This is a genomic window from Microcoleus sp. N9_A2 (assembly GCF_036701775.1).
GTDB lineage: Bacteria > Cyanobacteriota > Cyanobacteriia > Cyanobacteriales > Microcoleaceae > Microcoleus.
On record NZ_JAUBRH010000054.1, the window covers coordinates 1 to 47,228 of the forward strand.

At 44.6% G+C, this 47,228-nt stretch carries 42 protein-coding genes and 4 pseudogenes; 23 read left to right on the forward strand and 23 right to left on the reverse strand.

Going from position 1 to position 47,228, the window contains the following annotated elements:
- Positions 1-344 (reverse strand): annotated as a pseudogene (locus QUA44_RS23815) (ISAzo13 family transposase); the annotation flags it as partial.
- A gap of 108 nt (positions 345-452) precedes the next feature.
- Here QUA44_RS23815 and QUA44_RS23820 point away from each other — a divergent pair.
- The gene (locus QUA44_RS23820) at positions 453-1,301 is read left to right on the forward strand and encodes an IS5 family transposase (RefSeq protein WP_333255025.1); all 849 of its coding nucleotides are present in this window, start codon (positions 453-455) and stop codon (positions 1,299-1,301) included.
- A 449-nt stretch (positions 1,302-1,750) separates the two neighbouring features.
- Positions 1,751-2,863: pseudogene (locus tag QUA44_RS23825) on the forward strand (IS630 family transposase).
- A 135-nt stretch (positions 2,864-2,998) separates the two neighbouring features.
- On the opposite strand, the pseudogene QUA44_RS23830 reads toward QUA44_RS23825, so the two are convergent.
- A pseudogene (locus tag QUA44_RS23830) lies at positions 2,999-4,167 on the reverse strand (transposase).
- Between the two features lie 215 nt (positions 4,168-4,382).
- Between QUA44_RS23830 and QUA44_RS23835 the strand changes: the two are divergent.
- Positions 4,383-5,663, forward strand: a complete 1,281-nt coding sequence (locus QUA44_RS23835; protein ID WP_333255023.1) for a transposase — start codon at positions 4,383-4,385, stop codon at positions 5,661-5,663.
- 15 nt (positions 5,664-5,678) lie between these two features.
- Here QUA44_RS23835 and QUA44_RS23840 read toward each other — a convergent pair.
- Positions 5,679-6,730 (reverse strand): annotated as a pseudogene (locus QUA44_RS23840) (IS630 family transposase); the annotation flags it as partial.
- A 489-nt stretch (positions 6,731-7,219) separates the two neighbouring features.
- On the opposite strand from QUA44_RS23840, the gene eno reads away from it, so the two are divergent.
- Positions 7,220-8,500 (forward strand): phosphopyruvate hydratase, encoded by a 1,281-nt coding sequence (gene eno, locus QUA44_RS23845; RefSeq protein WP_333255021.1) that lies wholly within the window; start codon positions 7,220-7,222, stop codon positions 8,498-8,500.
- Positions 8,501-8,615: 115 nt separating this feature from the next.
- Here eno and argC read toward each other — a convergent pair whose 3' ends face one another.
- The gene (argC, locus tag QUA44_RS23850) at positions 8,616-9,674 is read right to left on the reverse strand and encodes an N-acetyl-gamma-glutamyl-phosphate reductase (RefSeq protein WP_333255019.1); all 1,059 of its coding nucleotides are present in this window, start codon (positions 9,672-9,674) and stop codon (positions 8,616-8,618) included.
- 317 nt (positions 9,675-9,991) lie between these two features.
- On the opposite strand from argC, the gene QUA44_RS23855 reads away from it, so the two are divergent.
- A complete protein-coding gene (locus QUA44_RS23855) occupies positions 9,992-11,008 on the forward strand; it encodes a sulfate/molybdate ABC transporter ATP-binding protein (RefSeq protein ID WP_333255017.1) in 1,017 nt (338 codons plus the stop codon).
- Between the two features lie 244 nt (positions 11,009-11,252).
- Here the strand turns inward: QUA44_RS23855 and QUA44_RS23860 are convergent, their stop codons facing one another.
- Both QUA44_RS23860 and hisF read right to left on the reverse strand, forming a co-directional pair.
- Positions 11,253-11,594: a low temperature-induced protein gene (locus tag QUA44_RS23860; protein WP_333255015.1), complete on the reverse strand. Its 342-nt coding sequence runs from the start codon at positions 11,592-11,594 to the stop codon at positions 11,253-11,255.
- A gap of 390 nt (positions 11,595-11,984) precedes the next feature.
- Positions 11,985-12,755 (reverse strand): imidazole glycerol phosphate synthase subunit HisF, encoded by a 771-nt coding sequence (gene hisF / locus QUA44_RS23865; RefSeq protein WP_333255013.1) that lies wholly within the window; start codon positions 12,753-12,755, stop codon positions 11,985-11,987.
- Between the two features lie 540 nt (positions 12,756-13,295).
- Between hisF and QUA44_RS23870 the strand changes: the two genes are divergently transcribed.
- The 3 genes from QUA44_RS23870 (at position 13,296) to nadB (ending at position 17,018) form a co-directional block, all read left to right on the forward strand.
- Positions 13,296-14,252 carry an adenylate/guanylate cyclase domain-containing protein gene (locus QUA44_RS23870; RefSeq protein ID WP_333255009.1) on the forward strand — a complete coding sequence of 319 codons (957 nt, stop codon included), beginning with the start codon at positions 13,296-13,298 and terminating at the stop codon, positions 14,250-14,252.
- Between the two features lie 254 nt (positions 14,253-14,506).
- Entirely contained in the window at positions 14,507-14,941 is a 435-nt protein-coding gene (gene psbU / locus QUA44_RS23875; RefSeq protein WP_333255007.1) for a photosystem II complex extrinsic protein PsbU, read from the forward strand.
- A gap of 424 nt (positions 14,942-15,365) precedes the next feature.
- Positions 15,366-17,018 (forward strand): L-aspartate oxidase, encoded by a 1,653-nt coding sequence (nadB, locus tag QUA44_RS23880; RefSeq protein ID WP_333255005.1) that lies wholly within the window; start codon positions 15,366-15,368, stop codon positions 17,016-17,018.
- A gap of 10 nt (positions 17,019-17,028) precedes the next feature.
- Here nadB and QUA44_RS23885 read toward each other — a convergent pair whose 3' ends face one another.
- Positions 17,029-17,298, reverse strand: coding sequence for a hypothetical protein (locus QUA44_RS23885; RefSeq protein ID WP_333255004.1), 270 nt, complete (start codon positions 17,296-17,298; stop codon positions 17,029-17,031).
- Between the two features lie 540 nt (positions 17,299-17,838).
- Positions 17,839-19,974, reverse strand: a complete 2,136-nt coding sequence (locus QUA44_RS23890) for a CHASE2 domain-containing protein (RefSeq protein ID WP_333255002.1) — start codon at positions 19,972-19,974, stop codon at positions 17,839-17,841.
- A 473-nt stretch (positions 19,975-20,447) separates the two neighbouring features.
- Here QUA44_RS23890 and QUA44_RS23895 point away from each other — a divergent pair, with 473 nt between their 5' ends.
- Positions 20,448-21,032 (forward strand): peptidase M15, encoded by a 585-nt coding sequence (locus tag QUA44_RS23895; RefSeq protein WP_333255000.1) that lies wholly within the window; start codon positions 20,448-20,450, stop codon positions 21,030-21,032.
- Between the two features lie 140 nt (positions 21,033-21,172).
- On the opposite strand, the gene QUA44_RS23900 is transcribed toward QUA44_RS23895, so the two are convergent.
- Both QUA44_RS23900 and btpA read right to left on the reverse strand, forming a co-directional pair.
- Entirely contained in the window at positions 21,173-22,099 is a 927-nt protein-coding gene (locus tag QUA44_RS23900; RefSeq protein WP_333254998.1) for a vitamin K epoxide reductase family protein, read from the reverse strand.
- Between the two features lie 325 nt (positions 22,100-22,424).
- A complete protein-coding gene (btpA, locus tag QUA44_RS23905; RefSeq protein WP_333255026.1) occupies positions 22,425-23,309 on the reverse strand; it encodes a photosystem I biogenesis protein BtpA in 885 nt (294 codons plus the stop codon).
- 407 nt (positions 23,310-23,716) lie between these two features.
- Between btpA and QUA44_RS23910 the strand changes: the two genes are divergently transcribed.
- Positions 23,717-24,703: a GDSL-type esterase/lipase family protein gene (locus tag QUA44_RS23910; protein ID WP_333254996.1), complete on the forward strand. Its 987-nt coding sequence runs from the start codon at positions 23,717-23,719 to the stop codon at positions 24,701-24,703.
- A 282-nt stretch (positions 24,704-24,985) separates the two neighbouring features.
- Here the strand turns inward: QUA44_RS23910 and QUA44_RS23915 are convergent, their stop codons facing one another.
- Positions 24,986-26,038, reverse strand: a complete 1,053-nt coding sequence (locus QUA44_RS23915; RefSeq protein ID WP_333254994.1) for a Gfo/Idh/MocA family oxidoreductase — start codon at positions 26,036-26,038, stop codon at positions 24,986-24,988.
- A gap of 230 nt (positions 26,039-26,268) precedes the next feature.
- Here QUA44_RS23915 and QUA44_RS23920 point away from each other — a divergent pair, with 230 nt between their 5' ends.
- Positions 26,269-26,424 (forward strand): GIY-YIG nuclease family protein, encoded by a 156-nt coding sequence (locus QUA44_RS23920; protein ID WP_333254992.1) that lies wholly within the window; start codon positions 26,269-26,271, stop codon positions 26,422-26,424.
- 265 nt (positions 26,425-26,689) lie between these two features.
- A complete protein-coding gene (locus QUA44_RS23925; RefSeq protein ID WP_333254990.1) occupies positions 26,690-27,163 on the forward strand; it encodes a hypothetical protein in 474 nt (157 codons plus the stop codon).
- Positions 27,164-27,364: 201 nt separating this feature from the next.
- Here the strand turns inward: QUA44_RS23925 and QUA44_RS23930 are convergent, their stop codons facing one another.
- The 3 genes from QUA44_RS23930 to def all read right to left on the reverse strand — a co-directional run bounded on the left by QUA44_RS23930 (position 27,365) and on the right by def (position 29,661).
- A complete protein-coding gene (locus QUA44_RS23930; RefSeq protein WP_333254988.1) occupies positions 27,365-28,702 on the reverse strand; it encodes a PrsW family glutamic-type intramembrane protease in 1,338 nt (445 codons plus the stop codon).
- A gap of 198 nt (positions 28,703-28,900) precedes the next feature.
- Positions 28,901-29,101, reverse strand: a complete 201-nt coding sequence (locus QUA44_RS23935) for a hypothetical protein (protein ID WP_199297488.1) — start codon at positions 29,099-29,101, stop codon at positions 28,901-28,903.
- Positions 29,101-29,661 (reverse strand): peptide deformylase, encoded by a 561-nt coding sequence (def, locus tag QUA44_RS23940; RefSeq protein ID WP_333254987.1) that lies wholly within the window; start codon positions 29,659-29,661, stop codon positions 29,101-29,103. Before def ends, QUA44_RS23935 begins: the two co-directional genes overlap by 1 nt.
- Positions 29,662-29,762: 101 nt before the next feature.
- Here def and QUA44_RS23945 point away from each other — a divergent pair, with 101 nt between their 5' ends.
- A complete protein-coding gene (locus QUA44_RS23945; protein ID WP_333254985.1) occupies positions 29,763-30,275 on the forward strand; it encodes a DUF1648 domain-containing protein in 513 nt (170 codons plus the stop codon).
- A 235-nt stretch (positions 30,276-30,510) separates the two neighbouring features.
- Here the strand turns inward: QUA44_RS23945 and QUA44_RS23950 are convergent, their stop codons facing one another.
- The gene (locus tag QUA44_RS23950; protein WP_333254983.1) at positions 30,511-30,966 is read right to left on the reverse strand and encodes an aspartyl protease; all 456 of its coding nucleotides are present in this window, start codon (positions 30,964-30,966) and stop codon (positions 30,511-30,513) included.
- 119 nt (positions 30,967-31,085) lie between these two features.
- Between QUA44_RS23950 and QUA44_RS23955 the strand changes: the two genes are divergently transcribed.
- Together QUA44_RS23955 and QUA44_RS23960 are read left to right on the forward strand one after the other, a co-directional pair.
- Entirely contained in the window at positions 31,086-32,378 is a 1,293-nt protein-coding gene (locus tag QUA44_RS23955; RefSeq protein ID WP_333254981.1) for a pentapeptide repeat-containing protein, read from the forward strand.
- A gap of 134 nt (positions 32,379-32,512) precedes the next feature.
- The gene (locus tag QUA44_RS23960; RefSeq protein WP_333254979.1) at positions 32,513-32,800 is read left to right on the forward strand and encodes a hypothetical protein; all 288 of its coding nucleotides are present in this window, start codon (positions 32,513-32,515) and stop codon (positions 32,798-32,800) included.
- Positions 32,801-32,842: 42 nt separating this feature from the next.
- Here the strand turns inward: QUA44_RS23960 and QUA44_RS23965 are convergent, their stop codons facing one another.
- Positions 32,843-33,466, reverse strand: coding sequence for a TenA family protein (locus QUA44_RS23965; protein ID WP_333254977.1), 624 nt, complete (start codon positions 33,464-33,466; stop codon positions 32,843-32,845).
- 284 nt (positions 33,467-33,750) lie between these two features.
- Here QUA44_RS23965 and QUA44_RS23970 point away from each other — a divergent pair, with 284 nt between their 5' ends.
- On the forward strand, positions 33,751-34,710 hold the full coding sequence (locus QUA44_RS23970; RefSeq protein WP_333254975.1) for a glycosyltransferase family 2 protein: 960 nt from the start codon (positions 33,751-33,753) through the stop codon (positions 34,708-34,710).
- A gap of 203 nt (positions 34,711-34,913) precedes the next feature.
- Here the strand turns inward: QUA44_RS23970 and QUA44_RS23975 are convergent, their stop codons facing one another.
- The 3 genes from QUA44_RS23975 to QUA44_RS23985 all read right to left on the reverse strand — a co-directional run bounded on the left by QUA44_RS23975 (position 34,914) and on the right by QUA44_RS23985 (position 37,513).
- Positions 34,914-35,195, reverse strand: coding sequence for a hypothetical protein (locus tag QUA44_RS23975; protein ID WP_333254973.1), 282 nt, complete (start codon positions 35,193-35,195; stop codon positions 34,914-34,916).
- A gap of 270 nt (positions 35,196-35,465) precedes the next feature.
- Positions 35,466-36,374, reverse strand: a complete 909-nt coding sequence (locus QUA44_RS23980; RefSeq protein WP_333254971.1) for a DMT family transporter — start codon at positions 36,372-36,374, stop codon at positions 35,466-35,468.
- A 125-nt stretch (positions 36,375-36,499) separates the two neighbouring features.
- Entirely contained in the window at positions 36,500-37,513 is a 1,014-nt protein-coding gene (locus QUA44_RS23985) for a Gfo/Idh/MocA family oxidoreductase (protein WP_333254969.1), read from the reverse strand.
- 525 nt (positions 37,514-38,038) lie between these two features.
- On the opposite strand from QUA44_RS23985, the gene QUA44_RS23990 reads away from it, so the two are divergent.
- Complete coding sequence (locus tag QUA44_RS23990) at positions 38,039-38,338, forward strand: ferredoxin (protein WP_333254968.1); 300 nt, start codon at positions 38,039-38,041, stop codon at positions 38,336-38,338.
- Positions 38,339-38,544: 206 nt separating this feature from the next.
- Here the strand turns inward: QUA44_RS23990 and QUA44_RS23995 are convergent, their stop codons facing one another.
- Positions 38,545-40,200, reverse strand: coding sequence for a SpoIID/LytB domain-containing protein (locus tag QUA44_RS23995; protein ID WP_333254966.1), 1,656 nt, complete (start codon positions 40,198-40,200; stop codon positions 38,545-38,547).
- Between the two features lie 209 nt (positions 40,201-40,409).
- Complete coding sequence (locus tag QUA44_RS24000; RefSeq protein WP_333254964.1) at positions 40,410-41,597, reverse strand: M20 family metallopeptidase; 1,188 nt, start codon at positions 41,595-41,597, stop codon at positions 40,410-40,412.
- A 616-nt stretch (positions 41,598-42,213) separates the two neighbouring features.
- Here QUA44_RS24000 and QUA44_RS24005 point away from each other — a divergent pair.
- The gene (locus QUA44_RS24005) at positions 42,214-43,338 is read left to right on the forward strand and encodes a glycosyltransferase family 87 protein (protein ID WP_333309967.1); all 1,125 of its coding nucleotides are present in this window, start codon (positions 42,214-42,216) and stop codon (positions 43,336-43,338) included.
- Between the two features lie 40 nt (positions 43,339-43,378).
- Here the strand turns inward: QUA44_RS24005 and QUA44_RS24010 are convergent, their stop codons facing one another.
- Complete coding sequence (locus QUA44_RS24010; RefSeq protein WP_333254960.1) at positions 43,379-43,585, reverse strand: ribbon-helix-helix domain-containing protein; 207 nt, start codon at positions 43,583-43,585, stop codon at positions 43,379-43,381.
- 165 nt (positions 43,586-43,750) lie between these two features.
- On the opposite strand from QUA44_RS24010, the gene QUA44_RS24015 reads away from it, so the two are divergent.
- The gene (locus QUA44_RS24015) at positions 43,751-43,984 is read left to right on the forward strand and encodes a hypothetical protein (RefSeq protein ID WP_293184352.1); all 234 of its coding nucleotides are present in this window, start codon (positions 43,751-43,753) and stop codon (positions 43,982-43,984) included.
- Between the two features lie 465 nt (positions 43,985-44,449).
- Here QUA44_RS24015 and QUA44_RS24020 read toward each other — a convergent pair whose 3' ends face one another.
- Entirely contained in the window at positions 44,450-44,977 is a 528-nt protein-coding gene (locus tag QUA44_RS24020; protein ID WP_333254957.1) for a hypothetical protein, read from the reverse strand.
- Positions 44,978-45,356: 379 nt separating this feature from the next.
- Between QUA44_RS24020 and QUA44_RS24025 the strand changes: the two genes are divergently transcribed.
- The 4 genes from QUA44_RS24025 to QUA44_RS24040 form a co-directional block, all read left to right on the forward strand.
- Positions 45,357-45,755 (forward strand): hypothetical protein, encoded by a 399-nt coding sequence (locus QUA44_RS24025; protein ID WP_333254955.1) that lies wholly within the window; start codon positions 45,357-45,359, stop codon positions 45,753-45,755.
- Between the two features lie 111 nt (positions 45,756-45,866).
- Positions 45,867-46,118, forward strand: a complete 252-nt coding sequence (locus QUA44_RS24030; RefSeq protein ID WP_333309970.1) for a hypothetical protein — start codon at positions 45,867-45,869, stop codon at positions 46,116-46,118.
- A gap of 141 nt (positions 46,119-46,259) precedes the next feature.
- Positions 46,260-46,658: a hypothetical protein gene (locus QUA44_RS24035; RefSeq protein ID WP_333254951.1), complete on the forward strand. Its 399-nt coding sequence runs from the start codon at positions 46,260-46,262 to the stop codon at positions 46,656-46,658.
- Positions 46,659-46,781: 123 nt separating this feature from the next.
- The coding region (locus QUA44_RS24040; RefSeq protein WP_333254949.1) for an NACHT domain-containing protein at positions 46,782-47,228 on the forward strand (447 nt) is incomplete at its 3' end.

Here is a 47,228-nt window from a genome sequence, read left to right on the forward strand (position 1 = left end):
ACCGCGAGGGCCGTGATCCGGGCATACAAAAATGTCGATTGAAACTTGGGGTCTGCCTGGGACTCTGGATCGACTAGGGAGCGAAGATCGGCTTCTAAGTTGGGCAGCAAAATTTCACTTTTGTGTCGTCCCCGAACCCGATAATTATCAACACAAATCAGTCCGGTTCGTCGTTCATGTAAGCCCAGTTGAACACTGTCTCGGTTCCACCCCATAAATGTTTCTACTTTGCGGGCCCAAGTATTAAAGTAGTCTTCAGCCACTTTTGCCATAAAGTCTCGACGGCGATAGCCTGTCAGTTTTTGGGCAGCATCCTTAAACGTCGATTTAACGGTCTCACTCAAGATCATTTCTGGCATCCCAATCACAGAGGTCACAACCGCTCATGTCAGATTTTTTGTTTCCTACCCTTCTAGCATAACTGGGGTTATATTTAATTGCAAGCCCCTAAGATGAATTACGAACAAGTACAAAAGTTAAACCCCGCAGACTTTAAACGCTACTGTGGAGTACATCAAGAGACATTCAAAGAAATGGTAAAAATAGTCAAAGCGGAAAAAATATTTCAAAAAAAATCGGGAAGACCCAGTAAATTGTGCATAGAAGACCAAATCTTAATGACATTATCCTATTTGCGAGAATATCCTACTTTTTTTTATCTGGGAATTAAATGGGGTATTGATGAATCAAATTCTTATCGAATTGTAATTAAAACGGAAAAAATTTTAATAAAATCAGGTGTGTTTAATCTCCCTGGCAAAAAATTTCTGAATCGAAATCAAAATGAGGAGATAGAAACTGTAGTGGTGGATGTGTCAGAACACGAAATAGAACGCCCCAAAAAAAAACAAAAGAAATATTATAGTGGCAAGCAAAAATATTATACAATAAAATCGCAAGTTTTAGCCAACAAAAAAAGCGCTAAAATCATCTGTACCGCTTTTAGTGCGGGGAAAACCCATGATTTTAGTTTGTTTAAAAAAAGTAAGATCAGGATGAATGAAGAACTTAAACTTTTAGGTGATAAAGGTTATCAAGGAATCAAAAAAAATCATAAAAATAGTAGAATCCCCATCAAAAAAACCAAGAATAAAGAACTGAGTCAAGCCGAAAAAGTTTTAAATCGGCAACTCGCAACAGAGAGAATTATTATTGAAAATATACATCGAAGTTTAAATATATTTAGAATACTTTCATCAAGATATCGGAATCGAATAAGGCGTTTCGGATTAAGATTTAATTTAATCGCTGGTATTTATAATTATGAACTTTCTTTAAAGACTAAATTAGAAATCGCCTGAGACTTTCGCAAGAGGTCTATTAACTTTCGAGCAAGTGCAAACGATCTCTAACTTGACTATTGAACGATTAAAAATTCTCGACTTTTTCCCGGATGCCTGTCGTCGTTATTATTTATTGAGTTGATATTTATGGTCATACTAAGAGCATTACTTATTGATTAAATAGTATTTTTCTGGCGACGGCGACTGAGTTCTAATTTATTGCTGTGCCTGTGTATTCGTGTGTGTAATTTTAAGTTTTTATTCACGGATATGGATACTTTTTTTGGTGATGGTGACGGCCACTCAGGTTTTGAGATGTCTCAGCAGATGATTTTATACCAACGGCTCAACTTAAATGTAAACTCGTGTATCGAATGCCACTCTTTTAAGTATTTATACTGAATAAGCTGTTGTGCATTTAAAACGCATATTGGTATAATATAACATAATGATATTCAGAAAAGTAAATGCCTGCTAAAAACTTTCTAAGCTCCGAAACAAAGGAAACTCTTCAACAAGTATTAAAAGAGCATGAGCATCCAGACATTCGGCAAAGAGCCTTAATTTTTTTGTTACTAAATAACGGAAATACACAAGCTCAAACTGCTGAACTAATTGGATGTTCTCTAAGAAAAGTTGCTTATTAAAGTATTCATGGTGATCCTGAGAATTTAGACAGTTTTAAAGATGATAGGATGAAGGGTAACTACCGAAAAGCCACAGAAGAATACATTAATTTACTTCTAGATACAATTGAAGTAGAACCTGAGAAATATGGCTATGAGTTCGGGAGATGGACAACAGCTAGACTTGCAATATATCTAGGAGAAAAGACAGGGATTGAGCTGAGTAGTACCCAAGTAAGGAGAATTTTAAAATCAAAAAAGTATGTTTATCTATGGGGAAAATATAGCTTAGAGTCTAAGCAAGATACCGTAGAAAGGGGTTTATTTAAAGATAAATTAGCTGAGGATTTAAGAATAGCGAAAGAATCTCCGGCTCTTTTACAGGTATGGTTTTGGGACGAAAGTGGATTTAGTTTAAGAGTAATTAGAAGGAAAAATTGGTGTAAAAAAGGGACTCGAAGCAAGAAAAGAGGAGACAGAAGAAAGGGTCGTATTAATGTCATGGGTGGAGTGAGATATTCAGACAAGAAAAGATGGGTAGATTTTATGACATCTGGGAATTCTGCTAATTTTTATGCAGTGCTAAAAAATTTTTATGAAGATTTAAAAGCCGAGTGGATATTGCAAGGAAATTTAGCCGAAGACTTTAAAGATAAAGGCTGTAAGTTTGTGATAATTTTGGACAACGCTAGTTTTCATAAAAAAGCAGAGACTTTGCAGAAAATAGCGTCAGAAATGCCGAATCTAATCCTAGAGTTTTTACCCAAATATAGCCCTGACTATAACCTAGTTGAATTAGTATGGCATTCTGCCAAGGAATATGTTGCAAATAGATTATTTGAATCGATTGAAAAATTAGAATTACTGTTACATAAACTTTTAAATGAAGGAGAACTAATTATGAAATGGAACCGAAAAATAAAAAATAAAGGTAACTTAGTTAATGCAGTTTAGATGTCGAACAGCTTATATCTTGCAGTTATCACTATTGTTGGGGTAGATTCAGTCCACCCACACCCAATGTAACAGTTGGGGTGCGGAATGTGGGTTCTAACATCCTAGGCTTAGTGGTGCAGAAAACTATTTTTGTTAATAAGAAAATGACATAACTTTAGAAAATTCAATCCGCCACTCTAACTTCGCTATTTTTTTGATAGAAGCACAAGCGGGAGGAATTTTCACCCAAGGAATGGGCGTGAGAAGTGGAATTAAACGAGCTTGATGACATAAACTTTTCATAGCTCTGATACCAAGCTGTAAAAGGCTTAAACCTCTTTCACTATGCCAATCTATCTTACTTCTGGAGCTTTTTTCTATCACTATTAATCCCAATCTAATTGCTAATACTTCAGCAATTTCTATCATCATTAATAAATTACTCAAAGCTTTAGCGTCCCTAATTTTCGACCGTAAGATATCAAACCTGCCCGACTTATAATCTTTAAATCGAGGTTCAATTCCGCCAAATCTTTGGCCATATAGTTGGAATGTTTGTAGTGATAAGGGTGTATTTGTTAGTACGGCCCAAGGTTCTTTCACTCCACGACAGTTAGCCGTTCCTAAATTGCACTCTACATCACCAAGCACTTTAACTCCTGAAAATAAATACACTTGGTCTGCGGAGTGGAAATAGTTCCTTTAAAGATTGTGTCTTGCCCGACGCCAAGGTGATTTGGAGATTAGATTTGACTCTAATGCCCCAGTTCCACTGCTGTGCTGTGAGCCACCGCATCAGCTCTCCATGTTCAAACCCTCTGTCAGCCAGTAAAGTTGGCTTTGCGTCTGTTGGTAGTCGAGATTTAGCTGCTTCTAACACGGGTAGATATTGCTCGAAACTAATTGTAGAACTACCATGTTTAATCACAGTTTGAGCCAGAGTGATAGAGCGACCGCCCCACGCCACACATACTTCAATCAGGCAATAAGTGTCCCAAAACATACTGGTATCTATGACTAGAATTAGTTCTTGCCCTGTCCATTCTTTGAGAAATTGTTTAATCAATGGCACATACAACACTTGAGCGCTAATTGCTGGATTATTCATGAAGTAGCTAAGTCGCTCCATATGGCTACGGGCTTGGCAGTCCCGATGGCTGAGGTAAGGAATCCAGTGGGAAGGAAGCGCAAGCACTTTCCGATTCTAATATTGCTGCTACAATCTCTGCACAGTTCTTCAGATGGCGAAAATCTTTGGGGACAATCCATTGACCAAGTTGTCCGAGTAGTTGACGATAGAGTGGGGGTGTAAGCTGTTGCACATTTAAACTGTGATACAAGCATTGCCCTTATTTTTGATTTTGCGACCCCATTTAATTATTAATTGCCCTTCATTTAACAATACTTCGGACAGTTTTGGAATAGGGACGCTCCGCGAGCAGAGCTAAAAAAGTCACTGGGAGCTTAACCAAAAAGACAAAAAAAAGGCACTTTTTACGTTAAGCTCAAAAAACACACGAACTTAAAAAACTGCCTGATGAATATTATTGAATCTATCTTACAACAAATGCCAGAGATTAGTCAAGCGCAAAAGAAGTTTATGGTAATTTTATTTTCCACCATTTTACTTGTTTATGGCAAAGTAAATTTTACCAATCTGTGCCGTTATAGTTCTTTGAATGAAAAGACCTATCGCCGCCACTTTTTCAAAGACTTTGATTTTGCCGGATTTAATAAATTATTGATTAATCAAGCCTTAAATAATGAGCGAACACTTATTGCAGTCATTGATTGTTCTTTTATTCCAAAAAGCGGCAAAAAAACTGAAGGAAAAGCGAGTTTTTATAATGGTGTAGCTGGCAGGCCTGAAGAGGGATTAGAAATCTCTGTAATTTCTGTTGTCGAAGTTGAAACTCATTTGTCTTATAGTTTAAGTGTACAACAAACTCCGTGGCGTCCTCCCACAGAATTACCGAAAAATCCCCTAACTGCTAAGGTAAAAAAAAACTCAAAGAAACGGGGGGAAAAAAGAAATACAGAAATCTCAACGCCTGAGATAACAAGAGTTGACTCCTCGGCCCAACATTTAAAAAAAACTCGTTGTTTATTGCCAGAATCTGTACGTTACTTGGTAGCTGACGGTTATTATTACCGCGCTAAGTTCTGGGATGCTGTACGGGATACAGATCTAAATTTGATTAGTAAATTAAGGGTTGATGCCAACTTGAATTACATCTATACAGGTGAAAGGAATAAACGGGGTGCTCCTCGAAGATATGATGGTAAGGTTGACTGCAATAATTTGAAAAACTTAACCTTTATCAAAGAAATTCAGCCGGGAGTCAAGCTTTATTCATTAGTAGTATGGAGTTGTTGTTTAAAATGTAAAATACGTTTGGCCTGTCTGTCTGAACTTCAACCCAACGGTAAAATCAAAAATATTTTATTATTTAGCACCGATGTTAATCTCCCAACCGAGCAAATACTTGAGTATTATCAGGCTCGTTTTCAGATTGAGTTTATTTTTCGTGATTCCAAACAATTTACGGGTTTATCCGACTGTCAATCTCGTAGTAGCCAACGACTTGATTTTCATTTTAACTCCAGTTTAATTGCTTTAAATTTAGCCAAATATGAAGCTTATAATCGTCATTTATCTCCGACTCCCTTCGTGTTTTCAATGGCTTCTTATAAACGCTTGCAATTCAATAGGCATCTACTTTACACCTTTATTAACAAGTTAGATTTAGACGCTAACTTGATTTTAAATCATCCTAACCTCCCCTCAGTCCTATCCTATGGTACTCTCGCTGCTTAAAAACTGTCCGAAGTATTGATTTAAGAGGCGGTGCAATAAATACTCTAGTTCTTCAATAGATGTAAAAAGTCGATTGGCAATATATTCTTTTGCCGAATGCCATACTAATTCAATTAAGTTATAATCTGGGCTGTATTCGGGGAGGAATTCTAAATGAAGATTAGGCATTTCTGTTTCAATTATTTTCAGGTACTCTTCTTTCTTATGAAAACTAGCATTATCCAGAACAATCACTATTTTCGCTTTTTTTTCAGCAAATTCTGAGGCTTGATTACCTGCTGATACCCATTCATTGATTAGCTCTTCATAAAAGAGTTTTAGGACTTGATGAAAATTATATGAATTGCCTTTTTTGATGAACTCTATCCACCTTTTTTTATCGGAATTTCTCAATCCTCCCATTACATTAATTCTGCCTTTTCTTCGGTCTCCTCTGACCTTTTTTCCCCTGCCTTTTTTACACCAGTTCTTTCTTCTGGTGACTCTTAAACTAAATCCACTCTCGTCCCAAAACCATACCTGTAAACGTTCTGGCGATTCTTTTTCTATTTTTAAATATTCGGCTATCTTTATTTTAAACGCTGTTCTTTTTTCAGGATTTCTCTTGGACTCTAGGCTATACTTAGCCCAGATGTAAACATACTTTTTTTTCTTTAATATCCTCCGAACTTGTCCTCCACTTAATTTTATCCCTGTGGATTCCTCTAAGTATGTTGCTAATCTCTGCGCTGTCCATCGTCCAAAATCATATCCTAGTTCTTGAGGGTCTTTCTCTATAGTTTCTAATAATATCTCTATATATTTATCGGTGGCTTTTTTGTGATTTTCCTTCATCCTTTCATCTATTAGACTTTCTAGATTGTCGGGGTCTCCCTTCATACACCAATAAGATACTTTATTTATTGAATTGAACAACCCAAAAAATCAGCGATTTTAGATTGTGTTTTTCCGTCATTGAGCAATAATAAAATCAGAATTCTTTCTCTGACATTTGCCTTTTCTTCCTCTTTTAAGGCTTTCTGTAGTTTCTCTATTTGTTGGCAATTGAGATGGTTTTTGGCTGGCATTTTTGTAGAGATTGACTAAACTTAATTTTTATTATACCCTATTTAAAAGTACAACAGCTTAGCCATTATTTTACGTGGATTTGTTTTTCGCTAAAACTATCGAACCACGGCGCAAGCCCCTTTTCTCCATTAACTATGATTCTCTACGCTCCTTAAGCATCTCAGGAGTTTTCTGCACCACTAAGCATCCTAGGTTTCTCCTTTTTTGATTGATTTTGTTGACATTCTGATTTTAACAAAGGTTCTAATTAACAAATCTCCGTGAATCTGCTGTTAAAAAAATTAAATTACTGTAAAAATTGTCGAAAATCATTCTGCAATAAGGATTGCTTGTTGACACTAAATCGTCGCCCAAATCCGCAAAAAGTTTGAAATGAGCGCTAATAATTGTGGGGATCGCGTACTCTATTACCCGTTAGCAGTCAGTTACCGAAAGCCTGCTGAATGCTAATTGTCATCAACCATTGAGTTAAGTCAGGAATCGTTCATATGCAAGACACTGCGATCGAATCTATTCAAGCCAGAGAAATTCTCGACTCCCGCGGCCGCCCCACCATTGAAGCTGAAGTTTATCTAGCCAACGGTGTTGTTGGCCTCGCCCAGGTTCCCAGCGGCGCATCTACAGGCTCTTTTGAAGCCCACGAATTGCGAGACGGCGACAAAAACCGTTACGGCGGCAAAGGAGTCTTGAAAGCCGTTGCTAACGTCGAACACAAAATTGCCCCTGCTTTGGCTAATCTCGATGCGATCGACCAAGCACTGGTAGACCAAACCATGATTGACTTGGACGGTTCCCCCAACAAATCTCACCTCGGCGCAAATGCCATTCTCGGAGTCTCCCTAGCCACAGCAAAGGCAGCCGCCGAGACTTTAGGACTCCCCCTATATCGCTACTTGGGCGGCACTTTAGCGAACGTTTTACCCGTACCTTTGATGAACGTGATCAACGGTGGTTCCCACGCGGACAACAACGTAGACATTCAAGAGTTTATGATTGTACCTGTGGGAGCGCCTTCTTTTAAGGAAGCTTTGCGCTGGGGAGCAGAAATATTTGCTAGTCTGGCAAATGTCTTGAAAGACAAAAATTTGCTGACTGGTGTCGGTGATGAAGGCGGTTTTGCTCCTAATTTGGGTTCCAATCAGGAAGCTTTGGATTTGTTGATGATGGCAATTGAAAAAGCTGGTTACAAGCCAGGGGAACAAGTTGCTTTGGCTTTGGATGTTGCTGCTAGCGAATTTTACAAAGATGGGCAGTACACTTACGACGGTGTGGCTCATTCGCCGGCAGAATTAATCGATTATTTGGATGGTTTAGTAGGTCAATATCCGATCGTTTCCATTGAAGATGGTTTGCACGAAGACGATTGGGACAGTTGGGTGGCGCTGACTCAGAAAATGGGCAGCAAAGTTCAGTTGGTGGGTGACGATTTGTTTGTTACCAACCGCACGCGGCTGCAAAAAGGAATTGATTTGAAGGCTAGCAATTCGATTTTGATTAAGCTGAATCAAATTGGTTCTTTGACTGAGACTTTGGATACGATCGACCTTGGCAAACGGAACAGCTATCGATCGGTCATCAGCCACCGTTCTGGCGAAACTGAGGATACCACAATTGCTGATTTAGCGGTAGCGACTCGCGCCGGTCAAATCAAGACTGGTTCCCTGTGTCGCAGCGAACGGGTGGCTAAATACAACCGTTTGTTGCGGATTGAGGAGCAATTGGGCGATCAAGCGATCTATGCTGGTGCGATCGGCTACGGGCCGAAATAGCGCTCGATAATCGGTAATTGGGCATGGGTAATTGGGAATGGGTAATTGGGAATCGGTTAGTTTTTAATTTTCATGCCCAGTGCCCAATGCCCAATGCCCTATGCCCAATGCCCAATTAAGGATAGAAAGCCAATTGAGGCAAACCCAAAGTTTCTTCCCAACCCATCATCAAGTTCATGCACTGGATGCCTTGGCCGGCTTGTCCCTTAATTAAATTGTCGATCGCCGACATCACAATTACCCTGTCAGTACGCGGATCGACTTCGATGCCGATATAACAAAGATTCGTGCCGCAAGCCCATTTTGTTTGCGGGTAAACTCCAGCCGGCAACACTTTTACCCAAGGACAATTGCGGTAAAAAGCGCTGAAAATCGTGATTAAATCTTCCCGCACCAAACCCGGATCACGCAAAGTGGCGTACACAGTCGCCAGAATTCCCCGCACCATCGGAATGAGGTGGGGAGTAAACTGAACTTTAATATCGTGTCCCGCTAAATCGCTGCAAATTTGCTCGATTTCTGGCGTGTGGCGGTGGCGGCCAACGCCGTAAGCGCCCAGAGAACCCTCTGCTTCAGCCAACAAGAGATTAACTTCGGCTTTGCGGCCTCCTCCCGAAGCACCGGATTTGGCGTCGATAATTGCTGTTTCTGGCACAATGAGGCCTTGTTTGAGCAAAGGTGCCAAGGCTAACAAACTAGCAGTGACGTAGCAGCCGGCACAGCCTACTAACTGAGCGTCTTTAATTCGATCGCGATACAATTCTGGCAAACCGTAAACAGCCGTTGCAGCCAGTTCAGAGTCCGATCGATCCCCGCCGTACCAAGCTTTGTAAGTTTCCAGATTTTCAAATCTGTAGTCAGCCGACAAATCCAAGACTTTGCAGCCTTTTTCGATCAGCGTCGGTGCCATTTTGCAAGCTAAACCGTTCGGCAGCGACAGAAACACAACTTCACATTTTGCTGCTATTTTGTCTAGGTCGATCGCCTCGACTGTCAAATCTATGCAGTTAGTCAGATGCGGATAAAGGCTGGAATAAGGTTTTCCTGCACTGCTATCCCCGCCCAAATAAACTACTTCAGCCGCCGGGTGGTCCGCCAGCAGTCGCACAAGTTGCACGCCGCCGTACCCTGAAGCGCCGATAATTCCTACAGGCACACGTCCAACATCTCCCATTTTCCTTTATCCCCTCAGCCGTTGAAGTCAAAAACGCTTGAACTTTTGCTGCATTGTAGTACCAAACGCCAACTTTGGTGGCAAAGAATTGTGTTGTTTTGTGATGGAGGTGAATTTTAGAGAATTTTTGAGCTTTCCAGAGGTAGGTAAGACCATAAAATTAAGCAACTGATGCGCGATCGTGCTATAAAAAAACTTACCTTAACCCATCCACAAACCGGAGATTAACATTTTTCACTTTTGTCTCGAACCTCGAAGCTCAACATCCATGCTTTAAATCCGTTAAATCCGTTATAAAATCCGTTGCCGAACTTCCTATGGGTATAGTCGTAGAAAATGTAAGTAAACAGTTTGGCAGTTTCCAAGCACTCGATCAAGTCAGCTTGCAGATTGAATCCGGTTCCCTAGTCGCATTGCTGGGCCCGTCTGGTTCCGGCAAGTCTACGCTGCTGCGGCTGATTGCAGGTTTAGAAATGCCCGACTCCGGCAAAATCTGGCTAACAGGCCAAGATGCCACCAATACTAGCGTCCAAGACCGCAATATTGGGTTTGTGTTCCAGCATTACGCGCTATTCAAGCACATGACAGTGCGAAAAAACATCGCTTTCGGCATGGAAATTCAGAAAACTGCACCGGCGAAAGTCAAATCGCGGGTAGAAGAATTGTTGAATTTAGTGCAATTGGGAGGATTGGGCGATAGATACCCGTCGCAACTTTCAGGAGGTCAGCGGCAGCGGGTGGCCCTCGCCAGAGCCCTAGCTGTGGAACCGAAAGTGTTACTGCTAGACGAACCTTTTGGAGCTCTCGATGCCAAAGTTCGCAAAGATTTGCGTGCTTGGTTGCGGCGATTGCACGACGAAGTTCACGTTACCACAGTCTTTGTGACGCACGATCAAGAAGAAGCGATGGAAGTTGCCGATCGAATTACAGTAATGAATAAAGGTAAAATCGAACAAGTCGGCACACCCGCAGAAATTTACGACCATCCCGCTAGTGCTTTCGTAATGAGTTTTATCGGCCCAGTCAATGTATTGCCCAGCAGTTCAAGAATGTTTCAAGACAACGGCTTTGACTCAGCCAACCCCGAAATTTTCTTGCGCCCTCACGACGTAGTAATTGAAACCACAGAAAATAGTGCCACAGTACCTGCAAGAATCAGTCGCTTGATTCATTTAGGATGGGAAATTCAGGTAGAATTAACTTTAGATGACGGTCAAGTGCTCAATGCTAATTTGACCAGAGAAAAGTTTGACCAATTGCTGTTACAGCCGCAGCAAAGAGTGTTTGTCAAGCCGAAAGGTGCTAAATCTTTTCCGCTTTTTTATTCTATCTGATATCAGGTGCGATCAAACGATCGAACCCTCTGATACCAATTCCGGTTGCACTCGTCATGATTGTTGACTGTGGACTGTTGACCGTTGACAGGGGTAGAAAAACTGAATGGTTGAGTGTTAACTCTTGACTCGATTTTATTATTTTGATGCAACCGGAAACCGATATAAATTGAGAGCAAACACACAAAAATCAAGGGACACGGCATTGCCTTGTCCCTAATTTTTCAGGCTGATAACTGCGCTGTTAGTCTTTAATATTGCCGACAGCCTTTTTCACTTGTTGCTCAAAAGATGTCGCCCTTGTATTAGAAGGATTTTTCATCTTCTCGCTGTCAGCATCTCCCTGAACTTCATTAATCCCTTCGTTAGCTTTTTCCTGAGTTTCTTCCAGAGACATAGGATCTTTCAAAACTGCTTTTTGAGCTTCTCTCTCAATCGCCGTCAGTTGAGCTTCGCCTTTAGTCGGGCTGCTGGTAACAGCAAAAGCTGGGAAAGCATTGGAAACAAACATCAATGCACAAAAACAAACAGCTATTAAACTGCGAACAAAACGCTTGGCAGGAAGATTAAAGCTGATAAAAGACATACAAATTTTCTCCATTTTTACAAATTTTCATCGCTCAGATTGTTAACAGGCTGAAGCTCGTTCAAATTCTGTACAATCTTTAGCTCAAGTTCGATAAAAGCAACAGCCTTGAGCAGTGGCTCTTTCTTAAATTGAGGTAATATATATTGTGCTGAAAATACTGGTATTTGAAATCCTTCTCAGGGAATATTTTGGCTTTGTGTCTTCCGATAGATGAGTCTGGTGCCTCACTGAAGTCCGATTGAGACTTGAGATGGGAGTATCTGTGGCAGCATCTGAGCCTGCTCTCCCCGCTAAGGCAAAAAACCCGGTGTCTTTGAGAATCGTGGCTGCTATTCGACAGAGATCGATCGAGCAACCGGGTTTTTTGTCCCATGCGTAACTCCTAAACTACTGTTGCCGCACGGGAACTTGATGTTTTGCTAGATAAGTCTTAATTTCTCCTACACTGAGTTGCCCGTAATGCAGCAGGGAAGCCAGCAGTGCAGCTTCTGCTTTGCCCTGTGTCACGGCTTCGTAGATGTGGTGACAGTTGCCGGCGCCGCCGGAAGCAATGACGGGAATTTCGACAATTTCGGCAATGCTTCGGGTTAATTCCAAATCGTAACCGGCTTGAGTGCCGTCCGAGTCCATGCTTGTCACCAAGATTTCGCCGGCGCCGCGCTGTTCGGCTTCCTTGGCCCAGGCGATCGCATCTTTGCCAGTATTTTCTCGCCCTCCGCGCACGTAAACGTCCCAACCAGGATTATCTGCGTCTTGCCGTTTGCGAGCGTCGATCGCCACTACAATGCACTGATTGCCAAATCGATCGCTCGCTTTGTCAATCAAACTCGGATCGCGCACCGCCGCCGAATTAATGCTTACCTTATCTGCGCCCGCCCTCAACAAACTTTTAATTGTGTTTAAGGATTGGATGCCACCGCCTACCGTCAAAGGGATAAATACTTGATCGGCCGTTCGGTACACCACATCGATCATAATATTCCGGTCTTCGTGAGTCGCCGTAATGTCCAGAAACACCAACTCGTCAGCGCCCGCATCGTTGTATACCTGAGCCATTTCTACCGGATCGCCAGCATCCTGAAGGTTGACAAAATTGACACCTTTGACCACGCGGCCGGCTTTTACATCCAGACAAGGCAAAATTCTTTTCGACAACATAAAATTCTCGTGTTTCTAATTTATTGACCGCCGCAGCGAGGAAAAGGCTTTGTTGATACCTTCAAGAACAGGAAGTTAAGCAACAAATCTTAAACATACCTTGTCTTTAACAAATCTCGGTTTGAGCTGGAAAGGCATTTTTCTGTTTTTTTCTGCCCCCTCAGCATAAATAAAACTTGGATCGCAGTGGGAGTGGCAACATTAGGTAGAATATTGGGTAGATCGTTATATTTTCGGCAAAAAGCAGCAAATTTAACTCCCCAGATACATCCTTGGGGTGAAAAATATGACAATTTCGCTTATGATCGAACCATAACTACCTTCGCTGGCGATCGAATTTTGGTTCTGCAATCCTGTATGGTTTGGTGCATCGACGATCGACTAAACAATTTTAGATTTGAGAACAGCCGATTTGAGGTTTTTAGCAGCAATCTCAGTTATCAGCCACGCGGTAAAGTTAAAATTTAAAGTTTAAAACCTCAAATTGGTTGACTTGATGTCGTTTTTAGGGCTGTGGTGACTTTGCAAGCCAATCCACATATGGTACTTCGCACAGAAGGCGGCAATCGCTACTTGCCGCTCTCCGGCAGCAATTGCTGGACAGTAGGGCGGAGCGATGACAATAATTTTGTACTGACAGATCGCTGGATTTCCCGTAATCACGCGATGTTACAGCAAATGGAGACAGGAGAGTTCTACCTGATCGACTTGGGCAGCCGCAATGGTTCCTTTGTCAACGGGCGGCGGGTCAGTATTCCTGTAACTCTCAGAAATGGCGATCGGATTATTTTCGGTCAAACCGAATTGGACTTCTACAACCCAACCGCCGGCCACCGGCACGATCCAATAAACGAGACAGACTCTGAAGATTTTACGGCGACTTTGACGGTGCGTAGCCTGATTAGCGTCATGGTAATGGACATCCGAGATTTTACCGTTTTGACTAGACAGCTAGACGAAACGCTACTCTCGGAAGTCATCGGGAATTGGTTCCGCAAAGCAGGACAGATCATTCGCGAACACGGCAGTTGGGTGGACAAATACATCGGCGATGCGATCATGGCCGTGTGGTTTCACAAAACCAGCGGTGTCAGCACCGAGGAAATGATGCGGATTTGCCAAGCTTTGAGCGAACTGCACAAGGCAACAGACGAACTCAGCAGCCGTTACCCCCTACCTTTTCCTTTGCGAGTCGGGGCCGGAATCAATACGGGTTATGCAATGGTGGGAAATTCTGGCAGCAGCGACCGATCGGACTACACCGCTTTAGGAGATACTGTAAACGCAGCATTTCGCCTAGAGTCTTGTACCAAGCAACTGGGTAAGGATATCGCCGTGGGAGAAACGACCTACAAATACCTGACGGAATTGGGAGCCCAAGGCGCTTTCGAGCCGCACACCGTGGCTTTGAAGGGTTACGACACTCCCAGCCTGACTTACGCTGGTACTTATGCTGACTTGAACGCTTTTCTCAAAAGGAAAGGAAAGAGTTCTTGATAGCTAGAAAATGGGTGCAGGGCAAAAATTAACCCTTGAAAATGGTAGTCCGAGTTTTTAATTTGGACTGCCTTTTATAAACTTGCCTGCGATGCTTAAAAGTCGGGTATTATCATATATCGTCAGCGTTGTCAATACCAAAATGTAAAGTTTATCACAGCCGTCTACCTGTTGCGGATTTATCTGAAAAACTGCATAAGCAAAATGGTAGTCTCTACATAAATGCTGTGTATGAAATTGGGAGACAAAACTTCATGAAACGATTGGGTCGTCTATTGGCAGTATTGGGCTTAGTGCTGGGCTGCTTTGCATGGGCTGGAGACCAAAGCGCGATCGCGGGCACATTGAGCCGTATCGTCTTACCACCATCCTCGCTCATAGTGGTTGACGTTCCGACTAGAACAAATCGCGCCGATGACAAACTTGCCACAGAATACGGCAAAAAAATTGACTTGAACAATAGCGGCGTCCGGGACTTTCGGGAATTTCGAGGGTTGTATCCTACTTTAGCTGGACTAATTATTAAGAATGCTCCTTACGAAGAAGTTGAGGACGTACTCAACATTTCAGGCTTGACGGAAGCTCAGAAAACCGTGCTGCAAGCTAACCTGGACAAATTCACAGTAACTGATGTCGAATCAGTATTTATTGAAGGAGACAACAGGTTGAACAACGGTTTTTACGACTAAATAGCAGTGGGCTTCCTTTAAAGGCAGAAAGCAGAAGGCAGAAGGCAGAAAGCAGAAAGAAAAAAATTTTTCTAGAGGCTGATGACTTCTGCCTTTAATTTCTCAAGCATTCGGCAAAGCTATCAAAAATTGGCGAGATTGAAATCAGTACGTTTTCGAGATTCATTTGTAGGGTCAATCTAAAATAGACTTGCATTGAATAAGTCGTCTATCGATACAGAAACCCCAGATTAAAGGCTGATAAACACAGATAGACGCAGATAATTTCAGATGATTTGTGATTGAGTGCAAGAAATATAATATGAAATCAACAGACATTAATTCCAGCCCCAAGATTCATCTGTAGAGTTAATTCTAAAATCTAAAACTTGTTCGCTCGCGAAGTCGAAAAATCTAAAATCTAAAATCTAAAATCGGCAGACTTATGACTGACAAATTTGATGTATTAGTGATAGGTGCTGGCGCGGCCGGTTTGTACACAGCACTTTGCCTCCCAGAGCATTTGCAGGTGGGCTTAATCAATAAAAATACCCTACCTGTTTCTGCTAGCGATTGGGCTCAAGGGGGGATTGCCGCAGCGATCGCCCCTGAAGATTCCGCAGCGCTGCACGTTCAAGATACACTGGCTGCGGGAGCAGGTCTTTGCGATGTGGAGGCGGTGAAATTTTTAGTCGAGGAAGCTGGTGCTTGCATTGACTCCCTGGTGAAAATGGGCGTTGCATTCGATCGCACCGGCCCCGATTTAGCCCTCACCCTAGAAGCCGCCCACTCCCGCCGCCGAGTCCTCCACTCCGCCGACACCACAGGAAAAGCCGTCGTCAGCACACTGACAGCAAAAGTATTAAACCGCAAAAACATTCAACTCGTATCCCCCGCCTTTGCTTTGAGCCTGTGGCTCGACAAAAACGGGCGCTGTCAGGGCATTAGCTCGATTTGCGACTCCCGAGTCAAATGGCTGCGGGCAGAGGCCGTAGTGCTGGCTACAGGCGGCGGCGGACAAGTTTTTGCTCAAACCACCAACCCGTCGGTAAGTACCGGGGACGGGGTAGCCATTGCGTGGCGCGCCGGGGCGCTGCTGCGAGATTTAGAATTTGTGCAGTTTCACCCGACGGCGCTGAGTAAAGCGGGCGCGCCTCGGTTTCTGATTAGCGAAGCGGTGCGGGGAGAAGGAGCTCATTTGGTTGACAGCAAGGGATATCGGTTTGCTTTTGACTCTCACCCCAGCGGGGAACTCGCTCCTCGGGATGTCGTTAGTCGCGCTATTTTCCGCCACTTGCAGAAGACGGGGGAACCTCACGTTTGGCTGGATTTGCGCCCGATTGCGGTCGATCGACTGCGCTACAGGTTTCCGAATATTATTCAAGTGTGCGCTGATTGGGGAGTTGATATTTTTTCCGAACCGGTGCCGGTGACGCCCGCCGCCCATTACTGGATGGGAGGGATTGTGGCGGACAAGTTTAACCAAACTTCGATTCCGGGTTTGTACGCGGTGGGAGAAACTGCCAGCACTGGAGTGCACGGCGCTAATCGGTTGGCGAGCAATTCGCTGCTGGAATGTCTGGTTTTTGGCGCGCAAATGGGACTTTTGCAGGTAGAAGGTGAAAAGTCCGAGGCTTTACCAGATGAGTTCGATTCCGGGGAAATCTGGGAAAAATCGATTTCACAACAGGATATGGAGGCGATCGAAAAATTGCGAGTCGAATTGCCGAGTTTGGTGTGGCAGAGTGCGGGAATTTGCCGGGGAATGCGGGATTTGGAAAGTGCGATCGTCCAAGTTGAGATTTGGCGGCAAGAATTTGCCTCTTTGCCTTTGAGTCAAGCGCTTGATAATTTACGGCCCGGACAAGTTATTGATTTTTCGCCGGCTGATGCGGAGAATAGCTCGGTTTTGCGAAATTGGGGGGAAGTTGGCAATTTATTGGATATTGGCTACTTAATTCTCAAAAGTGCTGCGTTTCGCACGGAAAGCCGCGGCGGTCACTACCGGGTAGACTATCCACTTACCGATCCCGATTGGTGCAGGCACACTTTAATTCACCAGTGCAATTGGTACAAATCTGGGCGAATAGAAGATTGAAAAATTGGGTTCAGCGCGTCCCCGTACCGTCACTTTTTGGGTTCCCGTTGGGGTCTGGTTCGTATTTTTTGGGGTTGTTTGGAACCCGAGAAGTTCGCGCGACTGTCAAGACTGTGGAGGTCGATGGCGTCGGGCCCCGCAAGCTACGGTCTTTTGTTGAGTTGCTGGTTGAGTTACTGGCAAGTAAGGTGGCATTTGCGATGCCGATCGTATTCACTTGCAGGCAGGTAGCCAGGGTTGCCGTTGTTGTGAGCTGAATCAAAGTACGCATAGTATTCATAGCCTTATTCAAATCACCGCAGTATATGCACGTCTGTACAACCTATTATATCGATCAATTTCCGTAGTTCCACTGATATCTTTACATTTCCTTTAATTAACTTTCGTAAATATACGTAAAGTTTTATAAATCAAGGCTTTTTGCCGATTTGAATTGGGTCTCCGGTCTCAGTTTGTGAAATTTTTAATATTTTTTAACATTTAGATGAGACGGCAATTTTCTGTAATAAGTTTCATATTTTTTAACTCAATCTAATGACAGATGACAGATTAAACGCTTTTCGCTTGAAAAATTGGGAATCACTTATGACTATCATGGTTTCGTGCAGGGGCCTACAGTTGCATTCTTTTTTTAAACTGATATGGCAACCGCCAAGACTGTTAAAACTTTTTTAATTGCTGAGACCCTTGATTTTATTGCTTGTTCCTTCTACTTCCTTCCTTCTCTCGCGACGATAGCTAAAGCGTTCTGACTTCTCTCGCGACGATAGCTAAAGCGTTCTGACTTCTTCCTTCTTCCGACTTCCATTTCTCTTCTGTGTTAAGAAAACTGATATTGATTTTTCCCCCGTTCCTTAGCACGATACATCGCAGCATCAGCATTTTTGACTAAAATTTCTGACTCTCGACCGTCAGTTGGATACAAACTAATGCCAATACTTGTAGTTACAGAAACTGTATGTTCTTCTAAAATAAAAGGCTGCACGATGGCATCGCAAATTTTTTTAGCTACTTTCGCAGCTTCCTCGCTACCGGGAATTGCCGACAGGATGACTGTGAACTCGTCGCCGCCCAGTCGCGAGATAATATCGCTGCCGCGCAAGCATTTTCTGAGCCTGCTGGCAACTGCTTTTAACAGCAAATCGCCCACATTGTGTCCGAGAGTGTCGTTGACCGACTTAAATCCATCTAAATCTAAAAACAGTAAAGCTACCAATTCTTGATTGCAAAAAGCTCTTTCTATAGATAGATGCAAACATTCGTAAAACATTTTACGGTTGGGCAAACCTGTAAGAGCATCGTGAGAAGCTTGGTGGCTGAGTTCAGCATTTTTTTGCTCTAAAGCGTCTTCCCGGAGTTTGCGCTCGGTAATGTCTCTGATCGCTCCGACTAAAAATAAGTTGCCGGCAGCATCTTTGTGCAGGGTTCTTTTCGTCGCAATCAGATGCGTAATTCCGTGAGCGTCGGTAAAATATTCTTCATTTTCTTGCGGCTGTTGAGTTTGTAATACTAATTCGTCTTGCTGCCAAAATATATCGGCTTCGGCTTGGGGAAATAAGTCGTAATCTGTGCGACGGGTTAAAATTTCCAAAGGATAGCCGATTAACCGACAATATGCCTGATTCAACACAACCCAGCGGTGATTTATATCTTTGACAAAAATCGGGTCTGGAATTGTATCGATTAGCGATTGTAAAAATTCTTTAGAGCGTTTTAGTTCTTCTTGCAAGTGAGCCAGATAACCGACAACTGTTACGCCAGAACCCAAAAGACTGAGGATTGCAGGAATTAACGGCAGCCACCAACCAACTAAAAAAGCTAAGTATAAACTGGCACTCAAACCGAGACAGATACTTGACAAAAACCAAGCCGATCGCCCGATCGATCGCAACTTCCAGCTCACACTCGCTCCCGCCCAAGACCACAGTAAAATCCACAGCAACTCCGCAGCCTCTGGCCAGACATTGATACCCCCGCGCCCGTCAAGGGCAGCACTCAAAATTTGGCTCAAGAAATGAGCCTGAAGCTCGACTCCCGGTATTTGCTGGGGAGGAGCAAACAAACCCGAACTGTAAGCGTTTTGGTAAAAGTCTTTGAGGCTGGCGGCATTTGAGCCGATCAAAACAGCGCGCGATCGCACAAAATCCGCCGGTACTTTGCCAGAAAGCACGTCACTCATCGATACAGTGCGGAAACTGCCGATCGGGCCGCGCAGGTTGGTCAAAATTTGATAGCCGCGGCTGTCCGCTCGCACGTAAGCACCGTCATTCGGCTCAAAAGGTCGAAACACCCCCTTACCTAACTGCAAGTATTTAGGATTGACAGTTGCTGGCTCAGGGGAAATCCCTTCGCCTTCGAGGTAAAGCAAAGCTAGTTTGAGCGCGAAGCTTTCATGAGTTTTGCCGTCTCCCGGCCAAGAGTACAGCAAAGCTCGGCGCACTTTACCGTCAGCATCGATGACAACATTGTTGAAACCGACGCGCGAGAGCTTGTCAAGTACGGGAGGGGGCTGAACTCCAATCCTGGTTTCGTCTGGCATCAACTCAATGCCGATTAAGTTGGGAATAGTTTTAAAAGTTTTGAGCAATTCGGCGTTACCCGGTTGAGTCGGCAAATCTCGGTAAACGTCGAGGCCGATCGCCAGCGGCTTGCCAGCGTGCAATTTTTGCAGCAATTGAGCCAATACAGCATCGGAAATTGGGTAGCCGTATTTTTGCAAGTCAGCTTCTTTGATTTCGACAATGGCGATGCGTGAGTCAATTGGTTCGGCTGGCCGCCCGCGCACAAAGTGGTCGAAAGCAGTCCATTCCAACACCTGCAAAAATCCGAACCAGCGCAGTACAATCACCGTACCGGCAACGGTACTGGCAGTAATCAATACTCTGCGTTCTCGATCGAGCCATTTTTTGATAGTTTCTATCATGCTTTGGGAGTTTTTGCCTCGCCCTTCGAGCATCTAAGCTACTACTACATATAGCTTTTATATCTTCGGGGCGATCGGCTCGATTTTAGATTTTAGATTTTAGATGTTAGATTATCCAATTTTTTGGTTTTTCGGTGCAGGCGATCGAGTTCCAACCCCCGTAAAGTTGATTCATCCTTCTATTTCAGCACCCTGAGTGACAATTCAGTCGTTAAGTGCCACCTGCTGCCTATTGATTCGCAGTTGCCCCTATTATTGGCAAATTTTACATAAACTATACAAGTACCAACTCATTTCTCATGTGATGTTCTTAAAAAAAGCCAGAGAAGCAGAGCCAGATCAACGCCTGAAAAGTGATAAAATTAGAAAATCTATAGCGCCGATTTGTCAAAGGTGGCTGGATTGTTAGGTTTTTATACAAACAAACCCAAAAACAAATTAGAAAGCCACAAACTGTTAAAGTTTTGGAAGAGTTAGGACGTGTTCAACTCTCTAAAAGTTTTTTTATGCGTGAGTTTCTTTATTCAGAAATCTCTCAAATTGAAGGTATACCTAATATTCCAGATTGTCCTGATTTGGCGATCGCGGCAGGAAGGAAACTGTGCGAGCAGGTACTTGAGCCAATTCAAGACGCTCTGGGCAGGATCAGTATTCGTTCGGCCTACCGCTCTTGTGCTGTGAATGCCAAAGGAGCAGAGAATAGCAACCAATATAGCTGCGCTAGCAATGAGTCAAACTATGCAGTACACATCTGGGATGTCAAAGATACTGATGGGTACATGGGAGCAACAGCTTGTATTGTCGTCACTTCATTTATCCCTTACTATGAGCGCACTCAAGATTGGACAGCGTTGGCCTGGTGGATACACGATCACATTTATGCTTGTGCAGGGATGACCTTTTTCCCGAAGTATGCGGCATTCAATATTAGTTGGAGCGAGAACCCCAAGCCTTCAAAGGTGATTGATAGCTACGTGAAGAATCCGCACACTGGTAAGCGTGGATATTTAACAAAGGAGGGAATGGATAATTTTGCAGGTTCCCACGAGCAGTTTTATCGAGAGTTTATTGAGCAGTTGCCAGCCAGCTAACCAGTCGGTAGGTAACGTAATTAACAAGAGGGAAAGCACATCGCAAAACTAACCTAAACTGTTAGCCAAAACTGGTAAAAGGAGCAAAGGGGAGTTCCCAAACGGCTAACAGCAGTGAACTCTCGGATCGTATGTCAAAGTCAGTTTTGAAAGTTGCGCGGGCCAGTGTAACCGGATAACTCAGCGAGTTTATCCACAGTTTGTGTCCCCGAATAAAACTGACCTTGAATTTCCCAAGTAGGGAAACCTTTAATATTTGCAGCAGCAGCTTGGCAAATTTCAGCGCGGGAATTTTGCCCTTTGGGATCGCATTCAAAATAATCAACTATTTTGGCTGCTTCTTTCCCAAACAGCATTTTTTGATCGTGACAGTGGGGACACCAGTAAGCGCCGTATTCTTTAGCGCCGATTTGTCGGAGGTGGCGGGCTAAAGCAATTTGTGCGGGCCCGGAGGTTGTGGTGACTGCAGGGGGTAAAATTCCGGGGGTAGCAGAAACAAAAGGAGCGGGTGAGCTGACGCTGTTGTAGAGCGCTAAAGCGCCGATCGAACTTACCATCGCTACCAAGATGCCTGTAAACACCAATTGTCCGATATCTTCCCAGTCGCGCCCGACTAGCACCAGCACAAACAGCGACAGGGAAAATAGGGCGGAACTGATGCAGTAAATGCACAATTCCTGAATTTCAAAAGCCATTAAATACATCAAATAGCTGCTGAATATTAGCATCGCAGCGGTGATGATAAATAGGGCTTGCCAAGTCCAATTTTCCAGTTGAGAGTGCAGTTGTTTGTTGTTGTCGGGATTGACGGCTTTGGGAGCTAATGCCAGGATTGCGATGCTTAGGTAAGCGAGGCAACCTAATAAACTTAAAGGCACTGTGCCAAAGACTGTAGCGTAGGGACTGTTGAGAACTTTGTCGCATCCGCTGGTGGGACAAATTACTGAGTTTGTTGTGAATTTAGCGATCGTCAGATAGGCCGTTTCTACGACGCCGATGGCTGCGATCGCTGCCATCACCGTTCTAGACCAGCGATGAATCCAAGGGGTTGAACGTCGGCGAATCATTTTTTTGATTTGGTAGTTACTAATTGGTAGTTAGTCAGTAGTCAGTAGTCATTAGTCAGTAGTCATTAGTCAGTAGTCATTAGTCATTAGTCATTAGCATTTTGTAGGGGCGGGTTTAGCTAAGGATCTATGATACAAATGACTAAAAAAATGGCAAAACCCGCCCTCTTTCTTTCTCTTTAATCGGTCATCAGTCATCAGTTATTAGCATTTTTTAGGGCGGGTTTAGCTAAGGATCTATGATACAAATGACTCAAATTGTAGACTTTTGTTCAACCTCCAAGATGAATCTTTGGGGTAAAATCTAAAATCTAAAATCTAAAATCTAAAATCGACCGACTTTGCCCGGTTCCGGTGTTAGCCCTCTCGAACCATTAGCGTTTTTGTTTTCTTGTTCGAGTTCTTTTTCGGAAAAGCTGCGACGGGCGGCTTCTACAAATTGACTGACGCGGATGGGATCTATCGGCTGTTCGATGCGGCCGTTTCGCTTCAGCGAACTCGACACGATTACGCCGTCAGCGGCCTGCATGAGGGTGGAAATGTTTTCCCACGATGCACCGCTACCGATGAAAACAGGAGTTTCCCCCGCTGCTGCACTCGCGAGTTCTAAGTCTTCGAGATTGGGAGGGCTGCCGGTTGTCCAGCCGGAAAGAATTACGGCATCGGCTAAGGCGCGCCCGATCGTCTCTTGGACGGCTGTGGTCAAGTTGGGGCTGCCTAGGGGTCGCCCGTGCTTGACTAACACGTCTGCTAATATTTTGACATCGCTGCCCAATTCCCGACGGTAGCGCAGGAGCTGGTGAGCTTGGCCTTCAATTAAGCCTTGGTCTGTAGCCATGATGCCGTTGAGGACGTTGACGCGGATGAATTGAGCTCCCGTGCAGGAGGCGATGGCGATCGCGCTGTGGGCGTCGTTTCGCAGCACGTTAACGCCGATCGGCAGCGTCACGAGATTGGTTAGCCTCTCGACTACCAGAGTCATGGCACTTACCACAGCCGGATCTACGCAGTCTTTGGCAAAAGGAGCGTCGAAAAAGTTCTCGACTATGATACCGTTTGCGCCACCCGAAGCCAGCGCTGTAGCCTCTTGCTCGGCTCTTCCGATAATAGCTTTGAGGTTTCCGCCCCAGCGGGGAGAAGTTGGCAAAGGCTGTAAATGTACGACACCGATTATGGGATTCGGCGTTTTGAATATTTGTTTTAAGTCCACGGATTTTCCTGAAACCACCAAGTTCACTGACGGCTGACGGCGGATTTTGACGGTATATTCTAGAATTCTATATCCACGGGGGCGATTCGGTTGACTTAATCGGGCTGCCAACTTGCTCAAACCCCTAAGCCATAACATTTTAGAGTTTAGATTTTAGATTTTAGATTTTACAAGGACGACCTACTGATTTCACTCAAAGACGGATACTTGCTTCAAGACAGGAGTCCTTGAAAGCAAAAAAGTTTAGATTTTAGGGATATCTCCCAGATTCATCTGTGGAGTCAATGCTTTAATCTTTAATCTAAAATCGACTGACTACAATCGGGGTTGAGAGCTTGACTGCAGTTGCATTCTTTTTTATACCTTGGTGTCGGCAGGGGTTTTTCCTTCTCTATCGAGGTTAAGTGGTGGAAGTTGTTCTCATAATTTTGGCTGTCACCGCAGGATTGGGGGCAGCAATCGAAGTGCTGCTGCGGGTGCTGCTGGGTTTTGGCAATCCCTTGATTTACATTGCCGATGCCGAGTGCGGCTATTTGTTGGCGCCCAACCAAAGGGTGCGTCGCTTGGGCAACCGGATTGAGATTAACGAGTATTCGATGCGTAGCCCAGCGATCGCCCCGATCGCCCCTCCAGAAACTCTGCGCGTCTTGCTGTTGGGAGATTCTGTCGCCAACGGCGGTTGGTGGACACATCAGACAGATACGATCTCGGAAATTATGGCTCGGAATTTGAGACTGCTAGTACAGAATCTGGCGAAAAATACACAATTAGGTTCACAAGTCAACTATTCAAATTTTGAAGTTCTCAACGCCTCAGCCAATTCTTGGGGACCGAGGAATCAACTTGCTTACGCCAAGCGGTTCGGTGTTTTTGGGGCAAAGGCTTTGGTTTTGCTGCTCAATACGGACGATTTGTTTGCATCGGCTCCTTGTGCTCTGGTTGTGGGGCGCGATCGATCTTACCCGGATCACAAACCCCGATCGGCCACACTAGACTTATTGAGCCGCTACCTGCTACCTGCAGTGCCGACTCCCCAATTGGCAGCACCCGGAGCCACAAGCGCCGATGTAGTAGGCTACAACTTAGAAGCTATTCGCCACATCCAGAAAATAGCTGTATCCGCCAACGTCGAGTTTTTGCTAGCCGTCACGCCTAAGCGGGGTGAACTCGGCGGCCCGGGCCCTCGCGACTGGGAAGTCAAAGCTAGAGCGCGTCTCGCCGAACTCGTAGAAACAGAGAAAATTACTTACATAGATTTTCTTCCCATTTTCAATTGTGCGGCAGAATTTCCAACTTTGTATCGAGACAGCATTCACCTGAGTCCTCAAGGCAATCAGCTAGTTAGCAAAACCATCAGTCGTCAAATAGTCGCTCTTTGTTGGCATAAATCGTGACTTCACCTAAAGACGGATACTTGCCCACGACTTCTGTTGTCGAAAGCAAAAAAGTTGAAACCTTAGTTCAAGCCCCCAGATTCATCTGCGGAGTCAATCTAAGATCTAAAATCGTTCGACTGAGCGCAACTCGACGCTCGCACTCGCCGAACTTCTCACGCCGAATTGTCCAATCTCAAATCGACTGACATCGAATCCGGTTGCATGGGAACAGTTACCCTCTTTAACGAACAACAAACCCAAACTGTAAAAGCACCCGGAAACGACACGATTTGTCTCGATTTAGCTAACTTGCAAAGTAGACTCTAGCTCTTTCGGATACCAAGCTTGACCGTCGAGAGCCATTTGCTCGATCACACTCGCAAGCCGCAGAGCTTTGAGAGCTTGTTCTCCTCCCACAGAAGGCTGATTTCCACCCCGCACGCAATTAATAAAATGCTCCAATTCTGCGTGGAGCGGTTCAATATTGCTGGTGTAAACTTTCTCGATCAACCCATCTTGACGGTATAGCACCTGACCGTAATCCGTCACGTAGTTGGCGGTTGTTTGTCGGTGAATCAAGATTTCGTTATTGAGAAAATCTGCCTCTGTCAGAGAATTCTTGCAGTGAGCCACGATTGAACGGAGTTTGCGGTGCGTCACCTTACTGGCAGTCAGGGTGGCGACAATGCCGTTAGCAAAGTTCAACGTCGCTGTCACGTAGTCTAAATAACCTGAATCTGAGGCCCTGCTGCCGCTGGCGGTCAGCTTGACCACTTGGGAATCTGCCAATTCCAAAAGCAAGTCGATGTCGTGGATCATTAAATCCAAAACTACCGATACGTCGTTAGCCCGCTGGGAATAGGGACTCATCCGGTGAGCTTCCAATGCCAGTAACTCTTCAGTTTTCAGCACTTTGCCGAGTTCCTGAAAAGCTGGATTGAAGCGCTCGATGTGACCCACTTGTAAAATCCGGTGGGCTTCAGCAGCCGCGTTGACCAAAGATTCGGCTTCGGCAATACTAGCCGCGATCGGCTTTTCAATTAAAACGTGAACCCCTGCTTGGAGACAAGACATCCCCACAGGGTGGTGCAGGCGAGTTGGAACGGCGACGCAAACTGCATCTACGTGGGCGAGCAAATCCCGGTAGTCTTCAAAGAAGCGAACCCGGTATTTGCTTGCTACATCAATTCCCCGCTCTACATTTATGTCTGCAACACCCACGAGTTCGATATCTTTTAGCAAGCTCAGAACTCGCGTGTGATGCTGGCCCATATTGCCAACCCCAACGACCCCAATGCGAAGGGGCTCGGGTTGACTTCGCTGACCGAAAACGTTTGCGTATCCCAATGACATCCTATCTAGCACTCCTGGATTCTCCTCCACCACCACAGGAATCAAGCCCCTTGGCTTCCCTCAGCTACTCACAGCCATCCAGATAGTACCACAGTCAAACTATTTGTGAAGAATTTCTAAGTTCAGTTGCGATTATCGCATCAGGCAATTAAGCAGACGCTACTTATGCACGAGAGCTCAATATTGCGGCATTTTTATATAAAATTACGTATTGACAAATATCATTATACATGATACACGCAGGCGATCGCGCTTGCCTCTACTTCGTTATTGACAGCGCGCTGCCATCGTTGCTGTACGTCGGAGAAACGGGGCGAACTCCCAAGCAGCGGTGGGCGAACCACGATTGTTACCAAAAAAATGGGTCTAAAGCCCCGTTCTTCTAGGAAGGCTTTCTTAAACTGTGGTATAATTGCGACTTTTAATAGGTCGTGCTGGCAGTGGATGGGACAGCCTTTTGGTAGGTGAAACTGCTGGAGTTTGGTATTTTAAAGTTAGAAACCATATATAGCAATCCTAAATCATTATCCTTACTGCGAACATAAATCTGATTTCCCCAAAATCCATCTGTAGGGACTAAGGCCAAGCCGTGTCCCTACAGAAAATCATTTAGGATTGCTATAGGAAGAATCAGCCATCTCCAAATCAAACATGGATCGATTTGAATTTCAGCTAGCAATGCTGCAAAAAGGAGCAGAGGAACTAGAGAAAAAAATAGCTAACTTCAGTACAATTTTGCAGCAGATAAAAACTACGGCAATTACCATTTGGGTAGCGCTTATCGGTTGGGCATTTGCCAGCAAAATAAATGCGTTAGTTCCGCTGGGATACGTGATAATTTTTGGTTTTTGGTTTTTAGAAGCTACCTACTGGAAGGTGCAATTTTATTACATACAAAGAATCCATGCAGTTACCCAATTCTTGAATAATGAAAGCGCCTTAGATGAAAGTTTTAATACCCGTTCGATACCGGAAGGTCTCGTTTACCCGCTCGGTTTGTTAAAAACACTTAAAATGCCTTCTTTATGGAGAGTTCTCTGCGCTCCATCAATCTATATTTTTTATACTTTTTTGTTTGTTGTTAATTCGATCGTTTGGTTTATAACTCTTAAAACACCTCTATAACTGGGCAAGATTAGAGCTTGCGATTGGTTTTAGGCTTTTTCAGCAAGCGCTCATTATCCACGATACCGAAGTTTATTACAAGCTAGGGATACCGAAGCCGAACCAGTTCCCGAACCTCTCACCGCAAGGGGGACTGCTTTAGCATTGGCTGGTTCACGCTGGTTGAAACACAAGAAAAAAATCGCTGTTTGACCTGCTAGTTCACTTTTCATAAAATATGCGAGTTGCAAAATTTTGCTCTCGATTCGGAGACAGAGCGCGGGCTTTCAGAATTGCGGCTACTAAAAACGCATAGGACAAAACTCCCACTAAGGCTAGCAAGAGTACGCTGACTGCTCCCGACGCATTCCACAATGCGTGAAGTGCGGAAGCACTGAAATAACCTACGCCCAAAATTTGCCAGCGCTTCCTGGGTTTGAGGGCGCTCAAACCGATAAAATATCCCAAATAACCGCTGTAGGCCATGTGTCCGGCGGCGGAGCCTAAAATTCGCGGAATTAGCAACTGCAATCCTACTAATTGTCCGGCTTCTGGGCCTGCTTGCAGGGTGATATTTTGGATGATATTGGGAACGTACTGGCCGAGAGTTTCTAGTAGTGTAAAGCCGACTGCTGAGGCACTTCCTAACAAAATTCCGTCTAAAGGTTCCCAAACACCGATTCGATCGCGCCACGGATTTTTCAGCCAATTTCCCAGCAGCATCGCTCCTAAAACGGGCAGGGCTTTCAGCAATTCTTCCATCAGACCCGCCCCGAAAAACATTCTGGTCAAAAAAGGCAAAAAACTGATTGCTTCGCCTTCGGCTGGCAGGCGACCGGGCAAAATTTCTCTAAATACTAATATAAATCCAATTAATAAGGGGCTGATCACAATCAGGACTGTAGCTAAAGCCGAACCAAGCAACACCCACCAAGGCTTGTGTTTGCCACACAGTTGATAGATAAAGTAGTAAGCCGCACCGGCGAGGTAAGCTGACAGCAGGAAGTTGAATGCTGCGGAATTTCCAACGGCGACAAACATCGACACGACAACAATAACTGTGGCAATACCTGGATATAAGTAAGCTTTTTGGCTTAATTGTTTGCCCGTCGAGGCGATCGGGAATAATTGAGTTAAAGTGAGAGCGTCTTTTTCGTTACCAGCAAAATTGCCCGTTTGTGGTGCTCTTAATCCGGGTTGATTTTGGTAAGGGGTTACGGGAGATTCAAATATAAATTCAGGGCCGTCAAGGCCGAGACTGATGCGATCGCCTGTTTCTAAAGTTTGGCAGCCAGAGAGCTTTTTTCCGTTGATATAAGTTCCGTTAGCGCTGTTGAGGTCGCAAATTTCCCATCTCGTAAAAGTACCCTGAGTTAGGGGACGGATCATGGCGTGGCGACGGGAAACCATGCCGTGGGCGATCGACTCTAGGGCTATTTGACAATTGCGATCGCGTCCGATGACCAATTCCCCATCTTCAGAAAGTTGGTACTTGGATGCTGGCGTTCCCACAGCGTCTTTGGCTGGCACTTGTCGCAGAAATCCGATTTCATTAGTCATGAGTTATGAGTCATTAGTCATTAGTCATTAGTCATGAGCTCGCGAGCTGTTAGCTGATGTTATTTTTGAGCAGTCTTTATTCCACAGTTATTGGTTGTTAGCTGCTGACTAATTACTAATTACTAATTACTAATTACTAATTACTAATTACTAATTACTAATTACTAATTACTAATCACTAATGACTAATAACTCTGCTTATAGATTTGCCCTGGCATCCTGAACGGCTGCATAGAAAAATATGCCAGTTAGCGGTACGCTCAGGGCGAGGATGATGCCCGTGACTAAATTGCCAAGTTGAGCTTCTCCCGATGACAGCTCAAAGATGGAGCCGACTGCGGCGATCGCGGCGATACACGAAAGAGCTAACAATAAACCACTTTTAGGAGTTCCTGCCATCATACTGACTTTACTGCCTTTGGCGAAAATTTGTGCTTGACTAATTCTTCATTCAGTGCCAGCTTGTTTTCTACTCTGTCTACAAACAGCACTCCGTTGAGGTGATCCATTTCGTGCTGGATTGCCCTCGAAAGTAACTCTGTTGCTATCAGGGTTTGCGGGCGCCCGTATTCGTCGCGGTAGGATACTTCAATGACTTCTGGGCGTTTGACTTCTAAATAAACTCCCGGAATGCTCAAACACCCTTCTTGCAAGATACAGATATCGCTGCTGCTACTTTTGATGGTGGGATTGATCAAAACGATTGGGGGTGTGGCGGGGTTTTCCGGGTCACAGTCGAGGACGATTACTTGTTTGTGGACTCCGACTTGGGGGGCGGCCAAACCGATACCATCTGCACTGTACATGGTTTGCAGCATTTCTCGGACTAGCTGCCTAATTTCTGCATCGACGCTTTTGACGCGCTTTGCTGGCTGCCGCAGGACGCGATCGCCTAATGTGTGTATTGTTAGGGGCGGTTTTTCTAACTTTTTCTTTTCAATCAAGACCTGAGCCGTCATAGAACCTCGCGGGATGTTTGGAAACCCCCAACGAAAGCTGTTGGGGAATGAAATTGGAACCAATACTATTATTTTCAATATTAATCTAATTTTAAGTAGCCATGACTGGAAACACACCAAACCAACGGCCGGTTATTTCTCTGAGGCTTTCGCCTGTTGTAGTGGCGGTAGAGCTTTTGGGTGCGATCGCGATTTTGCTGGCGATTTTGCTCATCGTCAAGTTTTGGGCAGTTTTGCCCGATCGAATTCCGATTCATTTCGGCTTAGGGGGGCTGGCTGATGCTTGGGGCGACAAGGTGACGATTTGGATCATGCCGGCGGTTGCTGCCATTATTTTTGCGGTTTTAACTGCGGTATCGCGCTATCCCCATACTTTTAATTATCCGGTACGGATTACTTCTGAGAACGCTCGCCGGCAATATCTATTGGGGCGAGGCCTTTTGGTTTGGCTGAAGGCGGAGATTTGCTGGCTGTTGGCGTTCGTGGTGCGGCAGCAAATTCTTGTCGCTTTGGGTAATGCTCAAAGGTTTAGTATCGAGTTACTTTTAGGGTTAGTTGTTTTGATATTTTCGACGGTTGGCGTGTATTTGCTCAAGGCTTATTCTGCTCGCTAGATGTAGGGCAAAAAACTTACATATACCCAAAAATAAAGTTTTTTGGTATATTTTTTTAAACCGCAGGTAATATTATCCTGCCTAAAAAATAAAACTTGTTGGTATTGAGGACTAAAGTTATCTAAGTTTTATGAGGAGTTTAGTCCTCAATACAAACATTTTTGATGCCGGGTAATTGAGGGAACATGATAGTAATCACACGCGAGAGGTTGGTGCTACGGTAAATGCCGATCGACTAACCCATAAGATACGTTTGCTGATTGTTCATCGGCAATACTCGCAATCGTCGATTTTTTAAATCAGGTTCTAAGCCTAGTTCTTCCATGGGAATCACGCCCAACAAAACAGCCGAAACGCCTTCGGGTAACTCTAAACAATCAAATCTCCCTTCTCTCCCCTCTACAATAATTTGAGCATCGGCAAAAATTCGACCCTTTTTTATGCCCGCTGATGTTTCTACATCTCTTTCTCCTACTTGTATTAAGCCTAACTGGCTAATAATGCGAGCTGGCAAGGAAAGCAGAGTGGCTCCGGTATCGACAACAACGTTATCGAGGATAACAGAGCGAACTTCCTCAGCAGTAATAAATCCCCGTTCTGCCATAACTCGATCGATGCGATTCGTGATGGTGATTGTAGTGATTACTTGACCCATTTGTTTTTCTTGCAGATTGGGGAGTACCAGGGTCATAATATGTTACCTCTTTGAATGTAATTAGTGGAGATTTCTATTGTAATATTATCTAGAATCCTGCTTGGTTAGTTAAAATCGTTTTATTGACCAGCCACAGTTAGAATTTGCCTCAACGCATGACACCAGAACCAAACTCTTCTCAACCCAATCGCCCTGAATCTAACGTGACTGTAGAAAGTCAGAACGGTGCGAGCCCTACTGTGCCACCAGAATCAGGGACAATCGTCGCTACTGCTGAACCGGAAAAACCGGTGCAGCCGCCTCCAACTCGCAAGGTTTTATTGCCGCCGCACCAGGAACAAACGACTCCTGAGAAATCGGGGTCAGTGCTGACACTGGGGTTGATCGCAGCGATGATTTTTGGGCTCGCCAATGACAACATTTGGCTGGGCTTAATTGGCGCCGTGGGTGCGATCGGCATATCGCTGCGGCTGATGTGGCCGAGTTGGGGCAAAATCTGGGCGCAGGTAATTCCGCCGACTTGGCGCACGCTGATCGTCGCCTGCTTCGGGCTTTTAGCTGGGATTGTTGGCTTGCTGATGCTCAGCGGTACTAATACTGAACCGGGAAGCCGCAACATCCAAATCAACTGGGAGGCAATCGGGGCTCTCGGCGAGTTGATCGGCGCTTTGGGCCAAATTTTGATCGCAATTTTGGGCGTTTACGTGGCTTGGCGGCAGTATGTGATCTCGAAAGATTTGACGATTCAGCAAAACAGAATTACGCAGCAGCAAACAATTGATGCTTATTTTCAAGGGGTTTCGGACTTAGCCCTTGACGAACAAGGGTTTTTGGAAGACTGGCCGCAGGAAAGGGCGATCGCAGAAGGCCGCACGGCTGCGATTATGAGCAGTGTAGATGCTGAAGGTAAAGCTAAAATTCTGCGGTTTTTGTCGCAGTCTAGATTGGTTACTCCTCTGAAGCGCGATCGGCTTTTAGGCCGCCCCATCCTTGACGGCGACGGCGGCTACGCTGAAGACAGAGATCACGGTATCCGCGTTATCGATCTCAATGTCATGTTAGCGGGTGCTGACCTGGCTGGCACCGATTTGCGGTGGACGGATTTGAGCGAAGCCAACCTCGTCCGCGCTAATCTCAGCAAGTGCGATTTAGTGAAAGCCAACCTCTCGCGCGCTGTCTTGTACGACGCCAATCTCGCTCGCGCCGACATGAGAGGCGCCGCGTTATTCTACGGATCGGCAGAAACTGCATCCCCCCGCAGCCGTACCGAATTTCCCAACTATCAAACGGGTGAACATACCGGCGCTGTGGTTGAACGTGCTGATTTCACCGCTGTCAAGCGGCTGTCGGAGGAGCAGCGCTATTACTGCTGCACTTGGTGCGGCTCGAAGTCGAGAGAGACTATTCCCGGCGGCTGCGAAGGCATTCCCAATAAACTCGGACGTTAAAATTACCAGTACCGCTTTACTTGCGTATATATTTGGCGAACACTCGGCAGCGGACTATACTTTAATTTTAAATCTACAGTCTGGCGCTGTTTTAGCCATGACAAATACTGATTTAGAGCTAGAAGTAATTCCGCTTGCAAGCTGTTAGTAAAGTTGCGATGACTTTGGGCGGTGGCTATTTGTTGTGGTATTTGCAAAAAAGGCTGAGTATCACAGTCGTCTGTTTCGGTTTTTGCTCTTTAGCGCAACTGATAAACTCCGGTGCTCTGCAATCGCTTCACCGATACGCTTACGGCATTGCGTCGCTCTCGATCGGACTTGGTTTAGTGTTGAGTAGTCAGCCTGGTTGGGAATATGCTGTTATGACATTATTTGCTAAATTCCTGCTGTACATGGCTGTTAAATTTGCTGCGTGGGTGTAGGTAGCTTAAGATACTTCTCCATATCTTTTGCCCAAACTTAATTTACTCTATTTCCCAAGCCGACTGAAAAAAGTCTCTTTCACACAGCATAGCGTAGCGATAGGTTGCTTCTACTTCCGGCCCTGCTTCTGCGTAGCGATCGACCAAACTTTCCAGTTGTTTTGCTAAAATCTCAAAATCAGGGCTGCTATAGGTAGAAATCCAGTCGCTAAAGGCGTGTTCCGGTATATTAGGTTTAGCTAACTGCTGCCCCAAAAAAGCATACAACCGCAAGCAAGGAGTCATCGCGGCTACTGTCAAACCGACACCGCTTCCCCAGGCTGTCGCTAATAAAAAATCTGTGTAGTGGCGGGTAGCGATTCCCGGTTTTGCCTCTTGCAAGTTTACCCCCCATTTTGCTGCATATCCTTGATGCAAACGAAGTTCTTCTAAAACGCCGCTGCCGAGATTATGGAGGATTTCAAACCCATCCCAGTCGGGTGCTTTTGCCGCAGCGATACTGTAAGCGCGAGCGAATGCTCTCAGAAAAAATGCGTCTTGTGCAACGTAATATGCAAAACTATTTTGGGGGAGGCTGCCGTCAGCAATGCCTCTGACAAAAAGATGTTGCAGACAAGCTTCACTTAAGTCTTGATTTGCTTGCCACAGATAATTGGAATTTGTCATGCAATTTTGAATCGATGGGTTATGATTGTAATTTTTATAATCTGACTAAACATCTATGATAACAGATATTTTCGTTTGGCGTGCGTCAGTCTTATGGTGTCTTTTGTTTTTCGTATTTAAGAAAATAGATAAGTTTTGGTAAGCTGCTATTTTGTCGGCGGCTGTTGTCTGGCTGCTTCACGAGATTACGTGCCGAACCTCTCTCGTGAAGCAGCCAGGGTGTTTGGGGAAAAAAAAACTTTTGATTGAACGGTTGAAAAGCCGATTTTTAAACAGAAACTGCAATGAACGATACACCTAAGTATTCCTTGGTAATTCCCATCTATAACGAAGAAGAAAATCTCGCTGAATTGTATCGGCGAATTAGTGCCGTGATGGATCGAATGGACGGCCCAGTAGAATTAATTTTAATCAATGATGGTAGTCGCGATCGCTCTCTCGAACTTTTGCGAAAATTGCACGAACAAGACTCGCGAATTAGTTATCTCAGTTTTGCCCGCAATTTCGGTCATCAAATAGCTGTAACTGCTGGTTTAAACTTTTCTACTGGTCAAGTTGTATTCATCATGGACGGCGATTTACAAGACCCGCCAGAGCTAATTATAGATATGGTAGAACAGTGGCGGCAGGGCTATCAAGTTGTTTACGCTCAGCGCACTCAACGCCGTCAAGAAGGTTGGTTGAAGCGGTTGCCTGCTTATATGTATTATCGCATTTTGCGGAATCTTGCTGATGTTGATATTCCTATAGATACGGGGGATTTTTGTTTGATGGATAGGTGCGTGGTGGACGTACTCAATGCAATGCCTGAACGGAACCGCTACATTCGGGGACTGCGCGCTTGGATTGGTTTTAAACAAACGGCAGTTAAGTTTGAACGAGATCCGCGTTTTGCTGGCGATGTTAAGTATACGTTCAGTAAATCTTTTGCTTTGGCGATGAACGGTTTAGTGTCTTTTTCAAAAGTTCCTCTGCAACTGTCGATTTATTTGGGTTTATTTTCGGCTTTCGTGTCTGTTTTGATGGCTTTTTTGGTTTTGTATTGGCGTCTTTTCTCTGCGGGCTCGGCATTAACTGGTTTGACAATTGTGATTATGGCGGTTTTCTTTTTGGGTGCGGTGCAGTTGGTCAGTATTGGGATTTTGGGCCAGTATGTGGGGCGGATTTACGAGGAGGTGAAGGGCAGACCGCTTTATACGCTGGCTGAAGTGGCTGGTTTTGGCGATCGACATCGACGATCGTAAAAAAATTATCAAGTAATAATCAAAAACGCCAACTTCGGCCATAAATTTATGTCAATGGGCTTTAACTCAGACAAAAGTAGCAGCTTGACTAAATAGAAACTACCGAATTAAACGTAAAACAAGCTCGCGCTTTAGATTCCCGACTTCTTTAAGAAGTCGGGAATCTGGGTATTATATTTTTTTAGGTGGACTTACTTACCTACTTATTGAAGTTTCCAGGCAATCAGACCAACCAGCCCAATCAGACCTAATGCTCTACGAAAGTAATTAACGCCTTGAAATAATTCTTCCCAAGCCCAAGTAAACAAGGCGCCAAAAGCTACTAGATCCAACACTAGATAAATTTGACCTGTGGTAAAAAGGAGCTTCAATAAACTAGATACAATCCCGACAATTAGCGGTAGATTTGGTGGCTGAGCTATAACAATTTTGCCTTCGCTGTCCCGGAATACTCGATCGAACAACGTATCTTGTCTGATTTCCATGAGTTTATGCTGTCAATGTGATAAAAGGTAGGAATTGTCTGATAGGCAACCACAAACTAGGCAACCACAAACACGATCAGCTTGATGTTTTTTGGTTTATATTGTGATCATAAAATTCAAATATTTAAATTTCATCTATCGCTAGAAACAGTTGTGATGAGAATGCGATCTATAATTGGACAGACTAGCGATCTCATGTCCGGTTTGTAGTTAGGTTTGTAGTAAGGACGAAGAGTCCTTTCTTAGAGATTTGGAGGTTGGTCACTCCCCTCACAAATCGGGTGCCTGCTGAATTGATGCTTTTTTCCCTATTGCTACACAGAGAACAACTAAACAAGCGCTGCCTAGGGCGATCGGCTCTACAGTTTCACCAAGCAAGATTGCCGATGCTAGGATGGTCAAAAATGGTTGCAATAGCTGAAGTTGCCCTACTCTGGCAACTCCGCCAATAGCCATCCCTTGATACCAGGCAAAAAATGCTACAAATTGACTAATAATACTCACATAGGCAAAACCCAACCATGCCGTCGGTGCAGCTATTAATCCATGTTGTATGACTACAAATATTGTAGGTAAAATCTCGAAGGGAGCGATAAGTATTAATGCCCAACTGATAACTTGCCATCCGCCTAAAGTTTTAGCTAATTGCCCACCTTCGGCGTAACCAAAAGCAGCAGCAATGACTGATGCAAATAAAGCTAAGTCTGCGGGTTGGAGTTGCCCTGCACCAGTAATAATTCCAAAACAAACAACGGTTAGACTCCCAGCGATACTAGCAATCCAAAAATTAGAAGATGGGCGATCGCCCGATCGCAAAACTCCCCCTACTGCTGTTGCTAAGGGCAACAATCCTAATACCACAGCACCGTGGGCTGCGGGTACTTGCTGCATTGCCCAAGCGGATAGTAGCGGAAATCCCAAAACAACTCCCAATCCGACAACTAATAAACTCCGAAGTTGCTGTTTTGTGGGAATGGGTTGATGCGTTATCTGCAGAGTAAAGGCTGCTAGTATAGCTGCTACTAATCCGCGTCCTAAACCTACAATAATAGGGTCTAAATCCTGTACTGCGGCTCTGGTTCCTGGAAGTGTCAAGCTGAAGCCAACTACGCCTATGAAACCGTAAATTAGCCCGATTGTTTCTGGCTCAAATTGATGATATTTCCAGTGTAATTTCATTTTTTACCTGTGAAGTAGACTTATTAGACTTCTTGCACTCATTCCCAAACTATCTTGAAATTATCTGCGTTGATCTGCGTCGATCTGCCTTGTATCTGCGATTGACTCTCTAAGAGACTGAAGAGTTATGAGTTGTCGATAGCCACATTTTGGCAAGTTTCGCTCGATCGCCTCGCAGCATCCGCCACCTTCAAAGCGTACAAGCTACTTGTATTCTTGACGTACAAGGGCGTACCGTTTAGCAAACAGTCTAACACCACCTCGGTATCTTTGGCAAACAAACCGCGTCGCGTTCCTACTTTGAGGTTGCGCCGATTTTCTCCCTGAATTAATTGACCGGATTCTGGAGTAAAAACCAGCGTTCCTGCTTCTCCGTAGATGGTAAAAATGTTTTCAGACTGCCAAAAAGTCTCTCCTTTTCCATAAACAGCTTCAGCGACAACGCCATTGGCAAAGCGCAACTGTGCATTGCACAAACAAGCTTTGTAGACATCCGGCTGACTGTCCCCAAATTGAGCTTGACAGTTAACGTTTGCCACTTCTCCGAACAAATCAGTAAATCGGTGCAGTCGCGAAATTGCACCAACTAACGGAAACCCAAAGAGGGAATGTTGATAAGTCCACCGCTGTGGCGCTGGATGTTGAGGAGTAATAGTAATGTAGCGGGCGTAAAAAACTTTACCGATTAATGGCAAAGATTCTTTGATTGAGGAGTGCAAACCGCCTAACAGTTCGATGTGTTCGATGTGGAGGAGTTTTTGCTTTTGGGTGGCAAGTTCGATCGCCCTTTCTGCTTCAGATACGTCTAAAGATAGAGGATATTCCACCACAACGTGCTTGTCATTTTCTAGGGCTGCCAGGACGATCGCCCCGTGATCCCGGTTCACCGTACAGACAATCACCAAATCTAAATCGTCTCTTTCTACCAGCTTGCGCCAAGAAACCTGAGCTTCGGCGCCGAAAGTTTGACAAAATGCTGCGGTTGTCTCCTGGTTGTGGCCCGCAACTGCTACCAAGTTCGATCGCCCATCAGCTACCAGCGTCTCAGCCCTCAACTTAGCGGCAAAACCAGTACCCACAATCCCGACGCGAATTGGAGAATTAACCGAAAAACCAAAGCGAGTATCAATATTAGTCATGGGATTTGAGATTTAAGATTTTAGATAGTTACAGACTTGCGCTGCAGGGCTTTAGGGTTCTGTCGCCCCGATTTTCAGCTGTGGTTGTGGTGCGATTTATTCGATCGAGCCTTCAACACCCCAGTCTTGATGCGATCTAACTATACATTTCACCGCCGGCAGGGACTTGCCTTGCAGCAAGTCTGGCTGAAACTAGATCGACACACCGCATACCAACAACCCGGTTTTTGTGCTGTAGGGCTCAAAACAGGATTTTTCCTAGAAACCGGATTATTTAGCACAAGTCTTGCGGCAACAGTATCACAAGGCTGAACCCAAGATAGGTATAAGTAATCAAGATGAAATTAGAAAAAGTTATAACTAATCCCATTCAAATGTTTTGTAAATAAGTGTGTCAACCTCCCTTCTATCCCCTACTATCATAGAGGGAACGAACCTAAGACCTAACCTCAAAGCTAATAGAGCCTTGAAGGTTGCATTAGGAAAAATTATCAATCTTGTTGAATTTTTGAGAGGATTTAGTGCATGGCAACTTACAAAGTTACCCTCATCAGCGAAGCCGAAGGAATTAACCAGACCATTGACGTTGATGACGATACTTACATTCTTGATGCTGCGGAAGAAGCAGGACTCGACCTCCCCTACTCTTGCCGCGCTGGAGCTTGCTCCACCTGCGCCGGCAAAATCACAGCAGGCGAAGTTGACCAATCCGACCAATCTTTCTTGGACGACGACCAAATCGAGGCCGGATTTGTCCTCACCTGTGTCGCCTATCCCAAGTCTAACTGTACGATCGAAACTCACCAAGAAGAATCGCTCTACTAAGAAAGGATTCACAGGCGCGATGCGCTAAGTAACCCGGTTTCTTGTTTTCGGAATTAAGCTGAAATAGCTCAATTACGTTAAGAAACCGGGTTTTTGTGTTAAAGACGGCGGTTGAAACCGCGTCTACACAGACAAAACCCGGATGGTGCGCGGGTTGAAGAAAAGACGGCGGTTGAAATCGCCGATTCTACGCCGACTTCGATCGACTATTCGCGCCAAAATGTAATTGCATCGCTGAGAGGCAGAACTTGAGCGCCGGGAAAATAAAAGCCCAGAATTCGAGATCCATTCCATCCCAAATTAGCTAAATTGTAAGAACCAGTCTGACTCATTCCCACTCCGTGCCCGAAACCGCCTCCGACAAAAGCATAACCGTTGAGAGTTTTGTCTGGATTGTAAATGGGTTCTAGGTAAAAAAGCGTGCTAATGGGCGGGTAAAAAGCATTGCGAATCTCGTCTTTGTCGATATCGATAGGGCCCAAGTCAGTTTGAACCTTCATTTTCAAAACTCGACCAGCAAGCGACCTTTCCACCACTTCCACCTGAGTGACCGTTTTAAAATTAGCCAGCGGGTGCTGTTTCTTCTGAAGATACTGTTTGAGAAATCCACCAATCGCCGTCAAAGAAGCGGGTTCGCGCCACCGAAACGTGTCTTCTTTTTCTTCATTAAACCCTTTTTCCAAACTGATAAAGCGGCGGAAATTGTTTTCGTCAGACAAACTCTGCTTCGACAAATCCCAAAGATTATTAGGCGAATCGACGATCGATCGCAAATATGGACGTTCCGGGCCCTGCCACACATCGCCAAAAGTCGCTGTCACACCGCCGCTAGACGCTGAATAGAGCGCGTCAACCAACTGATTTTCGTAAGTTAGCACCAAACCGCTCGTTTGGGCGATCGCCTTATCACTTTGCGGGTAAACCTCCGTCAAACCTTGATAAACTTGACAGTTAACATCAGCGCACAACTCATAATTATCCACAGCAAATCGGCGCAAATTTCTCAAGGCGTAGGTTCTCGCCAAAATAGTTTGAGCGACAATCGCAGCGTAAGGTGAAAAAGCCCCTATTTCGTGAGGAACAACACCCCGCAAATAAGTTTCCGTCAGCACTTCATTGACTAAAGTATAAGTACCATAAGAATTTTTTTGCAGGTGCAAACTGCCACCATAACGGCGAGTTTGTTGAATAGCTTTTTCTGGTTCAGTAGCTGTCGCCTCTTGGGTAGTTTGTTCCAATACCTCAATCACATTTTTCCCCGCCGTCACATCCAACTCATTGCGGTTGAAACGAAAGCCGTTTAAAACCCAAAATGCCTGGGGTATTTGTTTCACAACTTTGGAATCCAAAAAAGCTGTTGTGTTCCCTTGAGCTTGCAAACTTTGCAACAGCCAGCGCCGCACCAAAGGAGAGTTGTAAGTATCTCTTTTCGCCCAAACTTGCCAGCGAAAAGGTTGAGCAATTTCTACATCAATTCCCTGGGCGCGCCACTGATTGGCGCTATCTTCTGCACTCTCGAAACTGCGGTGGGAGCTCAGAACAACTCGTTCTTCTACTAAGGGTGCTTCCAGCGGTTTTGGGGCTATTTCTAACTTGACGCTAGCAGCCGTTTTGGTTTCTATGCCTTGAGGAGTTTTGTAACTCAATGTTAAGCTGTCGCCCGGTAATGCTTTCAGCGTTAGTTTGTCGGTTGCTTTGGTGCCAAACCGCTGCACTACGCCGATTTTGATGGGTCTATTTTGGGGAGTTTGGGCGTATCCCGCAGCGCTGAAAAGAGGCAACAGGCACAATGCGGTGAAAACAGTCCTAGAAATGCAGCTAAACCATTTGTAATTGGGAGTTGGAGGTGCTTGAGCGAACACGGTTATCTGTCTCGCGATAGTTGAAATTGGGGGATTTTTGATTGTACGTTAGCACATTCGGCCGCTGCTATAGGGGAATTGCGGAAGATTAGCTGGTTTGGTTGCCAAAATTCTGTTAAGCAGGTAGGCGCAAATAAACTTTACATCGAGCAATTTTGAGCCATTACCCACCCCACAATCTGATTGCGGGTAATTGAACGAAAGCGAGTTTACTTACTTACTTGGTGTTTCCAATATTGGTAGGCGGCATAGGCTAGGGTGACAGCGCCGGTGACGATCGCAGATTCATCAACCTCAAATTGCGGGTGATGGAGGGGATAGTTCGGTTTGTCAGTCAGTCCCACTCCTAAGCGAAACATGGTTCCCGGTGCGTGTTCTAGATACATTGAAAAATCTTCCGCGCCGAGGGATGGTTCTGGTAAAATTTGGACGCGCGATCGACCTAAAGCTTCTAAAGCCGCAGTTTCGACTAATTGTGTAAGTTTTGGGTCGTTTTGAACTCCGGGGACGCCGCGCTTGTAGGTGAGTTCGTATTTTGCGCCGTAAGTCGCGCAGACGCTGGAAACGATTTGTTCGATCCAAGCCGGTAGTTTTTCGTGGGTTTCGGGATGGAGCGATCGCACGGTTCCCAATAATTTTACGCGATCGGCAATCACGTTCGGCGCTCGTCCGCCGTTAATTTGCCCGATCGTCAAAACCAGTGGCCTCAAAGGATTTTGCGTGCGGCTAATTGCCTGCTGCAAAGTGGTAATGATCTGAGAAGCAATCCAAATTGCGTCGATCGCCTCGTGGGGACGCGCACCGTGACCGGATTCGCCCATCACAATCAATTCTAGGTCATCTGCCGCCGCCGTCAGGGCCCCGTGGCGGATACCGATGCAACCGCCGGGAATCGTCGGAAAAACGTGCACTCCGAGGATGCCGTCAACATCTTGCATCGCCCCATCTTTAATCATCCATTGAGCGCCTTGGGCAATCTCTTCTGCCGGCTGAAACAAGAAGCGGACGTGACCGGGCAATTTTTCCTCTAGCTGAGACAATATCATGGCTGCGCCCAAACCGACGGTGGTGTGGATGTCGTGGCCGCAGGCGTGCATCACTCCCTCGTTGCGGGAGGCAAATTCTAAGTTTGTGCGTTCCTGAATCGGCAAAGCGTCCATATCTGTGCGAATTGCCAGCCACCGGGACTCGCTGCTGTTGCCTTTGAGTTCGCCGAGCACTCCTGTTTTGCCGATTCCTTCAATGGCGTGGACTCCGCTGGATGCAAGAACTCCGGCTACGTAGGCGGCGGTTTGATATTCTTGGCCGCTGAGTTCGGGGTGTGAGTGGATGTGGCGGCGAATTTCGATTAAGCGGGGTGCTAGGGTGGCGGCTAATTCTTTGATGCGGGGAAGCATGAATTTAGTTGGGGAGTGCGGTACAAGCTGTAGTCAACTAGGTTAACGCAAATGTTTGGGTGTGACACTGAGATTTTTTTTTATTAACCGCAGAGGGCGCAGAGAACGCAGAGAGTTAGGTAAAGGTGAAACATAGGAGTCTATCTTGTAGGTTACAACTGATATGTTGCACCATTTTTAATTACCTGTAGGGGCGGGTTCACCAACAATATTTCGGGTTTAAAACAGGTTAAATAAACCCGCCCTCTTGAATACGGTTTTTTAGTTGAGAATATTTTCTATGATTAGTTTTAAATTTTGGAATGTGCTTATTATCATTACAGTCGCTTTATTTCTAAATCGTAATTTGCGACTAGACCGCGACCAAACAACATGGCAAAATTCTTTGTTTTTAAAACATCCTTCGCTCCAAAGGTTAACTCAGTTTTTTCGTCAACCTATTGTTAACTTTATTTTGCAAGCAGTTATTGTATTAGTTCTCACCCGATTTCTCTGTTATACCGGTTGGTTGGTTTACAATCTGACTAATCGGCCCGATCCGCCTTACTGGGATTTTAAGTGGTTTTATGTGGCGAGTAGATTAGCCCATCAGCATTTGAGTCCCTTTAATGTGGAGGTGTTTAACCTCGGTTTCTGTAGCATCACAAAAGTGTGTGGGTTTATTCCATCTTTTGTTTATCCACCTAATATCATTCCTCCCCTCTGGTTTTTGGGCTATTTCCCGATGAAGACTGCATTTACAATCTGGACTTGGCTGCATCTTATTGCCACTGGTTTTGTTTTATGGGGAGCGAATATCTTGTTGGTGTCGCACTCACGAGCTTTTTGGACTATTTGTAGTATATCAGTTGCATTCCTCTACGGTTTTGTCTTCGATCTTCAAGTTGGCAATGTGGCAACTTTTATTGCGCTTCTGCTGTTATGGATGTTTATTTATGCTAGAAAGAATCAGGATGGAATTGCAGGAGTTTTATTAGGAATTGCACTTTTTAAACCAACTTTAGTTATATTGTTTATTCCTTATTTTTTAATCAAAAGACGATTTCAGCTAGTTTTTATATCTCTACTTACGGTAACTTTTTTGGCAGTTATAGGTCTAGCTGTAACGGGCAATTCCTTAACAGGATTTATACAGGATGCGACTCGTGGATTTCCACTCTGGCTCAATGATCCATCGAATAATGCTTATATTTCTATGAGTCGCCTTGATTTAAGGGTTATGGGGCCGAGATTTTTCCCCGATAGTCCTTTCGTGGCGAAGCTATTTTCTGACTTGATTATTCTGGTGCTAGTTGGTTTAGTGAGTTGGTATTTTTACCGAAAACAATCTCGCAATGCTTGGTCAAAAAAACTTGAGTTATCTGAAATGGTGCTAATTTCTAGTTTGAGTATTGCTATCAACTATTCACAGCCCACCAGTTCTGTGATGTTAGCACCGGCGGTGGTTTTTTTGCTGAATGATTTATGTTTTCAGATTAAAAATTGTGTCTTTTCTCGGCAAAGAATGTCGGTTTGGTTGTTGGGAGTTAGTTGTCTGTTGGTGCAAACGGCAGTGATTCATGCTGGGTTGTTGGTGTTTCTGGGAAAGCGCTGGAATTGGAAGGGTGGGGAATTGCCTTATTTGTTGAAAGTAACTATTTTTTCACTGCCGAGTTATGCAGTTTTAGGTCTTACGTTAAGTGTTTTAGTTTTAGCAATGACATCTCTTGGTCAAAAACAGGTTGCTGAATTTGATCCATAGATGCTCCGAGGGGCGGGCTGTTGAGGGCAAAGTTAGCTGCTTAGTCGTCTTTGGATTGATTAAATTTGCCTTCCTTCTGTGCTCTATCGAGCCCTTCTTCCACTAAAAGTAGTGCCATTTGGGAAATAGAACGACGCTCAAGACTAGCCAGTTTCTCTAACTTCTCCTTAATTTCGGGCGGCGGGTAAAAGGCAACTCTGGGAGATTTTGCAGGACTCACATTGTTTGGGGGTAGCGTGTTCACCATGTCATTTTAGCTGACTGCAAATTTTTTAGAATAGTTTTGAGCTAAAGTAGCACACCGCAATCTAGATTGTGCTATAGTAATCTAAGAACCAAAAACCAAACCCCCACCGCTCAGACTCACGATCGTTCGGTGGGGGCTTGAACTCCCATATTTAGGAGAAACTGTATGATATCACAGCCAAAGTCAGTTCCCGAACTGCTCCGGGAAGAAATTCCCGACGTACCCGCTGGCAAACAACCGATTCGTTTGCTGATTTGCGGCGTTCCGAAAGCGGTAGAAAGCATTGTTAATCTGCTGCACGTTTTAGGTTTTGCACAAGTTGGAGAGTGGAGCCCGCCTCTACCTTCGCCTCTAGCGGGTGAGGTGATTCGGATTTTAACTCGTTACTGGAAAGAATAATCTTGGAGGGCGATAGCTGTCGCCTCGGCTATCGCCTACGCACTTTTTGATGTGAAGTGCGATCGACCTTCGTGTCTCATTGAGAACTTACCCATAAATACCAAATCAACGGGGTTTTTGGCAACTTCTACGAGGCGTAGCGCGTCTTCTCAAAAAAAACCAGTTTCTGGTCTCTGGCAATATAAAGTATGGACAAAGCTTAAACCTGACAAACAATTCATCCAAGTCAAATATTATGCGAGTTGTCATTCAACCTCCCTCCCTGATTGAAACCGGAGTTAAAGTCGAAACAGTCAATAATCGTCCTCTGTTCAAGTTTACCGATCGACTTCAACTCCATCTATAAACCCTTCTGGAAAAAATAAAATTAATAACCTAACCGCTGAAGAACAAGACGAACTCAACGCCATCAACAAAGTCGATCGCCTTTTTACTTACCTAAACTCCCTCCTCCTCGCAGTATATTCAACTCACAGCCAGAAGCTCATTCAGCTTATTTTTCAACTCTGGGGATGCCATTAATGGATTATAGACTTCCCCCTCGTATGGTTGCCATATATAACTCGGACTAAACTCTCGAAAAACTGGTAATATTTCTATCCCATGAGTAAGTTCCTTTGCTAAAACCAATCCCGGAAGAGATAAATTAGATAAATCCTCCATAAGTTCACTATAGGTTCTGAATTCATCAACTTCAACCCCAACCAAAGCATAGCGAAACCAAGGAGCAAACCGTAGAGTTAGATAAAATAAAATACCTAACTCTGTCATCAGATAAGCACTTTCAGGGCTATCTATTCCCACTTCACTAATATTATTGGGATAAACCCGACACCACCAATTTCGATCCATATCTTGAAAAGTATCTGTTCGACATAGACATTGGCGATTATTTGACAGCATCCATTCTATGCCCTCAAAGTGTTGAGCAAATTTATTGACATTGCTTTCATCAGAGCCACACTCTGCCGACAAACTGAATATCCACGCCATTGTTATAGACTCCTATAATATATAAAGTTAATCAACTCTTTCCCAATCATTTTGGGTGTTTGCCAATGCTGCCTCATACCTTTCCAAAGACATTGTAGCTCTTGGCAAAATGCTAAACGATACCAAACCTGGTTTAAATACAACGTCTTAGGTTTCAACCGCCGAATAATACAGGCGATAGATAACTTTTAACAATAGGACTGACGCACGGGTGGTTATAAACCGGGTTTTTGTGAGAATACTTGATTGTGACGCACTGATTCGGAAAAAACCCGGTTTCTTTAGTCGGAGTGCATAAATCCTGAACAACCTTCGCATCCGCCGAATTATATAAAACACAATAAAATATTCAGTATCCAGGCACAAGAGGACTTAACTCATGGAACCAATACTAACACCTGCTTTGGCAATTGGTATTATTCTGACTACTAAAGCATTAGAAAAAGGCGGAGAAAAATTGGGAGAAGCAGTTATCGAGCGCACTGGTAAAGTTATGGCATCACTGCGGAATAAGTCACCAGAGACAGTTAGTGCGATCGAAATTGCTCCAGCAGAATTAGACTATGCTAAAACAGTAGAAATTATTAAAAATGAAGCGGAGCGCGATCCTCAATTTGCTAAACTACTTCAAGAGTTAGTTGCAGCAGCTAAAAACGATCCCAACCCCAAGCTCTCTAACATCATCTCTCAGCAACCAACAGTTTACAACGCTCAAAAGTTAGCAGATAACATTAAAAACGTCTTTCAAGGTAATACGATTATCGGCGGCACATTTTGACTAGATTCGCCCGCCGGGAATCGGGTAAAGTTTCTTCCCATTGCTCAAAACAAATTAATTACAGGTGTAATTGGTGTAATTCTTCTAACTATGTTGCCAGGGATTTTTCTCGTGCGACTTCACCCTCCCCGATCAGAAGTACAAGCATTTGGAGCGTTTAAATTAGAAGATATTGATTATATCTACTACTCTAATGGTCAAGGTCAGTATTGTGTGTTTGACAACATGAAAAATTTTATCCGTCTCAATGGAAATGATAAATACGCAAAATTACCAGGTAAATTGAGTGATTACTGGGTGGGAACGCATAAGGGTGTTTGCAATGATGAGGTGATGAAAACCTTTAAACCTAAAGCACATTAAGAGTTTTAAGCAAGTCTGCCATAAAAAGATAAACACCATTTCTTTGGTCGGAGTGCGTAAATCCTGAACAACCTCCGCATCCGCCGAATTACATAAAATATGGTAAAATATTCAGTATCCAGATACAAGAGGACTTAACTCATGGAACCAATACTAACAGCTGCTTTGGCAATTGGTACTATTCTGACTACTAAAGCATTAGAAAAAGGCGGAGAAAAATTGGGAGAAGCAGTTATCGAGCGCACTGGTAAAGTTATGGCATCACTGCGGAATAAGTCACCAGAGACAGTTAGTGCGATCGAAATTGCTCCCGCACAATTAGACTATGCTAAAACAGTAGAAATTATTAAAAATGAAGCGGAGCGCGATCCTCAATTTGCTAAACTACTTCAAGAGTTAGTTGCAGCAGCTAAAAACGATCCCAATCCCAAGCTCTCTAACTTCATTTCTCAGCAACCAACAGTTTACAACGCTCAAAAGTTAGCAGATAACATTAAAAACGTCTTTCAAGGCAATACAATGATCGGCGGTACATTTTGACTGGATTCGCCCGCCGGGAATTGGGTAAAGTTTCTTCCCATTGAGCAATGGCAAGAAATCTGCCGCCAAAACCTCGCGCAACAAAAGCAACTCACCACCAACCCCTTCACCAACGCCAACGGGATGACTCCGCAACTGGATGGCGTTTATGTTCCCTTAGCGATTGTCGAACGCCAAAAACCCAAACCTCAGCCAAGGAATCAGCAGGAAGAAAAGGAAAAGGAAACAGAAAAACTGATTCCCATTGCTGAAGAAAGGTTTTTTGAGGATGTGTTGCGACAAGGGAAAAGCGACATCAGTCAAGGGCGAAAAATAGCGATTATTGGCGAACCGGGTGCGGGGAAAACCACGCGGTTGCAGAAGATTGCCGATTGGATTTTAGAGCAAGATTTGGGGTTGCCAATTTGGATAGATTTAGCTGAATTAGGGGAGCAAAATCTCTGTCAGTATTTGGAAAAAGTATGGTTGTCTCGGTGTCAAGGAGAAGTGACGCGCGGTGATTTAGAAGCACAAATTAATCGGGTTTGGTTGTTGCTGGATGGTGTGGATGAAATGACGCACACTCAAGGA

Coding starts and splice junctions, on each gene's coding strand:
- QUA44_RS24010 (WP_333254960.1), bottom strand. CDS start 43,585: ATGGTGAACACGCTACCCCCAAACAATGTGAGTCCTGCAAAATCTCCC.
- QUA44_RS23985 (WP_333254969.1), bottom strand. CDS start 37,513: ATGACTAATATTGATACTCGCTTTGGTTTTTCGGTTAATTCTCCAATT.
- QUA44_RS23885 (WP_333255004.1), bottom strand. CDS start 17,298: ATGAATACTATGCGTACTTTGATTCAGCTCACAACAACGGCAACCCTG.
- nadB (WP_333255005.1), top strand. CDS start 15,366: ATGACTGACAAATTTGATGTATTAGTGATAGGTGCTGGCGCGGCCGGT.
- QUA44_RS24015 (WP_293184352.1), top strand. CDS start 43,751: ATGATATCACAGCCAAAGTCAGTTCCCGAACTGCTCCGGGAAGAAATT.
- QUA44_RS24035 (WP_333254951.1), top strand. CDS start 46,260: ATGGAACCAATACTAACAGCTGCTTTGGCAATTGGTACTATTCTGACT.
- QUA44_RS23925 (WP_333254990.1), top strand. CDS start 26,690: ATGGATCGATTTGAATTTCAGCTAGCAATGCTGCAAAAAGGAGCAGAG.
- QUA44_RS23895 (WP_333255000.1), top strand. CDS start 20,448: ATGCGTGAGTTTCTTTATTCAGAAATCTCTCAAATTGAAGGTATACCT.
- QUA44_RS23835 (WP_333255023.1), top strand. CDS start 4,383: ATGAATATTATTGAATCTATCTTACAACAAATGCCAGAGATTAGTCAA.
- QUA44_RS23990 (WP_333254968.1), top strand. CDS start 38,039: ATGGCAACTTACAAAGTTACCCTCATCAGCGAAGCCGAAGGAATTAAC.
- QUA44_RS23950 (WP_333254983.1), bottom strand. CDS start 30,966: ATGACCCTGGTACTCCCCAATCTGCAAGAAAAACAAATGGGTCAAGTA.
- QUA44_RS23890 (WP_333255002.1), bottom strand. CDS start 19,974: ATGCTCGAAGGGCGAGGCAAAAACTCCCAAAGCATGATAGAAACTATC.
- QUA44_RS24000 (WP_333254964.1), bottom strand. CDS start 41,597: ATGCTTCCCCGCATCAAAGAATTAGCCGCCACCCTAGCACCCCGCTTA.
- QUA44_RS23900 (WP_333254998.1), bottom strand. CDS start 22,099: ATGATTCGCCGACGTTCAACCCCTTGGATTCATCGCTGGTCTAGAACG.
- def (WP_333254987.1), bottom strand. CDS start 29,661: ATGACGGCTCAGGTCTTGATTGAAAAGAAAAAGTTAGAAAAACCGCCC.
- QUA44_RS23965 (WP_333254977.1), bottom strand. CDS start 33,466: ATGACAAATTCCAATTATCTGTGGCAAGCAAATCAAGACTTAAGTGAA.
- QUA44_RS23860 (WP_333255015.1), bottom strand. CDS start 11,594: ATGTCTTTTATCAGCTTTAATCTTCCTGCCAAGCGTTTTGTTCGCAGT.
- QUA44_RS23820 (WP_333255025.1), top strand. CDS start 453: ATGAATTACGAACAAGTACAAAAGTTAAACCCCGCAGACTTTAAACGC.
- hisF (WP_333255013.1), bottom strand. CDS start 12,755: ATGTTGTCGAAAAGAATTTTGCCTTGTCTGGATGTAAAAGCCGGCCGC.
- QUA44_RS23945 (WP_333254985.1), top strand. CDS start 29,763: ATGACTGGAAACACACCAAACCAACGGCCGGTTATTTCTCTGAGGCTT.
- eno (WP_333255021.1), top strand. CDS start 7,220: ATGCAAGACACTGCGATCGAATCTATTCAAGCCAGAGAAATTCTCGAC.
- QUA44_RS23970 (WP_333254975.1), top strand. CDS start 33,751: ATGAACGATACACCTAAGTATTCCTTGGTAATTCCCATCTATAACGAA.
- QUA44_RS23930 (WP_333254988.1), bottom strand. CDS start 28,702: ATGACTAATGAAATCGGATTTCTGCGACAAGTGCCAGCCAAAGACGCT.
- QUA44_RS23920 (WP_333254992.1), top strand. CDS start 26,269: ATGATACACGCAGGCGATCGCGCTTGCCTCTACTTCGTTATTGACAGC.
- QUA44_RS23980 (WP_333254971.1), bottom strand. CDS start 36,374: ATGAAATTACACTGGAAATATCATCAATTTGAGCCAGAAACAATCGGG.
- QUA44_RS23915 (WP_333254994.1), bottom strand. CDS start 26,038: ATGTCATTGGGATACGCAAACGTTTTCGGTCAGCGAAGTCAACCCGAG.
- QUA44_RS23955 (WP_333254981.1), top strand. CDS start 31,086: ATGACACCAGAACCAAACTCTTCTCAACCCAATCGCCCTGAATCTAAC.
- QUA44_RS23870 (WP_333255009.1), top strand. CDS start 13,296: ATGGTACTTCGCACAGAAGGCGGCAATCGCTACTTGCCGCTCTCCGGC.
- argC (WP_333255019.1), bottom strand. CDS start 9,674: ATGGGAGATGTTGGACGTGTGCCTGTAGGAATTATCGGCGCTTCAGGG.
- psbU (WP_333255007.1), top strand. CDS start 14,507: ATGAAACGATTGGGTCGTCTATTGGCAGTATTGGGCTTAGTGCTGGGC.
- QUA44_RS23975 (WP_333254973.1), bottom strand. CDS start 35,195: ATGGAAATCAGACAAGATACGTTGTTCGATCGAGTATTCCGGGACAGC.
- QUA44_RS23855 (WP_333255017.1), top strand. CDS start 9,992: ATGGGTATAGTCGTAGAAAATGTAAGTAAACAGTTTGGCAGTTTCCAA.
- QUA44_RS23935 (WP_199297488.1), bottom strand. CDS start 29,101: ATGGCAGGAACTCCTAAAAGTGGTTTATTGTTAGCTCTTTCGTGTATC.
- QUA44_RS24025 (WP_333254955.1), top strand. CDS start 45,357: ATGGAACCAATACTAACACCTGCTTTGGCAATTGGTATTATTCTGACT.
- QUA44_RS24020 (WP_333254957.1), bottom strand. CDS start 44,977: ATGGCGTGGATATTCAGTTTGTCGGCAGAGTGTGGCTCTGATGAAAGC.